General features: G+C 34.7%; 30 protein-coding genes (2 of these 30 running past the window's edge). 19 read left to right on the top strand and 11 right to left on the bottom strand.

Annotation, left to right across the window (positions count from 1 at the left end; translation table 11 throughout):
• From L1276_RS24985 to L1276_RS24900, 18 genes are all read left to right on the top strand, one after another.
• Positions 1-456, top strand: the 3' portion of a protein-coding gene (locus L1276_RS24985) for a nitroreductase (protein ID WP_253792598.1). The gene continues 171 nt to the left of window position 1, outside the view; the window shows 456 of its 627 coding nt (coding positions 172-627); the start codon falls outside the window, past its left edge; it ends in the stop codon at positions 454-456.
• 24 nt (positions 457-480) lie between these two features.
• Positions 481-1,998, top strand: coding sequence for an aspartate aminotransferase family protein (locus tag L1276_RS24980; protein ID WP_253792597.1), 1,518 nt, complete (start codon positions 481-483; stop codon positions 1,996-1,998).
• Entirely contained in the window at positions 1,979-4,435 is a 2,457-nt protein-coding gene (locus tag L1276_RS24975; protein ID WP_253792596.1) for a GNAT family N-acetyltransferase, read from the top strand. The genes L1276_RS24980 and L1276_RS24975 overlap by 20 nt, the downstream gene beginning before the upstream one ends.
• Position 4,436: 1 nt before the next feature.
• Entirely contained in the window at positions 4,437-5,759 is a 1,323-nt protein-coding gene (locus L1276_RS24970; RefSeq protein ID WP_253792595.1) for a lysine N(6)-hydroxylase/L-ornithine N(5)-oxygenase family protein, read from the top strand.
• Between the two features lie 13 nt (positions 5,760-5,772).
• Complete coding sequence (locus tag L1276_RS24965; protein ID WP_253792594.1) at positions 5,773-7,623, top strand: IucA/IucC family siderophore biosynthesis protein; 1,851 nt, start codon at positions 5,773-5,775, stop codon at positions 7,621-7,623.
• Complete coding sequence (locus tag L1276_RS24960) at positions 7,620-9,026, top strand: MATE family efflux transporter (protein ID WP_253792593.1); 1,407 nt, start codon at positions 7,620-7,622, stop codon at positions 9,024-9,026. The genes L1276_RS24965 and L1276_RS24960 overlap by 4 nt, the downstream gene beginning before the upstream one ends.
• 37 nt (positions 9,027-9,063) lie before the next feature.
• Positions 9,064-9,306, top strand: coding sequence for an acyl carrier protein (locus L1276_RS24955; protein WP_253792592.1), 243 nt, complete (start codon positions 9,064-9,066; stop codon positions 9,304-9,306).
• A gap of 16 nt (positions 9,307-9,322) precedes the next feature.
• Positions 9,323-10,738 (top strand): AMP-binding protein, encoded by a 1,416-nt coding sequence (locus L1276_RS24950; RefSeq protein ID WP_253792591.1) that lies wholly within the window; start codon positions 9,323-9,325, stop codon positions 10,736-10,738.
• A 51-nt stretch (positions 10,739-10,789) separates the two neighbouring features.
• Positions 10,790-11,881, top strand: a complete 1,092-nt coding sequence (locus L1276_RS24945; protein WP_253792590.1) for a heparan-alpha-glucosaminide N-acetyltransferase domain-containing protein — start codon at positions 10,790-10,792, stop codon at positions 11,879-11,881.
• Positions 11,882-11,990: 109 nt separating this feature from the next.
• Positions 11,991-14,360: a TonB-dependent receptor gene (locus tag L1276_RS24940; RefSeq protein WP_253792589.1), complete on the top strand. Its 2,370-nt coding sequence runs from the start codon at positions 11,991-11,993 to the stop codon at positions 14,358-14,360.
• 24 nt (positions 14,361-14,384) lie between these two features.
• Positions 14,385-15,599 (top strand): hypothetical protein, encoded by a 1,215-nt coding sequence (locus tag L1276_RS24935; protein ID WP_253792588.1) that lies wholly within the window; start codon positions 14,385-14,387, stop codon positions 15,597-15,599.
• A 240-nt stretch (positions 15,600-15,839) separates the two neighbouring features.
• Positions 15,840-16,916 carry a calcium:proton antiporter gene (locus L1276_RS24930; RefSeq protein ID WP_253792587.1) on the top strand — a complete coding sequence of 359 codons (1,077 nt, stop codon included), beginning with the start codon at positions 15,840-15,842 and terminating at the stop codon, positions 16,914-16,916.
• 523 nt (positions 16,917-17,439) lie between these two features.
• The gene (bglX, locus tag L1276_RS24925) at positions 17,440-19,719 is read left to right on the top strand and encodes a beta-glucosidase BglX (protein WP_253792586.1); all 2,280 of its coding nucleotides are present in this window, start codon (positions 17,440-17,442) and stop codon (positions 19,717-19,719) included.
• Between the two features lie 254 nt (positions 19,720-19,973).
• On the top strand, positions 19,974-24,128 hold the full coding sequence (locus tag L1276_RS24920) for a two-component regulator propeller domain-containing protein (protein WP_253792585.1): 4,155 nt from the start codon (positions 19,974-19,976) through the stop codon (positions 24,126-24,128).
• A gap of 472 nt (positions 24,129-24,600) precedes the next feature.
• Positions 24,601-27,705: a TonB-dependent receptor gene (locus L1276_RS24915; RefSeq protein WP_253792584.1), complete on the top strand. Its 3,105-nt coding sequence runs from the start codon at positions 24,601-24,603 to the stop codon at positions 27,703-27,705.
• 60 nt (positions 27,706-27,765) lie between these two features.
• The gene (locus L1276_RS24910; protein ID WP_253792583.1) at positions 27,766-29,289 is read left to right on the top strand and encodes a RagB/SusD family nutrient uptake outer membrane protein; all 1,524 of its coding nucleotides are present in this window, start codon (positions 27,766-27,768) and stop codon (positions 29,287-29,289) included.
• Positions 29,290-29,297: 8 nt separating this feature from the next.
• Entirely contained in the window at positions 29,298-30,401 is a 1,104-nt protein-coding gene (locus L1276_RS24905; protein ID WP_253792582.1) for a hypothetical protein, read from the top strand.
• Between the two features lie 128 nt (positions 30,402-30,529).
• A complete protein-coding gene (locus tag L1276_RS24900; RefSeq protein WP_253792581.1) occupies positions 30,530-31,921 on the top strand; it encodes an endo-1,4-beta-xylanase in 1,392 nt (463 codons plus the stop codon).
• A gap of 106 nt (positions 31,922-32,027) precedes the next feature.
• Here L1276_RS24900 and L1276_RS24895 read toward each other — a convergent pair whose 3' ends face one another.
• From L1276_RS24895 to L1276_RS24885, 3 genes are all read right to left on the bottom strand, one after another.
• Positions 32,028-32,942, bottom strand: coding sequence for a glycoside hydrolase (locus L1276_RS24895; RefSeq protein WP_253792580.1), 915 nt, complete (start codon positions 32,940-32,942; stop codon positions 32,028-32,030).
• 208 nt (positions 32,943-33,150) lie between these two features.
• Positions 33,151-34,272, bottom strand: coding sequence for an alpha/beta hydrolase-fold protein (locus L1276_RS24890; RefSeq protein ID WP_253792579.1), 1,122 nt, complete (start codon positions 34,270-34,272; stop codon positions 33,151-33,153).
• A gap of 27 nt (positions 34,273-34,299) precedes the next feature.
• Positions 34,300-35,595 (bottom strand): glycosyl hydrolase family 8, encoded by a 1,296-nt coding sequence (locus L1276_RS24885; RefSeq protein WP_253792578.1) that lies wholly within the window; start codon positions 35,593-35,595, stop codon positions 34,300-34,302.
• A 944-nt stretch (positions 35,596-36,539) separates the two neighbouring features.
• Here L1276_RS24885 and L1276_RS24880 point away from each other — a divergent pair.
• A complete protein-coding gene (locus tag L1276_RS24880; protein ID WP_253792577.1) occupies positions 36,540-38,003 on the top strand; it encodes an MFS transporter in 1,464 nt (487 codons plus the stop codon).
• 123 nt (positions 38,004-38,126) lie between these two features.
• Here L1276_RS24880 and L1276_RS24875 read toward each other — a convergent pair whose 3' ends face one another.
• From L1276_RS24875 to L1276_RS24840, 8 genes are all read right to left on the bottom strand, one after another.
• Complete coding sequence (locus L1276_RS24875; RefSeq protein ID WP_253792576.1) at positions 38,127-39,620, bottom strand: RagB/SusD family nutrient uptake outer membrane protein; 1,494 nt, start codon at positions 39,618-39,620, stop codon at positions 38,127-38,129.
• Positions 39,621-39,631: 11 nt separating this feature from the next.
• Entirely contained in the window at positions 39,632-42,640 is a 3,009-nt protein-coding gene (locus L1276_RS24870; protein ID WP_253792575.1) for a TonB-dependent receptor, read from the bottom strand.
• A 562-nt stretch (positions 42,641-43,202) separates the two neighbouring features.
• Positions 43,203-47,324: a hybrid sensor histidine kinase/response regulator transcription factor gene (locus tag L1276_RS24865; RefSeq protein ID WP_253792574.1), complete on the bottom strand. Its 4,122-nt coding sequence runs from the start codon at positions 47,322-47,324 to the stop codon at positions 43,203-43,205.
• 227 nt (positions 47,325-47,551) lie between these two features.
• Positions 47,552-49,495, bottom strand: coding sequence for a glycoside hydrolase family 97 protein (locus tag L1276_RS24860; RefSeq protein ID WP_253792573.1), 1,944 nt, complete (start codon positions 49,493-49,495; stop codon positions 47,552-47,554).
• Positions 49,496-49,554: 59 nt separating this feature from the next.
• The gene (gene xyl3A / locus L1276_RS24855) at positions 49,555-52,149 is read right to left on the bottom strand and encodes a xylan 1,4-beta-xylosidase (RefSeq protein ID WP_253792572.1); all 2,595 of its coding nucleotides are present in this window, start codon (positions 52,147-52,149) and stop codon (positions 49,555-49,557) included.
• Between the two features lie 39 nt (positions 52,150-52,188).
• Positions 52,189-53,748, bottom strand: coding sequence for a glycoside hydrolase 43 family protein (locus tag L1276_RS24850; RefSeq protein ID WP_253792571.1), 1,560 nt, complete (start codon positions 53,746-53,748; stop codon positions 52,189-52,191).
• A 33-nt stretch (positions 53,749-53,781) separates the two neighbouring features.
• Complete coding sequence (locus L1276_RS24845; protein ID WP_253792570.1) at positions 53,782-56,079, bottom strand: glycoside hydrolase family 127 protein; 2,298 nt, start codon at positions 56,077-56,079, stop codon at positions 53,782-53,784.
• 18 nt (positions 56,080-56,097) lie between these two features.
• Positions 56,098-57,671, bottom strand: partial view of a glycosyl hydrolase 115 family protein gene (locus L1276_RS24840; protein ID WP_253792569.1) — the 3' portion only. It continues 952 nt past the right edge of the window; only the last 1,574 of its 2,526 coding nucleotides appear in the window; its start codon lies beyond the right edge, outside the window; the stop codon is at positions 56,098-56,100.

Raw genomic sequence — 57,671 nt, 5'->3', positions numbered from 1 at the left:
AAAATGACTGAACCCTGGAGATTTGTTGTTTTTAAGGATAACTATTTAGAACAATTAGGGTCTTTTCTGTCTGAATATTACAAAGAGTTTTATTTTCAAAAATTTTCTGCTGATGAAGCTCTTGAAAAATACAATCGGCTTAAAAAATATCCTCTTAATTCAGCTTGTGTTATTGGAGTTGTGATGGCTCGTAATCACAAAATTGACCTCCCTGAATGGGAAGAAATTGCTGCCGTTTCATGTGCCGTTCAAAACATAGCACTCACATGCACTGCCCATAATATTGGGAGTTACTGGAGTACATCTGCGGGTGCAATTGATTATTTGAAGCAATTTGACCTGGCCGAAAATGAAAAATCTCTCGGTTTAATTTATGTTGGATATTATCCTGATGATATTGAACCGTCAAGAAAAAAAAGAACCTCTGTTTCTAAAAAAGTAACCTATTTTAAATAACCCAAATTTTAAAAAATAATCATTATGCAAAACCTATTAGACAACGATCAGGATGTCTTAGTTAAAAATCCTGCAGACAATTTTTATCAGGATATTTTTCATGAAAATTCCGGCGCAGAATATAACAACGCAATAGCATTAGTACAAAAACGTGTAGCTGGTTTTCTTGAAAATACCAAAATTCCATTCAGCGGTATTAAACCTGAGGAAATACGAAATAAAGTAGAAGCTGTAAACTTAGACCAGCCGCTCCAAGATTACGAAAGCCTTTGGGATGAGATTGATGAGATTTATGTAAATCATGCAACTGCCTATCATTTACCAGAATATATAGCCCACTTAAACTGCCCTGTAGTAATTCCTGCTTTAGCTGCCGATGTGCTGATAAGTGCAATTAATTCGTCTCAGGATACGTATGATCAAAGTGCCGGAGGAACATTTATAGAAAGAAAGTTGATTGCCTGGACTGGCGAACAAATTGGATATAATGCCGATTGTGATGGTATTTTTACTGGCGGCGGTTCGCAGAGTAATCTTATGGGATTGCTTTTGGCAAGGGATTATTTTGCTTTGAAATACCTGAATTGGAATATCAAATTAAATGGATGTCCACCGGATTCAAGTAAATTCCGAATTTTTGTTTCAGAGAAATCTCATTTCAGCAATCAAAAAAATGCTTCTATTCTAGGTCTTGGCGAGCAGTCTATTGTACAGGTTGTTACTGACAGCCGTTATCGAATGGATGCTCAAAAATTAAAGCAGGCTATTATTGAAGAAAAAGAAAAAGGCAACATTCCTATTGCTATTGTGGCTACAGCCGGTACAACAGATTTCGGAAATATTGATCCATTATCTGAAATCGCAGTTCTGGCAAAAGAACATGAATTATGGATGCATGTTGACGCTGCTTATGGCTGTGGATTATTGCTTACAGATAAATACAAACATCTGTTAAACGGCATCGAACAAGCTGATTCTGTAACGATTGATTACCATAAATCTTTCTTTCAGCCTATTTGCAGCAGTGCTTTTATGGTGAGAAACAAACAGCATCTTCATATTATAAAACACCATGCCGATTATCTAAACCCTAAGGAGCAGGATTATGATGAACTTCCGGCTCAAATTAACAAGTCTCTGGTGCAAAGCACAAGACGTTTTGATGCTTTAAAGTTATGGTGTACACTACGCCATATGGGAAGATCTAAACTGGGTCAGTATACAGAAACTATTATTGAAACTACGCAGCAAACAGCCGCTATATTAGAAAACGATAAAGATTTTGAGCTTTTAACCGATTCTGATTTAAGTGTTTTGGTTTTTAGATATAAACTGGCAGGATGGCCGGGCGACTGCTGTAAAATGAATTTACATATCAAAAAGAAAATGTTTTTTAATGGTGAAGTTTTAGTGGCAAGCACAAAAGTAAATGGCATTTTTTACCTGAAGTTCACCATTTTGAACCCATTAACGACTATAGCACACATTAATAATATCCTTTCAATTATAAAAAAACACGGAAATGACTACATCTTCTCCTAAAGAGATTGCTCAGGAAGCAGTCCATATTACGTTTACTATTTTACTAAACTGCTGCCTGCGCGAATTAGGCAACAGCAGTTTTTATGAAGGGATTCCTAAATACGATCCTGTATTAAAATCTTATATGTCAAGGTATGATCATAAACTTCATTTAAAATTGGATTTTCCTGTTGATAAAGTTGAAGTATATGCACCGATACGTTACAGATCTGAAACCTTCAGACATTTATATGATTTTCCGGTAATGGAACGCGATCTTACTACCGAAACCATAAAAGAAATAGATGCAGATCGTCTTTTAGAATTAATTACAACTCATGTAAGACAGCAGTATCCGCTGGCAGATTCTAAAAATGTAAAAAAAAGAATGCAGCTGAGCACCGAAAAAATAGCGCAGTTTTTAGAGCATTTTAAAACTTCGGGCCAGCAGTTTAATAAATCTGAAATGACCTTTATTGAAGCGGAACAATTATTTCCAGCAGGACATTTACTTCATCCGCTTACCAAAGGACGTGAAGGTTTTACGGAAGCTGAAGTTTTAAAATATACTCCTGAAACCGGCGGTTACTTTAAGTTATACTATTTTTTAGTGTATCCTGATTTAGTTACCGAAAAATCAGTAGACGATATTTTGCCTTCCGATTTTGCAAAAACGACAGTATTAGATGCAGGCAAAGGAGATCAAAAACTGCACGATTTACTGGAAAAAAATCCAGAATGGAAAGTAATTCCGGTTCATCCATGGGAAGCTGCTCACTTTAAAAACCAGCCTGTATTTGATACAATGGTAAAAGAAAATCTGCTTATCGATTTAGGTGAATTTGGAAAAGAATTCACAGCAACTTCTTCTGTAAGAACGGTATACAATAAAGAAAGTGATTATATGTATAAATTTTCGCTTCATGTAAAAATTACGGGCGCAGAGCGTATTAATCACTATCATGAACTTTACAGAGGATATGATGTATCAAGGCTGATGCAGACTGACTGGGGAGACAATGTAAAGAAAACCTATCCTAATATTGAATTGATTTGTGATCCGGGTTTTATATCTGTATCCTATAACGGAAATGTACTGGACCCTTTTTCTACCAGTGTGCGATACAATCCGTTTAAAAGTACTGGATCCGAAAAAGAAAAGAATGTTAGTTTATTAGCTTCTTTATGTCAGGACAGCGTATTGGGAGATCCTTCCAGAATGGAGAAAGTGATTCAAAAAGCTGCTGAGCAAACAGGATTATCTATAGAAAAAACCAGTGAACTTTGGTTCAAAAAATACATTGATATTATACTTAACGGCGTGGTAAAAATGTTTAATGAACAGGGAATGGTTTGCGAGTGGCATCAGCAAAACACACTTGTACAATTGGATGGAGCGTTCATGCCCGAAAAACTATTTTTCCGTGATAATCAAAGTTTTTTATTTAGAAAATCTTTTGAAGAGCAGTTAAATAGTATCGTACCAGGTTTTTCTGAAAACGGAAAAATGTTTATTCCAGACGATCGTTTATTCAATTTATTGCTTCATTATTTCTGGGTAGGAAATATATTGGCTGTTGTAAATACTTTTGGCGCTAACGGACTTGCCGATGAAAAAAATCTTCTAAATGTTTTATACGATGCTTTAGAGGTTTTACAAAAAGAAGACGAAAGCGGTTTGGTTACATTTATTCTAGAAAGCCGATATTGGAAAGTGAAAGGCAATTTGCTTACAGCACTAAATGATATTGACTGCGGCGGTAATCCTGCTGGTGTTACGCGTATCAACTTCCCGAATGTTTTACACAAACGCTTTTTCTCAGAGCAATTGATACATCCAAAAGGAAAAGAATTGGTTTACAATCGTTATTTCCCTAAAGAAGATGTAACTATAAGTTTACGCCCTGTTGATATAGATAATGACTTGGAAATGCTGCACGAATGGTTTCATCGTGATCACGCAAAAGCAGCTTGGAAAATGGATTGGCCTCTGCGCGAACTTGAAACCTATTACAGAACGCTGCTTCCGGGAGATGGCTTGTACAGTTATATAGGAATGGCTAACGGAGAACCGACTTTTAATATTGAAGTTTATTGGCCAACCCGCGATGTGCTGGGAGATTATTATGATGTGCTGCCTACTGATTATGGAACTCATCAATTTATTGCACCGACAGATCCTAAGCTGAAATTTGTTTCACCATCTACACAATGCATGATCGATTATGTATTTGCTCAACCCGAAGTGGGTAAAATGGTTGGTGAAGGCGCTGTCGATTCCAGAGCTTCGATGATGAACAAAGCTTTTCATGGCTTTAAAATCGATAAGGTAATCGAAATGCCGCATAAAACATCAAATCTTAATTTCTGCTATCGCGAATGGTATTGGGCTAAATTCCCTCAAAACAAAGACATTGTAATAAACGCTGAAGCAGAACCTAATCTTATAAACCAATAATATGGAAGATCGTAAAGTATATTCACTAATCGGAATTGGAATCGGGCCTTTTAATTTAGGCTTAGCCGCTTTGTTAGAACCGGTCGATGACGTTTCATCACTTTTTTTTGATCAAAAAGAGCAATTCAACTGGCATCCGGGTTTGCTTATTGACCATGTTACCTTGCAGACTCCATTTTTATGCGACTGTGTTTCAATGGCCGATCCTACAAGTAAGTTTAGTTTTTTAAATTTTCTTAAAAAGACAGATCGCTTATATAAATTTTTTATCCGCGAAAATTTCTTTGTACTGCGCAAAGAGTATAATTTATATTGTCAATGGGTAATCAAGCAGCTCAAAAACTGCCGCTTCTCCTCTAGTGTAAAAGAAATTTATTATAAAGATGGTCTTTATGAATTACACGTATTTCATAAAGAGGAAGATCAAACCAAAATTTACTATTGCGAAAAATTAGTATTAGGAACAGGTACTGTGCCTATACTTCCTGAGTTTGTTGATCTAAAAGAGATGAAGAAGGTATGTCATACTTCAAGCTATCTTTTTAGAAAAGAAGAAATATTAGAACAGAATACGGTAACTGTAATTGGTTCCGGTCAAAGTGCTGCCGAAGTATTCTTTGATCTGCTTCAAAACAGACCTAAAAACCTAAAACTGAATTGGTATTCCCGTCCCGATCGTTTTTTTGCAATGGAATATTCCAAACTTGTTCTAGAGCATACATCTCCGGATTATATCGATTATTTTCATCAAATGCCATCTTCGACCCGAAAAGTCATGCTGGACCGTCAGAAATCACAATTTAAAGGAGTAAACTTTGATTTGCTGAACCAGATTTATGATCATTTGTATACCCTTAGCGTAGATAACGAAGACATTGGTGTAAAAATCAGACCGAATATACAATTGGATGATATAACTCTAGGGATTCACCATAATTATGAATTGCATCTGGAGCAGATAGAACAGCAAAAAAAGTTTACAGACCACGCCGACTATGTAGTTTTAGGCACCGGATATCATTATCAGGAACCTCAATTTCTTAAAGACATACAGCATCGCATCAGCAGAACTTCAACCGGCAGTTATGATGTAAAAAGAAACTACAGTATAGATAATAATGGAAATGAAATTTTTGTACAGAATGCAGAAATTCATACACACAGCTACATTTCATCAGATTTGGGCATGGGTGCGTATCGCAATTCCTATATCATTAATGAAGTAGCAAAACGTGAAGTCTATAAGTTAGAAAAGAGGATTGCTTTTCAGGATTTTGACCTCTCGGGTATTGTGGCAGAAAAAACGGAGGAAATTAGTATTTAACACCAAACTTAAAATGAATATAGAAACAATACCACATATAGAAGTTTTTACCGCTCAGGTTTGGGAAAAAGTAAATATCAATTTGTTAGCCAAGAGTTTAGCCGAATTAATGCACGAAGATGTTGCTAAGCCAGAGATTACAGGAAGTAAAAAAGAGGGTATTACCCATTTTAAACTAACAACTGATCTTCCGGAGGTTCACTATACTTTTTCGGCTTATCCAAGACTTTTAGAATATTGGCATATTGAAAAAGAAAGTATCCAAAGATGGGAAAATAACACAGTCTCGCCTGCCACAGATGTTCTTTGTTTTTTTATGGAATTACAAAAAACCTTTGGCATTGACTCTTTTACATTGGCAAAATATACCGAAGAACTTCTCAACACTTTATATGCTGATGCACATTTGTACACCAGAGAAAAGCTGACTGCTTCTGAACTTACAAAAGCCGATTATCAGACTATTGAGCATCAAATGGAGGGGCATCCGTGGGTAATTGCAAATAAAGGACGCGTTGGTTTCAACAATAGTGATTATCACAATTATGCTCCCGAAGCCAATAAGAATACGGATTTATACTGGCTGGCGGCCCATAAAAAAAGAGCTGCATTTAATGCCTTGGAAACGATCAATTTTAATGATTTTTATACCGAAGAATTAGGCGTCGAAGTTTATAACAAATTTCAGGAAAAGCTTCGCCAGATGAAACTTATCGTTGAAGATTACGTTTTTATTCCCGTACATCCCTGGCAGTTGAACAATAAGATTTTACTGCAATTTCATCAGGATCTGGCTAACCAATATTTAGTTATTTTGGGCAAAAGTGACGATGTATATTCGCCTCAGCAAAGTATCCGAACTTTCTTTAATTTAAGTTATCCTTCCAAACATTATGTAAAAACGGCGATATCTATTTTGAGCACAGGAAATATTCGCGGTTTATCTCCAAAACAAATGGATATTGCGCCAAGAGTTACAAAATGGGTCAAAGAAATGCTCGATAAAGATCCTTATTTTCAGGAGAAAGAGGTCGTGTTGTTAGGCGAAGTAGCTACGGTTTCTTATCGTCATCCGCAGTACAATTCAATACCTGACAGTCCGTATCATTATCGAGAAATGTTAGGTGCATTATGGAGGGAAAGTGCCGAGAAATATCGCAAACCTGACGAAAACCTAATGACAATGGCGTCTTTATTATACATCGATGATAGCGGCCGTCCTTTTCTGCAGGAACTGATAAACGTTTCCGGACTTAGCACTCAAAGCTGGCTCGAGCAATATTTAGAAGTCTACTTAAAACCTTTGCTGCACATTTACTATCAGCATTCTTTATGTGTAACACCTCATGGCGAGAATATTATTTTAGTCATGAAAAATGGGATACCGCAGCGTATTATCATAAAAGATTTCGTTGATGATATTGTTTTAACAGAAGAAGCCAAAGTAAAATTACCGGCTGAACTTAAAGATGGTCTTATCCAATCATCGAATAAAGAGAATACGCCTTTATTTATTTTAATAGGTGTTTTTGATGCCTTTTTTAGATACCTGTCTGATATCTTACATACTTATATGGACTATGATGAACATCTCTTTTGGAAAACCGTAACAGGTTCAATTGAAGAATATCAGCAGAGTAACCCACATCTGATAGATCGATTTGAAAAGTACAATCTTTTTGAGCCGGAATTTAAACGATTTTATATCAACAGTTTAAAACTGCTTAATAATGGATATGCAGAACAAACCGGTTTTGCCGTGCCGAAAAAAGGGAGTAAACTTCCTAATCCGTTATATGTAATTAAGCAATATGAAATGACGGAGTTTACAGAGATTAGCCAAACAATACAGCATCAATCATGAAGGCAGCTGCATTACGACTTCAATCCTATACTGATTTGTTTCTCACTGCGGTATTAGGCCGGGAGAAAAAGTTTACTTCAGGCAGTATTAATAGGGCAATTGTATTGCTTGCCGTTCCTATGGTTTTAGAGCTGGTAATGGAATCTGTTTTTGTTTGTGCCAGTTTATTTTTTGTGAGTAAACTTGGCGCGGCGGCAGTTTCTATTGTTGGTTCTACAGAATCTGTTATCAGCTTTTCTTATTCTGTTTCTATTGGTTTAAGCATTGCAGCTTCGACTTTAATTGCGCGGCGCGTTGGCGAACAGAACTTTAAGGAAGCAAGCGTTACAGCGGGGCAGGTAATAAACATAAGCGTTATTTGCGGTGTTGTAATAAGCTTAATATGTTTTATATGGAGTGATGAAATATTGAGTCTCGTAGGACTTTCTCCAGAAATGATAAAACAAGGCAGTTTGTATGCAAAAGTAATGTTTGCCAGCTGTGGCTTTATTATTATCCGTATTGCGCTAAATGGTATTTTTCGAGGTGCCGGTTATGCTTCTATGGCAATGCGCACACTTTGGCTGTCTAATATATTAAACATACTTCTGTGTCCGCTGCTTATTTTTGGATGGGGTCCTGTTCCTGCATACGGACTTTTGGGAGTTGGTATAGCTACAGCTGCGGCCCGTTTTATAGGACTCAGCTATCAGGCATTTCATTTGATTAAAGGAACAACCATTATTCAAATTGGAAAACAGCAGCTGGCGCTTCATCGTGAAATATTTAATAAAGTACTGAGACTTGCTTTTGGAGGCATGCTGCAGTATTTAATTCCTGCATCGAGCTGGCTGTTTATGATAAAAATTGTTTCTCATTTTGGAGGCAATGCACTGGCAGGCTATATAATAGCACAGCGAGTTGCTTCAATAGCCACTACTCCCGCTTGGGGTATTGGCAATGCCGCAGGAATTTTAACCGGACAAAATTTAGGTGCCCAAAAGCCCGATAGAGCTGAAAAATCAGTTTGGAGAGCAGGCATGATCAATATGTGCTTTTTGATTTCGGTAGCAATAGTATGGATTTTTATAGCAGATCCGGTTGTCAGAATCTTTTCTGACGTGCCCGAAGTAGTAGATAACAGCACAACTTACATTCATATTATTTCCATCGCCTATGTACTATTAGGATACACCATGGTCATTTCCAGAGCACTTAATGCTGCCGGAAAAGTAATGATTGTGACCATGCTGTACATCCTCATGTTTTACGTGATACAAATACCGCTTTCCTATGTTTTTGGAGTAGCATTAGGTTTTGGTCCAAAAGGCATTTTTGCAGCCATATTAATTTCAGAGCTGGTGCTGGCTTTTGGCTGTATTGCCATATTCAGAACAGGAAAATGGAAGTTAACTAAAGTTTAAAAATAACAAAATATAAACAAATTAAAACAAGATTATTATGAGCACAACACAAGAATTACATCAAGTATTTGCAACTGCGTTTGAAATACCTGTAGAATCAATTACAGCCGATTTAGAATATCAGGGCATTGTAGAATGGGATTCTATGAGTCATTTGCTTTTGGTTGATGAACTGGAGAAATTTTATAATGTTTCAATTCCTATGGAAGATATTCTGGAAATGGGAAGCGTTGATAAAATAAAAGCAATATTGAAGAAAAACGGTATTGAAATCCAATAATTCAAAAGAAGAAACTATGGAACTTTATGATTTAATTAAAAAAAATAAAAAATTAAATTTTATAGATGTAAAAACCAAAGTTGTTAAAACGTTTAACGAATTACATGAATCTTTAGATATTGAAGATTTGCGTGCAGTTGTTTTCATTTATAATGACAATCAGCTGCCGGCAATTGAAGCGTTTTTGAATTTTTATCAAAAAAAGTATACAGTAGCATTGCTTAACGCGGGTTTACATCCTGCGTTTAAGCAAAATCTTGAAAATGAATACAAACCTGCTTATATCTTCGATCCGTCAAGGACAGTGATTGAGGATTATGATTTAAAACAGGTGTCTGCAGCTATTTCAGTCTTTAAAAGAAAAGAAATTCGCCTATCTCCTATTCATGGCAATATTAAACTTTTAATGAGTACTTCAGGAACTACCGGATCACCTAAATTTGTTAAGATTTCAGATCACAATCTGGTTCAGAATGCCTTATCTATCATGGAGTACATGCCAATAACGGAACACGATGTTGTTCCGTTAAATGTACCTATTAATTTTGTGTATGGCTTTTCAATTTTTACAACAAATTGCATAAAAGCAGATACAATTGTATGCACGGACAGAGATGTACTTCAAAAAGAATTTTGGTCGGATCTTACCGAGTATGGTTTTTCTACACTGAGCGGCGTTCCTTATTTTTATGAGTTGCTGCATCGTTTTGGTTTCTTCAAAAAAGACACACCTTCCGTACGTTATTTTACCCACACAGGAGGAATGCTGAATAAAGAACTGGCAAACGTTATTTCAGACTACACTCAAATTTATGGTAAACAGTTTTTTGCACAATACGGACAAACCGAAGCCAGCGGCAGAATGGCTTTTTTACCGCCAAAAGATTTCCAAACTAAAGGAACGTCTATAGGCTTTCCTGTAAAAAATGGAAGGTTTGAAATTGATGAAAATACAAGAGAACTTATTTATTACGGGCCTAATGTTTCCGGAGGTTATGCTAATAATATCTTTGATCTGCAGCATTATGAGCACACTGATAAACTGTATACAGGTGATTTAGCAGAAAAAGATGAATTTGGTTATTATCATATTAAGGGACGCATTAAACGCATTATAAAATTATTTGGAGTTCGTTTAAATCTTGATGAAGTTGAGATTTTACTAAAAAATGAACTAGGAGGCCAAACCTTCATTTGTATAAGTGTTCAGGACAAATATCTCGGAGTCATACATCAGGATCCATCTTTACTGCGTGAAACCATAACACAGGTAATAAAGGAAAAACTAGGATTACATGCCAGTTCAGTAAAAAACTATTATTTCGATCAAGTGCCTTTAACTGTTAACGGTAAAGTAGATTATCCTGCTATCAACAGAAATATCAACGAAAACGAAAATTCATTTGCAGCTGCAAAAACAGTTATTGGGTAATTTCTAATATTTAAAATAATTAGGTAATATAAACCTAAAAAAAACAAAACTATGGAACAGCAAAGTAAAAGAATTGCAGCACTGGATCTAATAAAAGGAATGAGTGTTATTGGAATGATAATCATACATACACTGCTGACATTTGCAGATGTTAAATCGCAGTCGGAAACCTTTATTGGCAGTTTTATTGTCTTTCTAGGCAGAGGAACTTCTATTTTTCTAATCTGTATGGGAATAACATTTATGACCTCTCGTCATCAAAGCCTCAAAAGTTCTATAACACGCGGCGGACTACTTTTAACGGCTGCACTTTTAATGAATTTTTTAAAGTTCATTTTTCCTGTAATTTTTGGTTTTGCGCCAGATAATTTTATACAAAGATACGGATGGCACGGTCCAATAGAGCAGCAATATATGTATTTGATGTTATTGGGCGATATACTTCAATTAGCAGGAATGTCATTGCTTTTTATTGGTTTTATTAGAAAATATGTAACGAATAAATATGGAATCTTAGCCATTGGCCTCTTAATAGCATTAGTTTCCAGAGAAGTCAGCGGGATCAATTTGAATTATCCTGTAGTTAATTATGTGTTAGATCTTCTTTTCAGTAATGATTTTCCGGCATACGTTTATTTTCCTGTTTTTCCTTGGATGTCATTTATTATAATAGGAATGTTTTTTGGCAAATGGTATCAGGAACTCAATTATAACAGACCGCAATTGTTTAAAAACATGTTATATACTGGTTTGTTGTTTCTTGCCCTGGGTGCGCCTTTGGTTTTTATTTACGGAACTTACAATTACAATGGTTTTTACCATATGGGTCCGGGCGGTGTTATTTATTTCGCAGGCTGGACATTAATTTTTCTATGGATTATTTTTAAAATATCCATAAATGTAAAAGAAAATAAATTTACAAAATTATTAAAATATTGCAGTAAAAACCTAACCACAATGTATATGACACAATGGATTCTGATTTCCTGGGGTAAAGGCATTTTTGGTTTTAGACAGAACGGAATAACAACTGTACTGGCACTTATAGGACTTTATATTATATTGACATTTTCGGTTCAGATTCTGTTCGATTTTTTGAGAAAAAAGAACCAAAAGCCAAAAATTATAGAAGCCCTGGATTAAATTTTAATATATTTTATTTAACCATTTGGATATTATTAATAGATAATTTCATACTTTTGAACCTTTATTCATTCTAAATAAGAATAGTATATAATTCTAAGTATATTTCATGAAGCTCAAAATAGTATTGCTCTTAATATTCTCGTCGACATTTTTAGCGGCACAAAACACAATCTCTGGTAAAGTGAATGATGAATACGGAAATCCCTTAACCGGAGTTAATATTCAGCTTTTAGGTACAATAATAAATGCAGAAACAAATTCGAATGGATTTTATCAGATAGATAATCTGCAAAATGGCAGTTATACAATTGAAATAAGTTTAAATGGGTATATTTCAAAGAAGCATTCAATAGTTTTAGAAAATTCACTCAATACTCCGGTTACTATAACTTTAGATAAAGTGGAAAAAACATCAAAAGAAGCAGAGAAATTAAATGATGTAGTTGTAAAAAGCCTATCTGAAAAAAAGAAAAAGGAGGAAACAGCACAAGCCGTTTCTGTAATAGAAATGAAGGAAGCCAAGTTTAAAACTGCAGATTTGGGTGAAGTGCTTGCCCAAACTCAAGGTATAAGTGTTAGACGCAGCGGCGGTTTGGGTTCAAGAACAAATTTCTCTATGAATGGACTGACAGGAAATCAAATTCGGTTTTTCTTAGAAGGAATTCCCTTGGAATATCACGGTTATACTTTTGGAATCTCAACAGTTCCTGTAAATTTAATTGATCGTGTTGAAGTCTATAAAGGAGTGGTTCCTATAGAATTTGGAGCAGATGCTCTTGGTGGTGCTGTAAATTTAATCACCCCAAAAATAAAGACGGGTTTCAGCGGCTCTTTTTCTGCTCAGGCAGGATCTTTCGGAACCTACAGAACATCTTTAATTCTTAACAATTACAATCAGGAGACTGGTTTTTTTATAAAAGGAAGCGGATTTTACGATACCTCTCAAAACAACTATAAAGTAGATGTAGATGTTGCAGATGATGCCGGTAAGATTAAAAAAGTAACAGTACCTAGATTTCATGATGCATACAAAGGCTACGGTTTACAATTAGTAACAGGTCTAAAAGACAGAACCTGGGCAAAGGAATTGAGCATCGAAGGATTTTATACAGATTATACAAAAGAAATTCAGCACAATCAATTAATGGTTGGAGTTCCCTACGGAGAAGTTATGACCTATCGAAAATCGGCTGGATCTGTCCTTACCTATCGCAATGATTTTGGTGAAAATTTTGTATTGGATTTTATTTCCGGATACAATTACCGCGAACGTCAATTTACAGATGTATCTGATTATGTCTATAATTGGTATGGTGAGCGTATTGATGGTTCTGCAGGAAATGTAAGCGGAGAAATTTCAGAATCTACAGGCCCAAGTGATACCTATACATGGAATAATGATGTTTTTTCACGTCTGAAAGCTTCATGGAAAATCAATAATCAATATGCCCTGAGTTTTACTTCAGCACCAACCTACTCAAAACAAACCGGAGACGACAGACTTATTAATGGCTACGATCCGGCCAGTGCCGTAAGAGATTTGTTTACATGGGTAAACGGTGCAGACCTTAAAATAAATGCCTTTAATGAACGATTAGAAGATGTTTTTTTTGTTAAAAATTATTTCCAAAAAATAAATTCAGAAGAAAAAATACCTTCTAACAATACCGTAGTGAAAGAAGACAGAAGTGTGAACTATTTTGGTTTTGGAAATGGATTTCGTTATAAATTCAACGAACAATTTTCTACAAGGCTAACTTATGAATACGCTACACGTTTACCTCAAACAGACGAGTTGTTTGGAGACGGCCAATTCATACAAGGCAATATAAATTTAAAACCAGAACGCAGTCATAACGTCAATTTTGAGTTATTTTTCAAGTCCAAAGCAAATTATGAAACAAGCAATTGGCAAGTACAAACCAATGTTTTTTTAAGAAAGATAGACAATCAAATCTTGTTTGTACCCAGTGTAGATCGCAATAATATTTATCAGAATGTATTTGCCGCCACTTCTAAAGGAATTGAAGTTTCCGGAAGCTGGACTTCTAAAAATGATAAACTTTCATTTCACGCAAACAGCACTTACCAGCACTTTTATAATGACTCAAACGAAGGAATATTTGCTGCTTATAAAGGAGACAGAGTTCCAAATCAGCCTTATTTTTTTGCTAATGGAGGTGCAAATTATTCTTTTCACAACATAATTGGCAAATCAGATAAACTATCTCTTTTTCTTGATGCAAGATATGTATATGAATTTTTTAGAAGCTGGGAAAGTGCGTCTGTAAATCCTTTTGTCATTCCAAGCCAGCAGACTTTTGATTTTGGCACAACCTATCATAATAGTATAAATGGGGCTAAATATGCCATTACAGCAGAAATACAAAACCTAAGCAATGAAAAAAATTATGACTTTTTTGGCGTACAAAAGCCGGGAAGATCATTTAATATCAAATTAGTAACTCAATTTTAACTCTAATTATATAAACCAACAAATATGAAAACAAATCGATTTTTTATAAAACATGCTGCATTAGCAATAATGTGTTCAATATTCGCATTAACATCCTGCAGCTCAGATGATCCTAAAACAGATGAAGGTCAAGGTGATAATCCTGCAGTTATTGCATCAGTTCGTGTAAATACTCCTGGAGGCAGGGTTTTTTATTTAGGTGCATACGATAAATTCCCTTCAACTCTTGATTATAAAACAATGACAGAGATAGGTCCGGGCGCTACAATATATTCCTATGGTGAACATCCTTATGTTTGGAATGGTACAGCTTCAACCTTAACCAAATATAATGTAAGTAATGACATGAAAATTTCGGCTTCGGATGCTTTAAGTCTTGCAGGTACAGGTGTGAGCGGTACTTTTGGACCTCCAGCCTTTGTCTCTGAAACAGAAGCTTATTTTTTCGCCTTAAATGATGGAAAAATAATTAAGTTCAATCCAACAACTATGGCTATAACAGAAACTATAGCAGTTACTCCATTACCTTTAAGTAATGATGCTGCCGTTAAGACATCTACTTATATGAGTTATGTTACTTCTGCAAAAAAAATCATTTTACCAGTAGCCGCAACTCCTACTGATTATAATAAGTTTCCACAATATGCTCAAATTGCAGTTTTTGATATCGCATCAAAAGTGGTTTCTTATGTTAAAGATTCTCGTATGTCAATGGGGTATGATACATTTGCCAAAGGAAATGACGGTACTTTGTACTACAGACCTTCGCGCGCTACCTCTCTTTCATTAGATTACAGTACAGTAACGGGCGCTCCTCCAGCTGGCGGACTGTTAAAGGTAAATCCTAACGGAACATTTGATTCTAACTTTTTTGTAGACTTAAAAGGACCTCTAAATGCTCATTCAGTAAATGTTGTAGCTTACGTTCACGGAGACAAAGCCCTTGCTCAATATCTGGACAATACATTTACACCGCCGGCAAAACCTGCTGATTGGTACAATGCTCCTACAAAATTTGCACTTGTCGATTTAAAAACATTAAAAGTTGAACCATTTACTTCTTTTGAAAAATACGGTACAGTTTATACGGTTGGTACAATTGATGGTGTAGAATATTATGGTAATATCACTGCTCCTGATGGTAAATTCAGCCTATTGAAGCAAAAAGGAGCTGCAGAATTTGAAGCCGTTTCTGAAGCGATTGGCGGTAGTTTAATATTTGTTGGAAAACTAAGATAGTGAATAACTTATTTTTATAATCTAATCTTCTAGATATAAGATTAGGAATTTGATTATTACAAGTTTAAAAGAAGAATCTGTTCGAAAGAGCAGATTTTTCTTTTTTAACGCAGATTGATTCTAATTTATAGTCCAAAACATTTTTTTTTATCAATTTCGATAAAAAAGCCCTATCTTAGAAAATGAGAAAAAGCCCATTTTGCTGGGATTTTGGCCAAATATTAATTCTAAATTAGAAAAATGAAACAATTACTTCAATGGACTATTATTATTCCGGCATTATCCTGGATTCTTTTCTTCAGCGGACTTATAGAGGGCAGCAGTATTTTTCAAATCATTGCCAGTATACTACTTATTTTAAGCGTTATGTCGGCTGTACATCATTCCGAAATAATTGCAGAAAGAGTAGGAGAACCTTATGGAACTATAATTTTAGCCGTATCAATAACCGTAATCGAAGTTTCGATAATTATATCCTTAATGATGTCTGATGGTCCGGAAGCAGTTTCACTGGCCAGAGATACTGTATACGCGGCAACAATGCTTATTCTTAACGGAATTATTGGCCTCTGTCTTTTAATTGGAGGACTAAAACATTATGAGCAAAATTTTTCTGCTTCTTCCGTAACCATTGGTTTAGTTTCACTTATTTCAATTATAGTATTTACGCTCGTATTTCCAACTTTTACAGAAAGTGTATCAGGATCATATTATTCAGAACCACAGCTTGTTTTTGCTTCCATTGCCTGTATTATTATTTATTTTTCTTTTCTATTTGCGCAGACTACACGATACCGACAATATTTCCTGACTGACGGTGAGGATGAAAATGACGATACAGCTAATCGAATAACAATTAATAATAAAACATTTTATACCAGTCTGGTCTTTCTCATTGTCAGTTTGGGCATTGTGGTACTCCTAGCCAAAACACTCTCGCCTACTATTGAAACCATTATTGTGAGTTACAGACTTCCAAAAAGTCTGGTTGGAGTTATAATTGCTATTATTATCCTGCTCCCTGAAGCAGTTGCGGCCATTATAGCAGCAAGAAAAAACAGACTGCAGACCAGTATAAATTTAGCCTTAGGTTCGGCTTTGGCAAGTATTGGATTAACTATTCCCAGTGTTGCAGCGGTCTGCATTATAATGGATATGCCAATTATATTAGGACTGGATATTAAATCTATTGTTTTATTAGCATTATCTGTATTTACTGTAATGTTGTCGCTCAGTAAAGGAAAATCGAATATCGTGTATGGAGTTGTTCTTCTGGTTAACTTATTTGCGTTTATTTTCCTGATGATATATCCTTAGTCTTTTATTTAAATTAAAATATGCTGTGAGTTCTACTTGCTTATATTACAAAAAATAAGAAATCCATTTTTATTCTTGCAGCATCAAAACCTCAATCATATACTTTAAAAGAACAAATTTTAAGGTTTGCTCATTGATGTGTTTAGTGCGTTGACGATGCCTTATATTTCAACATATTTTTAGCAGAATGAAATAGCAAATTCTGCTTTTGAAACATTGATTAATCCTCAAGAAAAGTGTTTCATCAATTTTATTTTTAATCTTTAAATTAAAGATTACAACTCTCCTTTTCTGTTAAAAACAGCAAATCTTTTTATTTATTTTATTCACAAATATTGCAAATGCATCATTTGTAATACATAATGCATCAAATTTACTATTTAAATTATCGCTGTAAAACTAAATTTACACTCTTAAATACTATCGAATTCACACAAATGGATCATCAAAATTATAGTATTAATAAAAAAAATCTAAACCCAACTAATACCAAAATCTTTACTATAAAAACAAAAACCACATAATGAAAAAACAAATTAAAAATTTTGCCTTTCTACTATTAGTCATTTGTATGAACGGATACGCACAAACCAAAAAACATATGGATACCAAAAAACCAATTGAAGACCGTATTTCACTTTTGATGAAAGAAATGACATTAGAAGAAAAGGTGGGCCAAATGAATCAGTATAATGGTTCATGGGATGTTACAGGACCAAAACCAGAATCTGGGTCTAATGAAGAAAAATACAATAATATAAAAAAGGGATGGGTAGGTTCTATGCTTACCGTTCGCGGCGTTAAAGAAGTAAGAGCAGTACAAAAAATTGCTGTTGAAGAAACCCGCCTTGGAATTCCGCTTATTTTTGGTTTTGATGTCATTCATGGTTACAAAACCCTCAGTCCCATTCCGTTGGCAGAAGCCGCAAGCTGGGATTTAGAAGCCATTAAAAATTCGGCTCGTGTGGCAGCTCTTGAAGCTTCAGCATCAGGCTTAAACTGGACTTTTGCGCCAAATGTAGATGTAGCCAATGATGCACGATGGGGAAGAGTGATGGAAGGAGCTGGTGAAGATCCTTACTTAGGAAGTAAAATTGCTGCGGCAAGAGTAAAAGGTTTTCAGGGCGAAAAATTCGATAATACCTCAATTATAGCTTGCGCAAAGCATTTTGCCGCGTATGGTTTTGTAGAAGCAGGACGAGAATACAACAGCGTTGATATGAGTAATTCGAAGTTATACAATACGGTTTTACCGCCTTTTAAAGCAACAGTCGATGCAGGAATTCGCACTTTTATGAATTCATTTAACACCTTAAATGGTATTCCGGCAACAGGAAACGTCTTTTTGCAAAGAGATATTTTAAAAGGAGCCTGGGGATTTAAAGGTTTTGTAGTGTCTGACTGGGCTTCTATCGCCGAAATGATTACTCACGGCTACGCTGCTGATGCAGCCGATGCAGCTAAAAAAGCCGCCATTGCAGGTTCTGACATGGATATGGAATCGAATGTTTATGTGACAGAATTAGCTCAGTTAGTAAAAAAAGGATTGGTAAAAGAAACTGTGATTGATGATGCAGTTCGCAGAATTCTTCGAGTAAAATTTGAATTAGGTTTATTTGACGATCCTTATAAATATTGTGATGAAACTCGTGAAAAAGCAAACATCAGCAATAAGGCAAATAATGATGCCGTTCTGGACATGGCAAAAAAATCGATTGTTTTATTAAAAAATGATAAAAACCTTCTGCCTCTAAAAAAATCAGGAGCTAAAATTGCTTTAATCGGCGCTTTGGCAAATGACAAAAACAGCCCATTAGGAAGCTGGAGAATTGCTGCCGATGATAATACCGCAGTTTCAGTTCTTGAAGGAATGCAGCAATACAAAAACAATGCACTAGTTTATGAAAAAGGAACAGATGTCGCTGTAAACAAACAGCTATTTGTAGACGAAGTAAAAATTAATACAACCGATTTTTCTGGATTTGAAGCAGCAAAAAAAGCAGCAAAAGAGGCCGAAGTTGTGGTAATGGTTTTGGGCGAAATTGGTTTTCAAAGCGGCGAAGGGCGAAGCAGAACTGAATTGGGTTTACCTGGAAATCAACAGCAATTATTAGAGGAAGTTTACAAAGTAAATCCTAATATTGTTTTAGTATTAAATAACGGACGTCCTTTAGCATTGCCTTGGGCTGCACAGCATATCCCTGCTATTGTTGAAGCGTGGCAGTTAGGAACACAAACCGGAAATGCAGTTGCACAGGTTTTATACGGTGATTATAACCCAAGTGGTAAACTGACAATGTCTTTCCCTAGAAATGTAGGCCAATGCCCTATTTATTACAATTTATACAATACCGGAAGACCAACGGATAAAGATCAAAATGTATTTTGGTCGCATTATTCTGATGTTGAAAAAACACCTTTATATCCTTTCGGTTATGGATTAAGCTATACTTCTTTCGCTTATAAAAATTTAAAAATAGCAAAACCTTCTTTCCAAAAAGGAGAAAAAATCGAAGTTTCTGTTGATGTTACCAATACCGGAAATTTTGACGGAAAAGAAGTGGTTCAATTGTACCTAAATGATCCAGCTGCCTCTATAGTAAGACCCGTAAAAGAACTAAAAGGTTTTGAACTTATCGAATTAAAAAAAGGAGAAACCAAAACAATTCAGTTTACCTTGACAGATAAAGAACTAGGTTTTTATGACAACGAAGGCAAGTTTTTAGTAGAACCGGGCTTATTTAATGTTATGGTTGGATGGAATTCAAACGAAGGACTTACAAGCAAGTTTGAACTAAAATAAAACCTGAAATTTTAAAGGCAAAAATAAATTCTTTACAGAATAATCTATTTTTTAAATTCAATATCCTGAGTACGATAATTCCTTAATAGGTTATTAATCGGACTCAGGATTTTGGCAATAGGACAAATTTGAATAAAAAAAAATAAGTGTTCTGTTTAGTTTTATTAATATTGTTTTATATAAGCCTCTTAAAAAAGAATCTCTTCGCCAATTTTATTTTCAAACGAGCTGATAAATAATCCTGTTACAACTAAATGAAAAATACCACCTATATTCTTTTATGCTTCTTTAGCCTTATAAACTGCCTGTTTTCTCAAGGCAGATTTGACAGCTATCAATTTAGAAGCATACAGGAAACTACTTCAAAAAGAGCAGTTTCTTCTATCATTCAGGATAACAATGGTTTTATTTGGATAGGTACAAACGGCGCCGGTTTATACCGATACGACGGCGTAAATTATTTTGGATATAAATACGATAAAAAACCCGGATCAGTAAACAGTAACTTTATTTATGCCACTTTTATTGATTCTAAAAATAACCTTTGGGTAGGTACAGACGAAGGTTTGTGTTTATACAACAGAGATTTAGATAACTTCACCAAAATTAATATTGAAGATGTTATAGAAAAAGGATACAATGAGCCTATTACCGTAAAAACAATCATTGAAGATAATAACGGTAATTTATTTTTAGGCGCGTATGGTTTCGGATTATTCAAATTGAATACCAAGACTTTAAAAGTAACTTTAGTGCAGTCAAAGGTTCTGGACAAACCAAATTTTCTAATAAAATCTTCGGTAAAAAATAAGCAGGGAATTATTTATTTAGGAACCAGTTACGGTCTTTTAGAAATTGATTTAAACGGAAAAGTAAAACAAGTTTATAAGGATAAATTTAAAAGAGAACCTTTGCTCGACGACATAGAAAATCTTGTTATAGACAAATTTGGATATATCTGGCTGGGAACAACAGAAAACGGTCTGATAAAAATTAAACCGGAAACAGATAATTATCAATTTGAAAAATATGCAATTACCAAAAACAAAATCTTATCAATCGTACAAAGCAGTTTGGATTATATCGTGTGCGGTACCGAAAATGACGGATTACTGGTTGTAAATTATAAAGGGCAGGTACTTCGAAAATATCTGCACAGCAAATACAATAATTTCAGTTTAAAATCGAATTCGGTCTGGTCGTTATATGAAGACAAAGAAAAACGACTTTGGTTAGGCTATTTCAATAAAGGACTTGGTGTTTTTGACAAACCCAACAACAAATTCAATTCGCTGGAATCTCTTGCCAACAACGATAATTCTTTGCAGACCAGCTACGTAACATCTGTTATAAAAGATAAAAAAGGAAATTTATTAATAAGCAACGAAGGCGGCGGACTCGATATTTATAATCTTATTGACAAAAGTTACATTCACGTTAATCAAACAAATCAAAATTATTATTCCGGTTTAGATGCTATTGACATTCAGACGATATTTATAGACAGTAAACAAAATATCTGGATTGGAAGCTGGGACCGCGGTATTTACTTTTTAAAAAATGGCACTACCCGATTCGTAAATTACAATACAGCCAATACAACGGGATTAAAATCAAATCGGATTTTTAGTTTTGCGGAAGATTCTAAAGGCAGAATCTGGATTGGAACTTTCATCAAAGGACTTCATTATTTTGATAATAAAACCAGTACAGTTGTACATTGTGACTCTAAACCATTTACCGAAAATGCTTTAGATAATGCCTTTATTCGTAAAGTTTTTGTAGACTCAGATAATGTACTTTGGGTGGGAACAATTTTAGGATTGTATCAGGTAAATTTAAAAGACGAATCGAATTTTAAAGTGACAAAAATGCGCGATGCCATGTTCAGCGGCATCAATAAGCATAACAGTATTCAAACTATTTTATCCATTTATGAATCTAACGATAAAACAATATGGATAGGAACTGACGGTCAGGGATTATTTAGTTACAATAAAAAAAATAAGATATTTTCTAATTATGATGATTTTCCGGGTTTTAAGGAAAAGTCCGTTCGAGCTATAATTTCAGATAATAACGGTTCTTTATGGGTAAGCGGCGGATCTGGTTTAACAAAACTCGATTTTAAAAATAAAAAAAGTACCAATTTCAATAAAGATGATGGTCTTATTGATAACGATTTTAATAATAACGCTGTTTTTAAAGATGGAAATGGAGAGTTGTATTTTGGCGGTTATGAAGGTGTAAATTACTTTAATCCCAACGAAATCAAAAAAACCGAAAAAGCTCCGAGATTGTATTTCAGTGATTTTAAATTATTCAATCGATCAGTAAAACCAAATGAGGAAGGTTCACCGTTGACCAAAGTAATTTCTCAGACTAAAGAAATTACACTTAACTACACACAATCTGTTTTTACGATTGAATATGTGGGAATTAACTATAATTATTCTAAGAAAAATCAATACGCGTACTATCTTGAAGGTTTTGAAAAAGACTGGAATTATGCCGGAAATAACAGAACGGCAACCTATACAAATCTTGCGCCGGGCAATTATACTTTTAAAGTGAAATCTGCCAATGCCGATGGTTCCTGGAGCAATAACCAATTAGAATTAAAGATAAAAATCCTGCCGCCGTGGTGGAAAACAGTCTGGGCTTACTTAATATACACCGCTATTTTAATTTTTCTAATAAGATATTTCAATAAAATATATCAAAATCGTTTTAAAGCGAAACAAGCCATCATTTTAGAAAAAGAAAAAACGATTCAGTTAGAGAAATTAAACAATAAAAAATTACAGTTTTTCACGAATATCTCGCATGAATTCAGAACACCTTTAACGCTGATTATTAATCCGCTGGAAGACATTTTAAAGAGCAAAAAATTATCTCCGGAAATTCATAATAAATTAAAAATCGTACACAAAAGTTCTGACAGACTTTCCAGACTGATTAATGAGCTTATGGATTTTAATAAATTAGAGTTCAATAAAATTTCGCTTCAGGCAAAGAAAGTGGATGTCACAGCCTTTACAGAAGGAATTATTGGGTATTTTGATGAAGAAGCGGCAGCCAGAAACATAACCGTTAATTTTGAATCATCGCAGGATGAACTCGAAGACTGGCTCGATCCTAAAATGCTGGAAAAAATACTCTTTAACATTATTTCAAACGCATTCAAATTTACCCCGGATAATGGCTCTATAACTATTTTTATAAATACTTTAGAAACTGATAATTCGATGATAATTTATGGCGAAAAAGTTCCTACCTATTCAATAACCATTACAGATACAGGATCAGGAATTCGTAAAAAGGATTTGAACAGAATTTTTGATCGTTTTTATCAGGTTAATAATGTCAATAAAGATTATTACGGCAGTACAGGAATTGGTTTAGAAGTCGTAAAACAATTTATTGAGCTTCATAAAGGAAAAATTGAAGTGGAAAGTGAAGTTGGCCAAGGCACGAAATTTAAGGTAACATTTCCTTTGGGCAATTCTTTTTATAAGAAAAATGAAATCGTAGACGAAGTTTTTAAAATAGAAAAAAACAAAAATCAATTTTTATTTGAAGCCGCTAACAAACAAACAAGTGATGGTGATTTTACAACCGAAATCATTGACAATGCTGAAGAAGAAAAAGCAAAATCATATACGGTTTTGATTGTGGAGGACAATCCTGAATTGCGAAATTATTTAAAAGAAGAATTAAGCAAATCCTACAAGGTTATTACAGCTGAAAACGGTAAAAAAGGCTATGAGCTTGCGGTACAAAAATTACCGGATTTAATTATTACCGATGTTATTATGCCGGTTATGGACGGACTGCAATTGTGTAAAAACATAAAAGGAGATTTAAAAACAAGCCACATTCCGTTACTAATGCTGTCAGCAAAAGCAATGGTAAAAGACAGATTAGAAGGCATCGATTCTGGTGCAGATATGTATTTGAGCAAACCATTTGAACTTGATATTTTAAAATCCAGTCTGGCACAGCTTATTACAAGCAGACAGATTATGTTTAAGAAATTTTACAGCGGCATTACAAAACAAGGCAAAGAAAAAACAACATCGCTGGACAATGATTTCATTCAAAAAATCCTGCATTTCATCAATGAAAATATCAGCGAACCAGAATTGACTGTGGAACTATTATCTTCTAAAATATATTTGAGCAGAAGTCAGCTGTATCGAAAAATAAAAACCTTGACAGGCGTTTCTGTTAACGAATTTATTCGAAATGTGCGATTAGAAAAAGCAAAACAACTTATTGAGCAAGACAGCAACAATATTAATGAAATAAGTTATAAAGTTGGGTTTACTTCTCCCTCCTATTTTGCTAAATGTTATAAAGTTAAATACGGTCATTTACCCACTCAGGAAAAAAAGACAAAAGAATAAACTATACAAAAACAATTCAAAACCAATTAATTCAAAAAGACAAAAATGAATTAGCAAAGAGCTTCAGTATAAAACTGAAGCTCTTTTTTTGTCAGTCAATTTTTTCAAAAATGAAGGCTTTTAACTTCAAATAAAAATCAACATATCAAAAATATTCCTGTTCTTTTTTAAACAAACACTATTTTTTAAGTGAAAATTTTAGCAATACCTCAGCGCTTCTTTTCCTGCTAAGGGGGCTTATTTGGCTTATAATAGGGGCTCGGATGTTTTTTTTGCATCATCTGTTGCACAATATGCATCATCTGTTCTACAATACAACACCTCTACAATCTACTTTCGTTAAGAAATATTTAAGAAAAAAAATCTCTTGCCAAAACTCAAAATAATCAATCGGCAGAAGATCAAAATTTTAAATGTTTTCTAAAACTTAACGATTAACTAATTATTTCAATTAAACTAACAACCAAATTTTATGCAGAAAAGAACATTAAAAAAACTATTGTGTTTAATAGTATGTATGTGGGGAAATTTTTTCTACGCTCAAACTGTTAAAGGTAAAGTAACATCAGGCGGCGCCATTCTGCCGGGTGTAAGCGTAATAGTACAAGGAACAAAAAACGGAACGGTTACTGATTTTGACGGCAGCTTCGTTTTAAACAATGTAGAACCAAAAGCACTGCTTCTTTTTAGTTATGTAGGATATAAAAATTTATCAATCCCGGCAGATACAAAAGAAGTTATGCAGATTACAATGGTAAATGACCTTGAGAAATTAAATGAAGTAGTAGTTATCGGGTACGGAACTTCAAAACGAAAAGATATTAATGGTGCCGTTTCTTCTATCAAAGCTTCTGAAATTCAGGACAAACCTTTTACTTCTATCGATCAGGCGCTGGTAGGTAAAGCTGCGGGTGTAAATGTTACTCAAAATTCAGGAACGCCGGGAGGTGGAATTTCGGTGCAGATTAGAGGAATTACTTCTATTAATGGAAATGAACCTTTGTATGTAATAGATGGAACTCCGGTTTTTGCAGATAAAAACAATGATACGTTTTCTTTTAGTGCTTTAGGCGGAGGAAACGGACAAACAAAAAACTCAGCTTTGTCTGGTTTAAATATTTCAGATATTGAAACTATCGACATCTTAAAAGATGCATCAGCAACTGCAATTTATGGTGCAAATGGTGCAAACGGTGTGGTTTTGATTACGACAAAAAAAGGAAAAAAAGGAAAATCCAAATTTACATACGAAACCTATTTAGGAACTCAGGAAATAAGAAATACAGTTGATGTTTTAAACCTGCCTGAGTATGCCGCTTATCAGGCAAAAATTTTCAAATTAAATGGAGAGCCTGTTCCTTATCAATATCAAAAACCTAATTTATTAGGAAATGGAACCAACTGGCAGGATGAACTTTTTAGAACGGCTACAATGTACAACCATCAGCTTTCATTTTCCGGCGAAAAAGAAGGAACACGTTATTACACCTCGTTAAACTATTTTGATCAGGAAGGAATTGTTTTAAATTCAGATTTCAACAGATTATCTATGCGCTTAAATGTAGATTCTAATGTAAAATCATGGCTTAAAATTGGTAACAATCTATCAGTAAGTAAATCGTCTCAGCAGGTAGTAAGAAACGATGACCGAGGCGGATTAGTTATGAACGCTTTAAGACAATCTCCAGAATTACCGGTTAGAACTCCAGATGGTTCTTATGCTGGGCCGACAAGTGGTTTAGGATCATCCGCAAATGAGGCAACTAACCCAATCGCTTTGTCTGAATACAATAACTCGACTACCGAAAGATTTAAAATCAATGGAAATTTATTTGCTGATTTTACGCTGCTCAAAGGTTTGGTTTTTAGATCTGAATTAGGGTATGATTTAAATTTTGCAAAAAGCAGCACTTTTGCGCCTAAATATACTTTAGGAAATGTATCTGAACTTTTAAACAAATCATTTAAACAGCAGGATCAAAGTTATTATTGGAACATCAAAAATTATTTGACTTACAATAAAACAATCAACAAGAAACACAATTTTACTTTCTTATTGGGGCAGGAAGCACAGGAAAGCCGTTATGAATATTTAAGCGGTTATAGAACTGGTGAGTTTTTAAATAAAGATTTCACGAATTTAAATATTGGCGATATTGACACGGCAGTAAACGGAAATGGTTCTGGCAGATGGTCAATGACCTCTTATATTTCGAGGTTAAATTACAGTTTTTCAGACAGATATTCTTTCTCAGCTTCTTTAAGAGCAGATGCTTCATCCAACTTTGGACCTAATAATAAATGGGGTTATTTTCCATCCTTTTCTGGAGGCTGGACAGTGAGTAACGAAAAGTTCTTTGAGCCTTTATCAAACAGCATCAATTACTTAAAATTTAGAGCAGGTTACGGTACAGTAGGAAATCAAAATATTCCGGCAAACCGATACCAGACTATTCTATCATTGCTTTCTTCTCCTTTTGGAGGCGTATCGCCAACAATTGACAATTTAGGAAATCCTGATATTAAATGGGAATCTCTTAAATCTTTCAATACTGGTTTTGAATTGGCGATGCTTAACAATAGAGTGAAATTAGATTTTGACTATTATATTAAAAACTCATCCGATTTCCTGACCAAACAAATTAATGACGAATCGAATCAAAGTGCGCTTAATTATTACCTGAATACGGGTGAAATTGTAACCAAAGGAATCGAGCTTACGCTGAATACTCGAAATATTGCAAGCGAAAATTTTACTTGGGACACAACAATTATCTTTTCAAAATACAATAATGAACTGACCAGTTTTCAAGGCGAAGGAAAATCGTTATTAGGAAAAGTACAATTTGATCTATACAACGTTACCAGAACTACAGAAGGACAGCCGGTAGGACAATTTTATGGTTATGTTACCGATGGTTTATTTAAAAATGCTGCCGAATTAACTGCAGGACCAACTCAGGAAACAGGAACAGGAATTGGAGATATTCGTTTTAAGGATCTTAACGGCGATGGAAAAATTGACAGTAAAGACCAGACGGCTATTGGAGATGCTATTCCTGATTTTACGTACGCTGTTACCAATAATTTCAGATACAAGAACTTCAATCTTGGAGTGGTTTTAACAGGAAGCCAAGGCAGCCAGATCTACAACTTTACACGTCATTACATAGACGGAATTTATCCGGGATTTGGCGATAGGTTTGGAAACGTAAGTACTCAGGCAATGCACGCTTTTGAATCTGGAGTAAACGAAAATACAGATGTGCCGAGGATTACACTAAATGACCCAAATGGTAACGGAAGAATTTCGAATCGATTTGTTGAAGACGGTTCTTATTTAAGAATTCAAAATATTTCGTTGAGCTACGATTTACCAAGCAAAATATTCGATAACTCTTTTATCTCTAAAGTAAGATTGTATGTAAACGTTCAAAATTTATACACGTTTACAAAATATACTGGCTTTGACCCAGCACTTGGAAATTTAGATCAGAATATTACACTGAGCGGAATTGATTTAGGACGTTATCCTGTGCCAAGAACAACTTCTGTTGGAGTGAATTTAGAATTCTAAGATTGATAAAAACACACATTTAACTTAATGATTCATACTCATTAACATAAAAATATAGTTATGAAAAAACTTTTTAAATTTTTTATGATGGGAATGCTGCTGCCATTGCTGTCTTTATTTTCCTGTTCAGATGATTTTTTGGATGCACCGTCTGAAAATCAATTAACACCAAGCGATTTACCCGAAGGAGTTACCGCTTTTGACGGAATTGCTGAGAGTTTGTATTTTAAACCGTGGTTTACTTTTAATGATAAATTCCTAATCGCTGTTGGAGACATGTACGCAGGTAATGCTTTTACATTTGATGGTGCTTATTCGCAGTTTAAAGATGCTCAGGTAACGTCACAAAACCCAATCCTGACAGAAGGATACGTTTCATTATTTTCGGTTATCGATCAATCTAATAACTTAATGAGTTTAGTCGAAGACCGAAAAAACGAACTGCCCGAAGCATCGTATAAAAATGCTATTGCAATTTCTAGATTCATGAGAGCAAATGCTTACTTCTATCTGGTAAGAACTTTTGGAGCTGTACCTATTATTAATAAAGCGGGTTCTGCAGCACAGCCAAAAAGAAATCTTGTTTCTGATGTTTATAAATTCATCAAACAGGATTTAGAATATGCTGTCGCAAATTTACCTGAAAGAGGTGCAAAGAAAGGATACGTTACGAAATATGCCGCTATGGGTATTTTGGCAAAAGTACATTTGACTTTGAATGAATATGGAGAATGTGCCGCTTTAACCCAAAAAATTATTGGAAATCAATATATTTTAATTCAGGAGTACGGAAACTTGTTCAGCAGTCCGGAGAATAACAACAGCTCAGAAAGTATGTTTGCCCTGCAATGGAAAGCTATTGCTACAGAATGGGGAACACAAAATACCAATCAGGCTTATATCGTTCCTGGCGGTACAGGAATTACGGGTGGCGGTGACGGATGGGGAGTTTACCTTCCTTCTATCTCATTACAAAATGGATTTGAGCCAAAAGACATCAGAAAAAAGAGTACAATCATGACAGATGGTGACTTTTACCCTGAATTGTTAAAAAATCAAGGCGGCTTTGCCTATAAAAAAATATACTCCTCTACGGCAGCTAATTTCAGAAAATACATTGTAGGTTCTGCTGCAGAAAGAAACGATGTGTTTTTTATGAGAACATCACAAAACACAATCATATTAAGATATTCTGATATTTTATTAATGAATTCTGAAGCGATTTTGGCCGGAGCTGGTTCTACTACTTCAGCATCTGCTTTAAGTTCTTTTAATGAAGTAAGAGCAAGAGCCGGATTACCAGCTAAAACAGTATTGACCAGAGATGAATTATTTAATGAAAGAAGAGTTGAATTTGCGCTGGAAGGACAGTATTTCTTCGATTTAAAACGCCGCGGTCTTTCCGAAGCGACAGCAATCATTTCGCAGCAAGAAGTTGGTTTTTATTCTGATGATGCCAGAACCGATTTGATCTCAAGAAAAATAACTCCTGGAAACAATTATTTTGAACTGCCGTTACCACAGTCTGCTATTGATACAAATCCATCATTATTAGAAGTGCCGGTTCCTTTTAACTTTAACTAACTTATATCATGATCAATAAAATAAAATATAGAATTCTGATTCTTTTGGCGCTGGTCTCTTTTACAGCTTGTCAAAATGACGATACGGTTACTGCAAACGTAGATGCTATGGTTGCTGAACCCGGAGATTTACTTAACCAGGCTTTTCCATTAAACAAAATCAGAGTTGAAGGCAAAGGTTTAGAAGGGTTAAAAAAGATTACGCTGGACAATACAATTAACATCACTTTCAATCCCAATTATAATTCAGATAAAGCATTTATTTTTACTATTCCTTTTGATGAAAAACTAGGAAGCAGATTTGGTGTTCAGCCCATTACGTTTACAACCGCATCTGGTTCGGTAACTAAAAACATCGAGCTTTTACAGCCGGTCCCTACGATTACAAAAACAATTCCGGCAGTAGCAACTCCGGGATTTCCTCTGGAAATTGAAGGTACTTGGTTTTATAATATCTCATCCATAACCTTAGACGGAAAAGCGGTAAGTTATACTGTAAAATCATCTTCTTCAATTATAATTGGTTTACCTGCAAATGCGGTTTCAGGATCAGAACTGGTCGTTACTACACCGGGAGGTGCCGCCAAAAAAACAATCGATTTTGCTACGATTGTTTTAGTATCTGATTTTGACGGAAACGGAGCCAGAACAGAATGGACTTCTTATGGAGATGTAGAAAGTTTTAACACCAGCACTGCAGGCGGGCCGACAGGAAATTACACCACATTGGTCTGGGGTGGTTCAACTGCAAATGGTTATAACGGAAGCAGCGGCGGAACAGGAACCGGTTTCTTAAGTAGTTCTAATACAGATGCAACAAAAGCTTTTATAGATATTGATGTAAGTGCGAATGTTGTTGGAGCTCAATTTGCCATTCAATTAAATACTATTGATGGTAAAGACTATGGCTATAATTTTAAAATCACCGATGTAAACTGGACTACAAAAACCATATCAATCGCTGCTTTTACAGATAATTACGGTTTTGGATCGAATACAGCAGCCACTATAAATCCATCTAAAATTACAGAAATTAAGGTGGGGGTTGCTCAGGGAGATTCACCTAATCCAAGTGCCATTAAATTTGATAATATTAAAATTCGTTACCAATAAATTCATCGACTTTTAAATTTTAAAAAAGAGGCTGTTTCAATTACAGCCTCTTTTAAAAAGTAAAGCAACTAAATAAACTATAAATAAGGATATTCTTTTTAAAAGAATATCCTATAATAAAAAACAGTATGAAAATTAAATTTTTATTAATGCTGACCAGCCTCGTCTTTTTTTTAAATGCGTGCTCAAAAGACGATAATGACGCTGTAGAAACACTGGAAACGCCAGTTGCAAACGCTCCAAAAGATGTAACCGATAATGGTTTTAAAGCAAAATGGAATTATGTTTCCAATTCAAAAACCTATCTTCTGGATGTTTCAACCACCGAAGATTTTGCTTCTTTTGTCACAAATTACAATGCAAAAGAAGTTACAGATTTAAACGAAGTTGTAGCAGGCCTGACCGGGGGAACACAATATTATTACCGAGTGAGAGCTAAAACAGAAGCCCAAATTTCTGATTATTCTAATGTCATTAGTGTGGTTACTACCGGCTCTAACGGCATTCCTGAAGATCCAACTTTTTTAAAGGTAAAAGTAAATAAATCAGCTAATCCATTTTTTGTAGGTATGGCTATAAAAGCTTCACAACTAACAAACGGAACGCCTTATGATGTTATCCTGAGAAATGAATTCAGCAGTATTTCTGCGGAATACGAAATGAAAATGGATCAAATTTCGACTGCAAGCGGTGTTTACAACTGGACTGCAGCTGATAAAATTGCGGCGTATGGAAATGCTAATAATATCAATGTTCATGGTCATGCTTTAGTTTGGCATAATGCGGTGCCGCAATGGCTAAAAGATTTCTCTGGTACTGATGCTGAATTTGCCGCAGAAGTAAAAAAATACATTACAGATGTGGTTACGCATTATGCAGGGAAAGTAAAATCCTGGGATGTGGTTAACGAAGCTGTAGATGACAATGGCGGTGTCATGAGAAATACTATTTTCTTGCAGCGAATGGGACCAAACTATGTAAAAGACTGTTTTCAATGGGCAAGAAACGCCGCAATTGCTGCAGGTGATACATCATTATTATTATTCTACAATGATTATGCTACCTCAACTAATATTGCAAAACAAGACAAAGTATTTACTATTTTGGAGGATCTAAAAACAGCAAAGGTTATTGATGGTGTTGGTTTTCAAATGCATAACACTTATTTAAGCCCAACAAAAGCGCAAATAGAAACTGATCTTAACAGAGCAGTGGCAAAAGGCTTGAAAATTCATGTCTCTGAATTGGATATACAAGTAAACCAATCTAATGATATTTCTAGTTTTACAAACGAAAGAAGACTGGCTCAAAAAGCAAAATACAAAGAAATGGTAAAAATTTATAATGCAATTCCGGCAGCTAATAAATACGCCTTAACAATTTGGGGAATGAAAGATAATGAATCATGGATTCCGTACAGCACTGAACTGAATCATCCGGGAAATGACTGGCCTTTATTGTACGATTCCAATTTTGCAGTCAAAAGTTCACACACTGGATTCCTTGAAGGTTTAGATTAAATTTTATTATAACACGAATTACACAAATTAGCACAAATTTAAAAATTCGTTTGCGAAATTAATTTCACAAACGAATTAGTGTTAATTGGTGTAATTCGTGTTTATATTAAATTGGTCTTTTGTAAACCGTAACATCATCTACCCACATCATTACGGTTGAAAATAAGTTTAGTTTATTAGGATCTATAAAATTCGAGTCTTTTGAACCCACATTTACATTAAAAATAACCGAATGTGTTCCGAAATTATTAAAATTAAGATTCGATACACTGCTATTTGTATAGGTTGCAACTGTTACATTATCAACCTTTATGGTTACAGTAACTACGTTGTTTTGCATTTTCCAAAAAGATTCATATAAATGCCATCCGTTATTTCCGTCTATATTAAAATTCGACGGATAATTTCTTTCTGCTGAATTTCCTAATAAGTTGTTTCCAACTGAAGTACCATAAAAAATATTCGAAGTAAAACGACTTGCATTAGGCGCAAACGAATAACCTTCCATAATATCGATCTCCCCTTTTGTCGGCCATCCATTTCCCTGCACAGACCAAAAAGCCGGCCACGCACCATACGTATCTTTAAAAGACTTATAAGTCCCGCCATCCATCGCTATTAATTTAATATTAGCCGAAAGCATGTACTCTGTATTATTTTCTGGCTTGTATTGATAATTAGAAGTAATGAAACCAGATTGATATTTGTACGTACTTAATTTTGTGGTCTTGATTTCCAAACATTGTCTTCCGTCCCGCCATTGTGTGGAAGGCACTGAACTGGCATAGTCACAATACCAGGAATTGTAATCGGCACGTTGTTCTTTTGTCCATTGTGAGAGACTGGAGCCTACATCAAATGTATCTTCAAATTGTTTTACCCAGGGAGCTCCGGCAATTTTTTTAGTACTCCCATTTGTACTCATCTTATCTGATGTTTTTTCTGTTGCAGAATTTTCAGCGCAGGAAGAAAATCCTAAAACACATGCGAGTAATAATGTAATACTGTTTAACTTTCTCATAATTTGTGGTTTAGATGTTAATATTTATTAAATAATAAAAATAACTCTATATGATAAAACAGGATACTAAATTTGAGGCAGTTAATACCATAGATGTTGTATTTTGCACTATTATGAAAAAAATGATGCAGAAAAATAGAAATTAGAAGTTGAAAAGTTTGCTTTTTTTTCCAGTCAACAATTTTACATTCACATAAAAATTTAACTACTATTTAAATAAAAGCGGTGCTAATTCTTTAAAGCTTCGGCGCCAGGTTAAAAATTCATGTCCAGTATTTTCTGAAACATACGAAACAGCATTAAAACCTGACTCTTTCAGGTTTTTTACAGCCGTTTGTACACCTTCTGGTTTTTCTCGGCTGCCACAGCTTATAAAAATCAGTTTTACTTTTGATTTAACCTTAATTTCTTCAGGTTTGTAAATACCTCCGCTTAGAAGTGCATAATGAGAAAAAACCTCGGGTTTATTAAGCGTAATAGAATGTGTTTCCATTCCGCCCATTGACAAACCGGCCATGGCACGATTGGCCTGATTAGAGACTGTTCGGAAATTTAAATCAACATAAGGAATTAACTCATCAACAAGAACTGTCTGAAAGGGTTCTATTTTAAAACTTGCCAAACCGCCAAATTTAACGTCATTTGTCATTCCGTAAGTCATAACGATAATGAAGGGTTTTATTTTACCTTCGGCAATTAAATTGTCCATAATTAAATTGACGCGTCCCTGATTGCTCCAGGCCGTTTCATCTTCTCCCCAGCCATGTTGTAAATACAAAACAGAATATTTGGTATTTTTATCTTTATGATATCCCGGCGGAGTGTAAACAAAAGCTCTGCGCGAAGTATTGGTGCTTTTTGAAGGAAAAAGAATCTGTTGTACATTTCCATGCGGCACCTGTTTCAGAGCATAAAAATCCTGATCATGCGCCGGGATTTCGATACCGCTTTCCCAACGGGTAGATCCAAAAAAATTAAGTGCTCCCGGATCGTTAAAAATGCCGCCGTCGACAGTGACATGATAATAATGAAAGCCCTCATCCATTGCGCCGGCTGTTGTGCCTCTCCAATAACCATCCTGATCTTTTACAAGAACTGTCCCTCCTTTTGCTCCTCCTAACCCAAGACTTACTACAACAGACTTTGCTTCTGGAGCTGCAATTTGAAATCGTGCATAACCCTGAGAATTTACTTTTGGATATTCCTGTCCGGGCTGATTAAATGCCGATGGTTTAAAATCTTCCAGAATAGAATTCGGGTTTGTCTGCGCAAAACCCAATGAGGTTGATAAAACAAATATCCATAACACAACCATTACATACTGTTTCATATTTTAATTTTTAAGTTTAAAATCTGGTTAACCTTTTGGCGCTATAATTTGGTAGTTTCCACTAAGATGCATTAAACTAAAAAGGTACATTAATCCATCGTAATACGGATCAAAGTAACCGTCTTCATAAGGTTCAAGCTTGGCATTCCAAACCGCATGAACAAAATCTAAACTTGCTTTATCTTTATTTACTAATGATGCCGTTGCTGCTGTTCCTGCCAGACCAATGGAATGTCTTAGTTTTTTGACTGGACCAGCCTGAAGAATAAACTCTGGAGTAGTTCCATCCACATTAAACTGATCTTCATATGTGTCCAACCCTTTCGATCTTAAGAAATCTTGAAATCGTTTGGCATAATCTTCCTGCCATTCTTTATCTTTTCCGTACCAAGTGTAATCCATTGCAATGTTCATAGGAACACGCCAGGAATCGTAACGAAATCCGCCAGGCATCCAGGGTGTTGGATGCGGATCGCCATTGAACTCAGTATAATCTGAAGTTAGTCCTGTTACAGGATGACAGGCTTTATGTAAAAAATTGCGAGAAACATCGGCACATTCTTTATAAAACTGCTCATGCCCGTCTTTAGCATATAATGCCCATATTTCATAAAAGGCAGGAACATGATAAGAAGGATCTGTCCAATTGTACCCGCCTCCTTCGGGCACAAAGGAAATCTGTTTGTGTTCTGTATTTATAATATTATAGATGTTTCCGGTACCATCTTTTTTCCACATCGCATCTAAAATTTTTCTGGCTTCTTTGTAATAATTTATTCCCGTATTATTACCCCATTTATTAGAAGCAAAAAGCAGACTAGTTATATAATACAATTCCCCATCTGAAGCAGAACCAGGAGAATTTTGTTTCTTGGTCTGCGGATTTACACTCCAGGCAAAATAGCCTTCTCTTGGTCCGTCCTGATGCTGCATATATTTTACAGACCATCGCCAAATACGGTCAAAAACCTCTTTTTTATTTAACTGAACGGCAACCATCATTCCGTATGACATTCCTTCGGTACGGGCATCTTTATTTTTAATATCAGAAACATATCCTAATGAATCGCCTTCCTCAAAATAAACTTTGTCTGGCCCTTCAAAAACATCATAATAAGCTTTATTTAATTTCTTATCAATATCAATTTGGCTGTAACCTGCTTCCTTAAAAAGATTTCGATAGTGAGGCCTTTTTAGTTCTAATTTATTCGTTTTGTTTTTGTTTTGGCTAATGACAAAAACCGGAATAATCAAAGCAAAAATCAATATTAAAAATCGGATCTTTTTTAGATGCTCATTTATAACAGTATTATCTACAATCATATTTTCTGTTTTTGGTTTTTTATTTTAAATTTTCAATGATATAATCCGGTATTGGTTTTAATCTCAAATTGATTTTAAATTAATCTGACTTTACCCAACTTTTAAAGGAAATAGTTATTTCATTGCTTCTTCAGGAAAAAGCCGAAAGTTCAATCTCTTTCGGCTTTTTAAAAACTAACTAACATAACTCAAAATTTTTTCAACAATACTATCTATGTAACTCTATCATATAGAGATGTTTTCATCACTAATTTAAAAAGTGTAGTACAACAAATATAAACAAAACAACTAAAAAACAACCGGTTGTATGATATTTTTTTTGTCAATTATTTGTAAAATTTGAAATTAAAAAATATTATATTAATTATTTTAAGCATAAAAATAAATATTATACAAAAAATCTATTTACGTAAGATCAAAAAATATTAAATAAAACGAAATTTTTTAGTTTTATCAAAGAAGTATAAAAAACTCAAAACTGACTAAAAAAGCACATTAAACAATGTAATTCAGTAATTATATACAAAATGCATCAGTAAAAAAGGATATTATTTCTTAATCAAAAACAACTGGTTGTGTATTTTTAAACAAATTCAGTTATATGATATAAAAGAGCTCTATTTCATTTATAAATTTTCGATCAAAATACGAGCAAAAAAACATTGGCCGACATACAATTTTAATCTCTTTTATAAATTTCTATTTTCTAAAATCCGTTACTAAAACAGGTATTTATATTTACTAGATTTACTCCAACAGACTCATGCTTCAAATATGTTATTATAGGCTTCAAAAATGATACACTTATTTCAACTTTCAAGCTATTTTTACATTAACATTCTCCATACAAAGAATGAAAAAGAAGTGCTTTTTTTGTGATGCAAAAAACACTTTAAAAAAAATATCCTGACAAAGTAGAGCCTAAAAAAGCAGCGAATATATTTATGAGTAAGACATCGAAAAAACTTTCTGTACTAGAAAAAATAGGTTACGGTTTAGGTGATTTTGCAGCGAATTTGATTTTTCAGACTCTGCTCACATTTTTGGCTTTCTTTTATACCGATGTTTATAAAATTCCTGCGGGAACGGCAAGTATAATTATTTTTACGGGAGGCTTTATTGGTGCTTTTTTTAATATCATTATGGGGGTTATTGCTGATCGTACCCAAACCCGCTGGGGAAAATTCAGGCCTTGGATATTATGGACTTCTTTACCTTTTGGAATCGCAGCGGTTCTTTCTTTTTTAACGCCTGATTTTGGTATATCAGGTAAGATAACATATGCATTGCTGACTTATTTTTTCTTAGTACTGATTTATTCAGCAAACAATTTACCCTATGTTGCTTTAAGCGGCGTTTTAACTGGCGAAATGAAAGAACGAAACAGTCTTTCCTCCTACCGTTTTGTAGCGGTAATGATTGCTCAATTTATAGTTCAGTCGCTTTTACTTCCATTTGTTTTAATTTTAGGAAACGGTGACAAAGCAGTCGGTTTTAAAAATACTATGATATTGTTTGCTATTATTGGAGTAATTTGCTTTCTGGTTACTTTTTTTACTACCAAAGAAAGAATTATCCCTTCTAAAAGTCAGGAATCAACGGTGAAGCAGGATTTTATGGATTTATCTAAAAATGGTCCGTGGCTGGTTATGTTATTGGTGACTATTTTGGTATTTATAACTTTATCCTTAAAAGGCGGTATGTATGTTTTTTACTTTAAATACTATTTAGATCCAGATGCGCAAACTGTTTTTTTAAATGATATTGGCTTTATCTCATTTATTGAACAGCTGAATCATTCCTTAACCGCAATGGGTTTTGTAGATTTTCACTGGCCAAAGGATGCTCCAACTTCTGCATTTAGTCTTTTTAATGCCGGAGGAATTATTTTTATGATATTCGGAATTATGTTTTCAAAACCTCTGGCAGATTCCTTTGGTAAAAGAAACGTTTATATCTCTTTTATTTTTTTATCTGCCCTGACTCTTCTTGCCTTTAATTTCTACAGTAGATCTGCTGTTGCAATGGTGTTTTTAACTCAATTACTACATGGCTTTATATACGGAGTAACAATTCCGCTATTGTGGGCAATGATTGCTGATGTGGCTGATTACAGTGAATGGAAAAACAATCGGAGAGCGACTGCTATTGTCTTTTCTGCAATGATATTTGGATTAAAAATTGGCATAAGTATAGGCAGTGCATTAGGCGCGGCTTTTCTTTCTAAATATGGATATGTAGCCGAAGAAGTTAATCAGGTTCCGGCAGCTGTTGAAGGTATTAAACTTTCAATAAGCATTTATCCGGGGTTTATGTTTATTATAAGCGCCGTTCTATTATGCTTTTATGTAATAGACAAGAAGATGGAATTTCAAATTGAAACAGATTTGAAAGAAAGAAGAAAGTAGATTGTAGGTTTTAGAATTGGAATCTAAAATTTAAACTGTACTCACTAAAAAAACAAACAGCGCATTAAAAATGCGCTGTTTATCAGAATACTAACTTAACTCAAACTAACATAATTTAATCATTTAATACCCAGGATTATTATCACTTGGTTTTATATTTGGATTAGAAGATGTTTCTCTGTTAGGAATTGGCCATAATTCACTTTTACCAGCCTGAAAACCAGTACCTGCTAATTCTGTAGCTGCATTTCCCCATCTTATAATATCATCAAAACGGCTTTGCTCACCTGCAAATTCTACTTTACGTTCATGAACAATCGCTGCAAAAACCGCTTCTTTTGTTGGAGTAATGACAGTTGTTAAACCTGCGCGATCTCTAACCTCTTTGATATAGGCAATAGCTGCAGTTTGTGAACCTCCATCTCTCTGGTTTTCGCATTCTGCCTTCATTAGCAATACATCTGAATAACGCATAACTTTAAAGTTGATACTAGATTGTACAGCTTCATCATCTTTTTTATAATAGTTTTGGTATTTTTTCCAGCCTGCTTTTCTAACTCCCGCAGATGTATTAAAATTATCTGCCGTCATGGTAAGCGTTCCTTTTACATATTTTGAACCCGGTACGTAAAAAGTATCTCCAAAACGTAAATCTCCTGCCTCATAAGAATCTAAAAGAGCATCAGGCGGATATACATTAAACCAGCTTAAATTACCATATTCCTGTCCTCGCAGAGTTGACTCAGCAAAACCCGTTCCGCCGCTATTTCCTGCATCGTCCCATTTGTTTCCTGTTCCATTGTTTTCATTAAACTCAATTTCAAAAATTGATTCTATGCCGTGCTCCGTTTCTTCCATGAAATTGTTATAAAAATTACCTTTTTCTTCAAGGCTGAATCCGGTAACATTATTTAAAGCTGCTAATGCCAAATCGTATTTCTTTTCATACAGCAATACTTTACCCAAATAAGCATAAGCTGCTTCTTTGGTTGCTCTTCCTGTCTGCTCTCCATTTTTAGAAAGCAGATTTTGAGAAGCATATTCAAAGTCTGCTCTAATTAAATTATATACTTCTGCCTTTGGACTTCTTGCAGCCCCTATAATAGTTCCGGTTTTGTAAATTGGTAAATCACCAAAACGGTTTACTAAAAGAAAGTAATAATAGGCTCTTAAAAAATGAGCTTCTGCTAAAAACTTGTTCTTTCTCTCTTGTGATAAAACTGAATTGGACAAAGCATTAATCTTCTCTTCATTGTTTAACACAAAATTAGCTCTGGATATACCTAAAAAGCAAGATTCCCAATAGTACTGAATAATATCATTTCCTGCATTAAAAGAAAAATCCTGAAAAGGCTTTTTATTACCTTCTAACTGCGGATTTCCAGCTGCATCCTGTCCCATAAGATCCATTGCAAAAGCAAGATTACGGGCATAAAGTCCTCTAGTCTGTAAATTGGCATAGGCCGCATTTACAGAAGATTCTACCTGAGCTGCCGTTTTAAAGAAACTGTCCGGCGACAGCGTATTTGGATTTTTTAATTCTAATTCTGCAGTGTCGCATGAATGCATTGCGAAAACTCCCAACAATGCTGCAACTATATGTTTTATTTTTTTCATCATCTTATATATTAAAATTTAACATCAAGTCCAAAAATTACTGATTTAGGCTGTGGATATCTTCCTAAGTCGATACCCGCAGAATTTGCATTAGCATCTGCACGTGCAATTTCAGGATCTAAACCATCATATTTAGTAATAGTAATAAGGTTTTGACCACTTACATAGAATCTTATATTTGAAAAATGATTATCAAATGTTTCTCCTGATAATGTATATCCTAATGTGATATTCTTTAATCGTGTATATGAACCATCTTCAATATAACGCTGATTAGCTGAAGACCAGTTAATATCTGCTCCCTGCGCTCTGGGCAGACTTGCCGATGGATTAGTTACCACTCCGTTTACAACAACTGCTCTGTCTAAAACATCTGTACTGGCATTAAACAAACGATTCATTCCTTTTAAATCAAAAGTATTGGCATTGTAAATATCGTTTCCTTGAACTCCTGTAATGAAACAGTTAAAATCGAACTTTTTATAAGCTGCTGTAATATTTAAACCATAAGTAAAATCAGGATATGGATTTCCAATATTGGTTTTGTCATTTGAATTGATGATTTTATTTCCGTCACGATCAACAATTTTAATATCACCTGGCTGTACATTAGTCTGTCCTGGTCCAAAAACCGCATCTACTTCTGCTTGGTTTTGATAAATTCCATTTGTCTGATAACCGTAAAAGTAGAACAACGGCTGGCCTACTTCGAGTCTTGAGAAGTTTTCTAAACCTGCTCTTGCCGTTGGACCGCCTAATACACTGGTAACTCCGGGAGCTAAACTTGTAACCTCATTTTTACTTGTTCCTAAATTAGCTACAGCAGACCAGGTAAAATCTCCTTTTCTGTCATTATAACCTAAGCTTATTTCATATCCGGAAACTTTCACATCGGCAATATTTTGAACTTGAGTTCCGCCGCCCGCAGATCCTACCGAAGCGGCTAAAGGAACTGCAAAAAGAATATCACTGCTTTTATTATTAAAATATTCAAAAGATCCTGTGAATTTTTCGTCAAATAAACCGAAATCCACACCTATATTTCTATCTTTTTTAGATTCCCATTTTAAATCAGGATTAGAAGCAACCCCAAGAGATACTCCCGGCGCATTTCCTCCTGCAATTGGATAATTATAATCAGCAAGCAATGTCGCGGCGTATTGATAATTGTCTATTCTGTCATTTCCTGTCGTTCCTGTACTTGCTCTAAGTTTTAAGGTACTGAAAACAGAATCTGCCATAAAACTTTCTTTTGCTATATTCCATCCGACAGCTACTGAATAGAAGTTCCCCCAGCGGTTATTGGAACCAAAACGAGAAGAAGCATCACGTCGTCCTGAAACGGCAAGCAGATATTTATCGTCATAATCGTAATTGATACGAGCTATATATCCAATATTCTTTTCGACATAATTCGCAGAACTTAAATTCCCTTCATTATATCTTAATTGATCAATTTCGTCTGAAATATTGTAACGGCTTCCTGCCACTACATTTTGTGACTTTCCATCAATTTTAGTTATAACTCCCAAAACTTCTATATTGTGTTTTGCTGCGATAGTCGTTTTATAAGTCAAACTGTTATCAAAAACAATGGTCTGACCTTGAGAATTTGTTTCATTAGTGGTTGAAAATGCCTGTCTGTGGTAAGAGCCATCTGCGTAACTAGGTATAAATGTATGGTCTTTCCCTGTGTAATAGTCTAATGAAACTTGTGATCTAAATTTAAGACCTTTGTAAATATCCAATTCAGCGTAGATATTTCCTATAATTGATAAATTATTAATTTTTTGATATCCTAAATTTGCTACACGAACAGGATTTTCAGCATCATTACCATCAATAGCACTTGGCCCTTGAAAGCCTCCTAAATTTGCATCATTGTAAACTGGCAAATAAGGAGACATTTTAATAGCGTGTTCCAATAATGTTCTTCCTCCTGAACTACGTTCTGGATTGATTGTACTGAATGATATTCCAATATTGCTTCCTACCTTAAGTCTGCCGATGTCTTGTGTGTTATTTGCTCTAAAAGAATAACGTTCAAAGCCCGTATTGATAACGGCACCTTCTTGTTTTAAATATTCGGCAGAATAACGGGCAGTAGAAGTTTCTGTTCCATTCGAAAAACTTAAATTATAATCCTGCATTACACCGCTTTGAAAAATCTCATCCTGCCAGTTGGTATTTGTATTTCCAAATTCAGCTGCTCTTGCTGTTAAATCACTTCCCAGATCCTTGGCATACTGAAGATATTGCTGCGTGTTTAAAACATTATATCTTTTCGTAATAGTTTGAAAACCGGAATAAGTACTAAAATTAAGCTGGCCTGGTCCTTTTTTCCCTTTTTTAGTCGTTACCATAATTACTCCGTTAAAAGCTTTTGAACCATATAAAGCCGTTGTTGAAGCATCTTTTAAAACAGACATCGATTCAATATCATTAGGACTCAGTCCTGATAAGTTCCCTGTCAAAACTCCGTCGATTACATACAAAGGAGCACTGTTTCCCATTGTAGCCAAACCACGAATAGTAACCGTAGGATTAGAACCCGGAGCACCGTTTACAACTGTAACCCCTGCGGCTCTTCCTTGTAAAGCTGACTCTGCATTTGTAATAGGAACTGCGGCTATATCTTTTGAGCCTACTGTCGAAATTGCTCCGGTTACCTTCGCTCTCTTTTGAGTTCCGTAACCTACTATAACTTCATTTAAGTTTTGTGTAGATAATGCTAATGTAACATCAATATTATTTCTGGTGCCTACTGTAATCGTTTGAGAAATCAATCCTACAAACGAAAATGTAATTTTATCTGTAGGGTTTACGCCTTTTAAAGTATACTTACCGTCAAAATCTGTAGAGGTGCTGTTTTGCGAACCTTCTACATTAACACCGGCACCTGGCAGCGGAAACCCTGAGGGATCTGTAATCACCCCCTGTATCGTCTTTGACTGTGCCATTATATTATGACTGCTGATTATTAGCAATGCAATTATTGCAAATTTTAATTTTAACATCATTTCAATTGGTTTTTTGATTAGTTTAAATAGTTATTCGGTTGTAAAGTTTTTTATTTATTGTATGGCTTATTTATAAATTTTAAAAGCTGTTTCTTCTTTTCTGTTTTTTAATTAGAAAAGAATTCAATAAATAATTTGGTTTCATTTCATACTGTTATTTTTAAAATGGTTAATACTTGTTTTCTGGGTTATTTAGTTTTCTTACAATCCAAAAATATAAGGTTAGGATAAATTTCACCTATTAAAAATGATGCAAAAACTATCAATTTTGTAGCATGAAAACTACAGAAATCACCTAATTAGCAGTTTTTAAGACATTTACAAAATAAAACACAAATAGGATTTTAATAATAATGTGTTTCTTTTTTTAAGCATGAAATAAAAAAAGACCCTGATTGTAATTATTCAGTAATTTTTAAAAAAAAGCTTTTACTGTTAATTACTTTAATTTTTAATAATAAAAACACCAAAGTCGTCATTAAGAAATCTATAATTGTTCTAATTATTTGAGCAAAAAAAAGACGGTATAAACCGTCTTTTAAACTCTTACAAAATGCATATACTATTTATTATGTGTAGGCAGATGCCCGTATTTTTCTTTATAACATTTTGTAAAATATGAAGGAGAACTAAAACCAACTTTAATACTAATTTCGGTTATATTGTCATTGCCCAGTTCTATTAATTCTTTGGCTTTTTCTAAACGCACATTCCGTATAAATTCATTTACCGAAACACCGGTAAGGGTTTTAATTTTTCTATATAACTGGCTTCTGCTTAAAAATACCTTCGATGCCAGAACCTCAACACTCAACTCATATTCATTAATATTTTCATTGATATAATTCAGGACATTTTTTATAAAATCATTATCCAGTGTTGTAGTTTTTTCTTTGGCTTTTGGAGTAATACCGTTATAGAATTTATTAAACATAATCTGCCTGCTTTTAAGAAGCTGTACTAAACTGGATCTTAAAATATCCATATCAAATGGTTTGCTCAAATACATATCTGCACCAGAATCTATTCCTTCTAGTTTATCTTTGATTAATGCTTTTGCGGAGAGCATCATTAACGGAATATGGCTTGTTTTTAAATCTGCCTTAATATTTTTACATAATTCTAAACCATTCATTACCGGCATAATTACATCGGTCAAAATCAAATCAGGCAGTTTTTGCAAAGCGATTTCTAAACCAATCCTGCCATTTTCGGCAGTTATTACTTTGTACTCTTTTTTAAGCTCATTTTTTAGATAATTTCGCAGTTCCGTATTATCTTCAACAATTAAAATAGTGTAAACCCGGTCCTTTTTTTCCTGTTCTTCTACTACCTCAACAGTTTCTTTTTCAACAATAGGCGTAAAACTTATTTTTTTCTCTTTTTTAAATTCCTCATTTAAAATTTCATTTTGATTGAAGAATTCTTTTCCTATAGGAAATATCAATTTAAAAGTTGTGCCGGCTCCCAGAACACTTTCTACATCGATAATTCCTTTATGAAGTTCAACAAATCCACGAACCACTTCCAAACCTATTCCAGTACTTCCATAATACGCTTTATTTAAATTATTTACCTGATAAAAACGGTCAAAAATCCGCTTAATGTCTTTTTTATCCAGTCCTGCGCCGGTATCTTCAACAATAACCGAAAAAGAAGAATTGGTATACGCAGGACTTAATAATGGAAAGTAAACCAGTTCTTCATTAACCATTAATTTTACAATAATTTTTCCATTATCCGGAGTAACCTTAAACGCATTAGAAATTACATTAAAAATAATTTTCTCAAACATTTTAGGATCTACCCAGTCTTTTAATGATTTTTTATCTGATTGAAATTGCAATTGAATTCCGCGGCTTTGAGCTTCCTCATCAAAATAACTTACAATTTCTTTTGTGAAACCCACTACTTCCAGCTGTTGTACTTGCAGCGGCATTTTATTAAACTGAAGCTGATTAAAATCCATAAGCTCGTTGATTAATCTCGAAAGTCTGTCAGAACTTTTTTGAATAGTCTTCAGCTTATTCAAAACACTGCCCGAAAGTTCCAGACTATTGTTTTTGATTATATCACCCAAAGGATTTAAAATTAAAGTAAGCGGCGTTCTAAACTCATGCGAAATATTAGTAAAGAACTGTAATTTTTTATCATTTAATTTTTCAATCTGAACTGCTTTCTTCTGTTCAAATTGTATCAATTGTTTCTGTTTGAACCTGTTTTGATAATATTGATTACCAAAATGAATTGCAGCCAATACCAAGAGCGAATAAAAAAGATAAGCAAATGATGTTTTCCACCAGGGCGGTAAAATTTCAATTTCTAATTCTAATGGTTTCTGGCTCCATGCTCCATTTTTTTCAGATGCTTTAACCTTAAAAAGATACTTGCCCGGTGCTAAGTTGGTATATGTTGCAGAGCGTTTACTGCCTACATAATTCCATGAATCTTCAAAACCTTCTAAATAATATGCAAATTCATTTCTGGCTGGAAAAGAGTAATTTATACCAATAAAATCAATTGTAAATACGGACTGGTCATGTTTAAGAATTATCTTTTTTGTTTCTGATATTACTTTAATTAAGGGTGAATTTTTTTCAAGAGGTCTTACTGATTTATTAAAAAGTTTGAGATCTGTAAAGTAAATTGGAAGCTGTTTTTTACTTTTTACCAAATTTGAAGGATTGAAATAATTGAGACCTTCATAACCTCCAAAATATAGAATTCCGTTTTCGTCTTTTAATACTGAATTGTTATTAAAATCATTTCCAAGCAAACCGTCATATGTAGAATAATTGACTGTTGTTTTGTTTTTCAAATCCAGTCTGCTGATCCCTTTTTTTCCGCTTAACCAAATACGTCCATCGTTTGATTCTACAATAGAAGCTATCGATTTTTCATGAAGCCCATTGAAGTTAATGTACCATTTAAGTCCATCTGTTTTTTTATTATAACTGAACAATCCTGCGCCGTCTGTACCAATCCAAATTTCCTTGTTTTTGGTTTGATAAAGCGTATTGATCGTATGTATGCTTTTATGATTTTTAAGCTTTTCTGACATTTTATCGCGTAAAGAAGTCACAGAAAAAGAAACAAAATCCTTTGTGCTGACTTTGTATAAACCTGTTGTTGATCCAACCCAAACATCATCATCAGAATCGACCATTACTTTTCTAATATCTAAATTTACCATTCCATTTGCATAAAATGGTTTCTGATTACAATGGTGAAAACGCCCGTCTGAAGGTGTATAATAATGTAGTCCTTTTGAAAAAGTGCCAATCCATACCACACCTCTTGAGTCTTCGGTAATACTCATAATATTGTCTGAGGCTAAATCAGGAGTATTTTTGGTGTTGTAATTAATAAAGTTCCTGCTTCCTTTCTTCAAAAAAAAGATTCCCTCATTCCAGCTGGCCAGCCAGACATTCTGGTTTTTATCAATAAAGACTTTTGTGATATTTCCATTGGTTAATCCAGAATAAAATCGAGTATCTAATTTGGTAATGTGCTTAAAGTTTTTAGTTTCGGGATTGTAAACATCGACACCTCCGCCTTCCATAGAAATCCATAACTGGCCTTCGTTATCTTTGGCGATACTGGTAACACAATTGGTTTGTAATGATTGTGGATTTCCGGCTAAACTTTCAATTCCTCTTACTTTATTTTTTATTCGGTCAAAAACGCCTAAACCTTTATTATAGTAACCCAGCCAGATTCTGTTTTCTTTATCTAAAAATAAAGACCAGACAGAATTAGAGCCTAAACTGCGATTATTGTATTTGCTGTTTATGTATTTTTTTTGAACAACACCCTGGTCATTTATAATAATTAAACCGTCATTTTCTGTGGCACAAAGAATGGTTTCTGGGTCTGATGCCAGAATTGACATGATTCTTTTTCTGGTAATAGGATAAGAAACAGCCTTTTTATCTTTAGAATATAAATCGGCTTTAACCAGTCCTTTAAAACCATTTCCAATCCATAAATTTTGTTTACTGTCAAAAAACATAGACACAATTGTGCCCGAGAGTAATTCATTGTCTTTGGCAATATTTACTTTTTTTACTTCATTTTTTATTGGATCAACTACTTTTAAACCTGAATTGGTTCCTAAATAAATTGTTCCTTTTTTGTCTTTTACTAAAGAATTGATCAAATAGTTGGCTGGATTTGGAGTATCCAGTTTAAGCCTTGTAATTTCTCTGGAATTAACGTTTAGTTTGAGCAGTCCATTATTAAACGTTCCTAAAAAAATATTGCCATGATCGTCTTCAATAATGCTTTTTACAGAAATTACAGTTTCTTTTTGGCTTTGTTTTCGAAGATCAATGTTTTCAAAAGTATCTAAATTACGATTGTAAAGACACAATCCTTCATCTGTTCCTACCCATAAACGGTTTTTTGTATCTACATAAACAGTATAAATTAAGTTGCTGTTTATGGAATTACTGCGCTTGGAGTCCTGCTCATAACCCACATAATTTATTCCGTCATATTTGTACAAACCTGCGCCATTTGTGCCCACCCACATAACACCAAATTGATCCTGCGCAATGGTATAAATACCACTTTTTGAAGTCTCATTGTCTACTAAACGAAATCGATAGTTCTCAAATGTATTTTGAGAAAATAAACTGTTCATGATAAAAAACAAAATGGCAAAACATTTCTTTGAGGACATTATAAAATGATTGTTAAATTAAAATTCAATGTTATAAAACATTCTTGGGGCTGTTTCTTTTTAAGCTTAAAAGGCCAAATGCATTTTTTAGTGTTCTAAAAAAATGTATTAAAGCCAGTTTCAAATTATATCACACCTCTTTACAGACGGCTTTCTAAAACCTTTACAAACCATAAAGGTAGAATTATTCTGAGATTACTCTTTTTTATTTGTATTAAAAATCTTGTTTAATTCACCAGCAGTATTCCGCCATTAAACGGGATTTTAATTTCAAAATTCTGGTTATTTTTAGGTTGTATCTTTTTTACTTTTCCGTTTAATTTTTCATCATCAAAATAACACGTTATTGCTGCGTTGGAGACCATCATTGGGAGCTTCAATTTTAAAGTCAACGTTTCTTTTTGAGCATTTACTCCTGCGATATACCACTTGGTTCCTTTCCTGCGGGCCAGTATTACATATTTACCCAGATATCCTTCTAAAAAAAGAACTTCATCCCAAGTCGTTGGAACTTCTTTCATAAAATTCACTGCCCAATCCGGAGCATCATTTAAATTGTTTGGTGCTAATGCAAAATGCTGTACACCGCTTTGAAAAAGTACAGCCGACGCTAAGGCAAATACATCCGAAGTCATTCGTTTTGAACCTTTATTGGGAGTGTTGTCACTATTGTAAAATTTGTTAAGAGCGCTGCCGCCAAAATCCATGCTTCCTACTGTATTTCGAATAAAAGTATGTATAGAAGCATTTCTTGCTTCATTGTCGCAGCTTGCTTGTCCAAAATGCAGATTTTCACTCGCCAGGACCGCTTCACTCGAAGCAAAATTGGGATACATACGCTCCCAGCCTCTTGGTAATGTACAACCGTGAAAAATAACCATCAAACCAAAATCATTGGCATCTTTTAAAATATCTTCATACAATTTCATTACTTCTTGTTTATCTCCGCCAAAGAAATCTACTTTGATGCCTTTTACATCGATACTTTTTAACCACGCCATTTCCTTACGGCGAATGATACTACTGTCCATCATTCCTCTTGGTCCTTGCGGTGCATCATTCCAATATCCGTTTGAATTGTACCATAAATACAATCCAACACCTTTTTCGGCGCCATATCGAGAAAGTTCGGCAATTTTATCTTTTCCTATTTGAGTATCCCAAAGTGCATCAACTAAAACAGTCTGATATCCCATTGCGGCACTAAAATCGATGTATTGCTTTTGAACCGGAAAAGTAGTATTGTTATCCATTTTTATAATCCAGCTCCACGAACCTTTGGTGTATTTATATTCTTTTGAAGCTTCGTATTTTGGTTTAACCAAATCAAAAGGGATCGTAGTTTCTACGATTGGAGCCAGAGTTTCGCCAACTGTAATGGTTCTCCACGGTGTTTCACCCATAAGTGGTATTCCGGGAGCGGTTGTTCCGTTTCCGTTATTTTCTTCCGCCATTGGAAAACCAATGCTGTATAATCCTTTTTCGTGTCCAATTAATCGGCTGGCACAATAACCGCTGTCTACACCGGTTTCAGATATTAAAACCCATCCGTTATGGTTTACTTTAAAAAGACAGGGAAATGTATAACCTTCACCTATTCCGTTTTTTCCCATAGAATCATCTACGGTATACGATGTTTCGTAGCTTGGTGCAGTTCTGGCAAAACCTGTCATTGGTTTACTCTGCGGACAAAGAAATGTTGTTGTGCCTTCCGGCAGAAGAAAACCTGAAGCCTCTTCCTGTACCACACAGGAACGGCTTTCGTTTTGCGGATATACTTTATATTTAAAAGCCGTATTGTTATTGCTTACCCTAAATATAATATCGATCGCTGCTTTATTTTTTTTAGTGAATGAAAAAACAGCTTCATTCGCTTCATAATGAACATTGTTGTTTTTTATATTAGGAAGCTGGTATTTTTCGTCAATTTTATTTTGAACCGCATTTGTTTTTAAAATTAATCCTGTTGTAAAATCTTCGACATTGGTTTTTAGTCCAAGCGGCGACTTTTCTAAAAACGTTTTTTCATTATAAGAAATAGTATAAAAAGGCTGGCCGTTAGAAACAAAAAGAGAAACTTTAAGCTTTCCGTCAGGGCTTTTTATAACTGATTGTGCATTTAGGCTAAAAAAACTAAACAGACATAAATAGAAAAGATATTTAAAACTCATAATTCGCTGTAGATTAATTACTTTTTATTTGATAAAGAAAATTTAAAGTCCATTTTTGTTTACTGAATGGCCATTTTCGCCATTTTTAAATCCTTAGTATCCGAACTGCTGCCGTAATACACCTCATATTCTCCCGAAGCGATATTCATAGCTCTTGTTTTAGTATCATAAAATTCAAATGAAGACGCTGGTAAATAGATCGTTACATTTTGTTTTTCGCCTGCTTTTAGTTCTATTCGTTTAAAAGCTTTTAGTGTTTTTAACGGGCCTTCTGTATCATTTAATTTTCGGACATAAACCTGAACAATCTCAGTTCCGTTAAGCTTGCTTGTGTTTTTTATTGAAAATTTTAGCTGCGTATCTTCATTAGATTTTATTTTGGTTTTACTTAGATTTCCTGCCTGAATCTCGAATTTAGAATAGCTTAAGCCAAAACCAAAAGGAAACAAAACATCTGTTGTATACCTATATGTCCTTCCTTTAAGCGAATAATCTTCGAAATCGCCTAATTTATCAGAGTTTTTATAAAATGAAATTGGCAGTTTTCCCGCTGGGTTATAATCTCCAAAAAGAACATCGGCGACAGCCTGTCCTCCTGATTCTCCCGGATACCAGGCCTGCAGAATAGCATCACAGCTTTCTGTTTCTGGGGTTAAAGCAATAGCAGATCCTGAGCAGTTTACAAAAATTACTTTTTTACCAGCTGCTTTAAGTTCTTTTAAGCATTTTCTCTGCACAGCAGGAAGTTCAATATTGGTTCTGTCGCCGCCTTTAAAACCGGGAAAAGAAACAGGCATTTCTTCTCCTTCCAGTAAAGTCGAAAGTCCTCCTGCAAAAATTACGGTGTCGATGCCTTTTAATTTTTGAATCAAGGCTTTGAAGTCAATATCAAACTCTTTTCCAAAATCGAATTCTAAATTAGCCTGCCAATCATTGGATTGTGCAAAAAGAATTTCGATTTTATATTTTATGCCTGCTTCAACCGGAAACGGAATTTTACCCGGAACGGTGCGCCAGTTGGTATACTTTGCGATCGATTTACCGTTAACTAACAATTCAAAAGCACCTGCAGCTCCGGTTTTAAAAACAAGGTTTTCAGTTTCTTTCGCTGTAAATTCAGTCTCATATTTTGCAGAGAATCCTTCGAGTTTAACTCCCGAAGCAAATTCATGCTGACCTGCTGTGGTCATCTTTATAGGATTCAAAATTTGCTGCGAAATAACACTGTTTCCTTCTCTATTAGGGTTATTCCAATAAACGGCTTTCATTCCTTTTTTTCCTTCAAAAGAAATTTGATCAAAATACGTCTCCGTTACTTTATCTTCTACTAAATCACAAGATTTATCATACAGGACTTTATTAGCAGCCAGTTTTCCCTCAATTCCTTTTTTAATGGTAATGGTTTTATTGGGTGTTCCGTTATAATTTCCCCATAACATAGGTTCATTATCAGCATTTGGGCCTATAACTGCCACTTTATTTACGTTTTTATTTAAAGGCAGAATATTATTTTTATTCTGTAAAAGTGTCATTGACTTCTGAGCCATTTCTAAAGCCAATTCCTGATGTTCTTTACTGTTCAGCACGCTTGCCGGAATTTGAGCCCAGGGCACAATCGAGTCATCGTCCATTTCGCCTAAATCAAAACGGCCTGTTAAAACACGAAGCAGGCTTTTATTGATTTCTTCTTCTTTTATTAAATCTTTCTCAACGGCTTCAGGAAGTTTTTTAAACGGGTATTTATCCCAGACACATTCTACATCCGTTCCTGCCAGTACGGCTTTTGATGCGGCATGAACCTCATCTGATGAAACTTTATGTGTGGTATAAAAATCAGTAACGGCACCGCAATCTGAAACTACGAGATATTGAAATCCCCACTCATCGCGAAGAATACGCTGTAATAATCGCGTGTTACTGCAGCACGGTTCGTCGTCTAAACGCTGATACGCACACATTACCTGTCTTACATCGGCTTCCTGTACCAATGCCTTAAATGCGGGAAGATAGGTTTCGTATAATTCACGCGGATTTACATTATTCAAATTCAATTCATGTCTGCTCCATTCAGGACCGGAATGAACGGCAAAATGTTTGGCACAAGCCAAAAGCTTACGATATTTTGCATCAGCTGGGCCTTGAAGTCCTTTTACAACCGAAACTCCCATTTTGGAAGTCAAATAAGGATCTTCGCCATAAGTTTCCTGACCGCGTCCCCAGCGTGGGTCTCTAAAAATATTTACGTTGGGAGTCCAGACTGAAAGGCTTAAAAAACGTTTATTTTCATTTCCGTTTTGTATCCATTGATTGTATTTGGCACGCCCTTCATCTGAAACGGCATCAAATACACGAAAAACCAATTGATCGTCAAATGATGCTGCCATCCCTATGGGTTCAGGAAAAACGGTAACATTGTCATTATTGGCATAACCATGCAAAGCTTCACTCCACCAGTTGAACTTTTTAATTCCCAATCGGGGTATTGCATCGCTCTGATCACACATTAAAGCTGCTTTTTCTTCAAGAGTCAATCGGGAAATTAAATCTTCTGCGCGCTTTTTAGAACTAAGCGACGGATCTTTATATGGATATTGCTGTGCGTTTAAGTTAAAAAAGCATAGTAAACTTAATACATATAGATAATTATTTTTCATGGTTTTTTCTTTTGAATTAAAGATGCTGCTGTTCGTTTATCATTTAATTTTATTATCAAGATGGAAGTAATCAAAATCAACATAGCCTCCTAAAGTTTTCTCTGTAAAGTTAAAAAGACCAAATCTGCAGCCCATAAAATGAGGAAGCGTGTAAGGCAGTTTTATTTCATTACCAATACTGATCCATTCTTTTCCGTTAAGACTATAGTAAAACCAGCCTAAATCTGCTTTGTCTTTAAAATTGCACGAAGCTTTGAAATAGATTTTATTTCCGGAGAAAGGAACACTTTGAATCTCTTTTGAAATGCCGTTTATCGTTTGAATCATGACAATTTTTTTTGATCCGTTTTCTGCTTTTACACCAACCAAACCAAAATCTTTTTGAAATAAAGAAAGCCCGGCAAAATCACCTTCTTTCATTTGAGAAACTTCCAGAAGTGTCGTTCCTGAACATTCTGGTCCAAACGTTCTTTGTGTAAGCGTATTTTTAGCCTGAGTCAAAGTGTTAGTTTTTGAAGCGGCTTTTAATCTTAAAAACCCTTTTCTTTCCTGAACAGACCATAATGAATTATCAGGATTATGGTTCCACTGCCAGACTAAAGGCAGATCTTTGTCTCCTTTTTTTCGGCTGAAATCGTCTGAGTTCACAATTCCCGGAATTAATCCTTCACTTTCAGGTAAATCAAGATATGGAGGCACTTTATTATTTTCACCCAAAACCGGCCAGCCGTCGACCCATTTTACAGGAACAAAATATGGAATACGGCCAACGCCTCCATAATCTCTAAATAAATACGAAAACCATTTTCCGTCTGGAGTGTCAATTAAACCTCCTTGTGCAACACCTAAATCCTGTAAGCCAATCTTTCCTTCCCAGGGTCCCGTAATTTTATCGGCTCTGTGAATAAGCACTGTGCGCATTCCGTCTTTTGGCCAGACAATATTAAACAGATAATACTTTCCGTTTATTTTATACAACTGAGAACCTTCTGCCCCCAGCATAATGTTATTTCCTGCCGGACTGCTGGCGTTTTCAATCAATACCTGATTTAGTCCGTTTTCTTTTATTCCTGATAAATCTGATTGTAGTTCTTTAATAAAAAGTTTACCATTTCCATATACCATGTAAACTCTGCCATCGTCATCAAACAAAATGCTGTGATCATGATACGCGGGACTAAAACTAATTTCTTTCCAAGGCCCTTTTTCTATATTTTTTGTGCTAAATACATAGGTCTTTCCGGTAGTCTGGGCAAAAGTGGTTACATAAAATGTATTGTTATGAAATCTAATATTACTTGCCCAGGAACCTCGGCCGTAAGTATTTTTGCCATTATGCAGATTTAGTTCATCACTGCTTCCTAAAGTATCATACGCATAATTTATTATTTTCCAGTTAATTAAATCTTTTGATTTCATTATGGGAACGCCCGGATTCATGTGCATCGTGGTACTGCTCATATAATAATCACTGCCTATTCTGATAATAGATAAATCAGGAACATCTGCAAAAATTACAGGGTTTTGTGCTTTTTTATCCTGCGCATTAGATCCGGTAAAAATTAAAAAAATCGCTAATAGGTTATATAGTACTTTCATGATTTTATTTTCTCAGCTTTTTAAACTTTCCTGTTAATTTTTTACAATTCGTAATTGGTAAAATTTAGGGCTTACCTTTGCATCTTTAGCTGTTATTTTAATTCCTATAACGTCTTGTTTTGCGATATCGAGCCTGATTTTTTTATTTTCTAAAGAGACTATTTCAGATGGTTTGTTGTTGATCGTTATACTAATTTCATTTGGATTTATTTTATCCAAAGTAATTATGTCGAGGAACTTTCCTGATTTATTTTTGTTTATCATTTGATAGGAAATATAAGACTGGGTATTTCTCCAGAATTGACCGTCATCATATCCTGAATTACTTTTTTCTCCTCTGTACAAATGATCTACTTCTGGCTGTTGTTCTCCGCAGTTAATTTTATCTATGGTATTTGCTTCAAGCACCATTTCTTTTATTTCCTGCTGTCGCAGTATTTCCTGTTTTTCTTTAAATTCATCTTTAGTAAAAGTTTGGAAATACATTTGATAACGGGCATCATGCAGTTCAAAAAAAGGTTCTAATTGTAATGAGTCCAAAGCAAAACGCATATCACCTAATTCTTTAATTCTCGAAACATAACTTGCTTTTTCGCCTACAATAGCATAAGATTTATCCATTGGCATGTATTTTCCTGATGCGACGTGCCCCATACGGCTGTCATCGGCAAATAATCCGTCTAATGCTTCAGTTGAAGTTTTGGCAGCCAAAACAATAGGTCCGTTTACGAAAGCACTCCAATTAGAACCATCAGGTAATTGCTCTAAATGGGTTTTAGTTTCAAATTCAATACGTACATGGTCTTTTGATTTCCATTTTCTTTTAAGACTGATATAACCCGATGGTTTTAATTCTGTTTTCTGCTCTTTATCGTTGATGAATATTTTGAAGTTTTCTGCCCATTTTGGCCGGCGGATATTCAAATCAAAAGTTTTTGCTTTTTTGAGATTTAGAATAATTTCGGTGCTGTTTTCATAAGGGAATTTTGTACGCTGTTCGATTAAAATTCCTTTTTCATTCCAGTTTAGGGTTGATGCTATAAAGAGATTGACAAAAACTTCCTCATCAGAATGGCTGTAAATTAATTCTCCATATTTAGTATGATTCTCCAATCCAGATCCTACACAGCACCACATACTGGTTTCGGGCTGTGAATAAACCCGATAATGATTGGGTCTGATGGGTGTAAAATAGACAAAACCTCCTTTTTCAGGATGCTGGCTTGAAAGTATGTGATTGTAAAGAGTTCGTTCGTAGAAATCGAGATAATTCATGTCTTTTTTTTCCAGAAATAAGGCTTTGCTAAGGCGTTCCATATTATAGGAATTACAGGTTTCCGGCCCTTGATTTGACTTGAGCATACTGCTGAAATCATCAATAGGATTAAAATGTTCTGCTACACTGTTGCCGCCAAAAGCTGCACTGCGTTTTTGAGTAACATTCTCCCAAAAAAAAGTAACCGCATTTGACCATTCTTTATTTTCTGAAATAGAGGCAATTTTTTCAAAACCAATAACTTTAGGAATTTGAGTATTGGCATGAAGTCCGGTAAGTTTATCTTCTTTCTTTATTAAAGATTCTAAAAAACTCTTTTGGGAAATTTTTTGAGCTGTTTCGAGGTATTTTTTATCCTTAGTAATAAGATATAAATCTGCAAAGGACTCGTTGATGCCTCCGTGTTCTGTTTTTAAAATTTTCTGGATCTGATCGTCACTCAGCGGTTTAATCATTTCAATAAACCAGTCTCCCAATTTTATTAAAACTTCTTTTGCCTGCTGGTTTCCTGTGTATTGATAAGCATCGTTTAATCCTGCAAAAAGTTTATGTATGTTGTAAATGGGAACCCAGGTATTATTTAATCCAAAACTGCTTCCATCGATATCTCCTTTATGAATGCGGTCCCAAAAAACTTTCCCCTGCGGTATACCGCCTACATATCCATTTCCGTTTTTTTCCTGACATCTGGCTAATTCAGAAATCATGTAATCCAATCTGTTTTTAAGCTCCGCATTTCCTGTAGAAGCGTACATCATCGATAAGGCTGATAAGTAATGCCCGGCAATATGACCGTCAAGCCCCAGACTTTCCCAATTGCCGTAACGATTGTATTTTGTTGGTAAATCAGCATCAATTAAATAAGGTGCTAGAAGCTTATCCGGATTAAGCGCAAGCATATATTTAAAATCAACATCCTGTGCCTTTTTAAAAGGTCCGTCTCCTAATCTCACTTCCTGTAATGGAAATGTTTTCATTTGAGCTGTTGCTGAAAATGTAATGCATACTGCTATTAAACATCCTAGTTTATTATATTTCTCAAAGATATTTACCATAATTTTATTGAATTAAAATTAATCCTGCGGCACTCTGTCGCTTTCCGGCGCGCCCAGATAAGACGGTTTTAACCCGCCGGTATTTATTAAAATCTTCTGAAGAACAATTCCGGGATCCAGCACACGAAAACGCAGTGTATGTCTGCCTGATTTTAAAATCTGATGTGCCGTAAGGGAATGGATCATGTGTTCTGCCTGCCATTTTCCGAGTTCGCCGCGATATTTTCCGTTAAAATTTACAAGCTGCGGTTTTTCATCATCAAAAGAAACTTCATAACGAAGCCCTTTGTTGCTGTTAAAATTAAGTGTAGGCGCTAGTAATAATTCGACATTAAAAGTTCCAGTCGACGTAAAATCAATTTCATATTCTACAAAAATATTTTCCTGCGTGTCGGGATAAAGATTTTGTGGTAATGTCGTAATACCGCTTTTTGTTTTTCCAAAATCAGGAATTACTTCCCAATGAATTCTTTTTGAATTGTTTACTTTAGAAAAATGTGCTGCTTCTATAGAAACATAACCGTCTTTTTCAACAAATACTTTTCGTTCCGTTTTTTCAGAGGCAGTAATGTATTGTACTTCAGGTAAAATATTTTTAGGAGTATCAAACCAGTTTTTGTATCCAATGCGCATTTGATCCATCATGTGAGGCCATTTTCCATTGGAAATTTCAGTATTGTATTTGTTTTGAAGAACAGAATCGCGTGAGAACTTAGTCTTCACCAAATCGGCATAATAATTAGCGTCAATATCTTTCTGTTTGTATAATTTTTTATTGAGGGCTTGTGCAAAATACATTTCATAAAGATTGCAGCAGGCGTCTATAGGATATAAAACGAGCTGAAAATAAGCGTCTTTATATTCCTGAGGTAAATCATTATAAACTCTGTAGGCATCAAGTGCCAGATTTTTATAATCGTTTACTGCATTTTGAAATTCATTGTAGTTTTCAAGACTGTAGGTTTGGCTGTCCAGCATTTCCGGCGTTACACGACGATTATATTTGGGATAGGTATTTAAAAATCCGGCAATTTCTTTTGAATGTTTTTCTCCAAACTGCTCTGCAGCCCATTTTTCGGTAAATTCAAATAAATTCTGAGGATTAAATTTCTTAGGATTCCATGCCATATCGAGAAAAAAGCTGATAGGAAATTCCATTGGTTTAAGATCACCCACATTCACAATCCAGACTTTATCTACACCATGCTCATAACTAAGATTCATTTGTTCCCAGACTCTTTGTATCGGACTTATATTAATCCATTTTGAGTTTCTTGGACCTCCAACGTAATCAAAATGATAATACATACCGTAACCGCCCTTGTGCAGAGGTTTACTTAAATCTGGAAGTTTACGGACATTTCCCCAGTTATCGTCACAGAATAATAAAATTACATCATCCGGAACACGCATTCCCTGATCGTAATAATCCTGTACTTCTTTGTATAAAGCCCAAACCTGAGGTGTTTTGTCCGGTTTTTGTCCGGTTTCCTGCGAAATAATACGACGTTGTTCTTTTACTATATTTTCAAGCAGACTTATATTAGTTCCTTCACTCATGGCTTCGTCACCGTCTCCGCGCATTCCTATGG

Source organism: Flavobacterium sp. HSC-32F16 (assembly GCF_024171645.1).
In the GTDB taxonomy this organism is placed as follows: Bacteria; Bacteroidota; Bacteroidia; order Flavobacteriales; family Flavobacteriaceae; genus Flavobacterium.
The sequence above is the reverse complement of the archived record's forward strand: the minus strand, read 5'-3'. Positions and strand labels throughout refer to the sequence as shown.

What these genes read in the sequence shown, in the direction of transcription:
- L1276_RS24935 (WP_253792588.1), top strand. Translation starts at nt 14,385, where the DNA reads ATGAAAACAAATCGATTTTTTATAAAACATGCTGCATTAGCAATAATG.
- L1276_RS24865 (WP_253792574.1), bottom strand. Translation starts at nt 47,324, where the DNA reads ATGTCCTCAAAGAAATGTTTTGCCATTTTGTTTTTTATCATGAACAGT.
- L1276_RS24895 (WP_253792580.1), bottom strand. Translation starts at nt 32,942, where the DNA reads ATGAGAAAGTTAAACAGTATTACATTATTACTCGCATGTGTTTTAGGA.
- L1276_RS24930 (WP_253792587.1), top strand. Translation starts at nt 15,840, where the DNA reads ATGAAACAATTACTTCAATGGACTATTATTATTCCGGCATTATCCTGG.
- L1276_RS24885 (WP_253792578.1), bottom strand. Translation starts at nt 35,595, where the DNA reads ATGATTGTAGATAATACTGTTATAAATGAGCATCTAAAAAAGATCCGA.
- L1276_RS24860 (WP_253792573.1), bottom strand. Translation starts at nt 49,495, where the DNA reads ATGAGTTTTAAATATCTTTTCTATTTATGTCTGTTTAGTTTTTTTAGC.
- L1276_RS24875 (WP_253792576.1), bottom strand. Translation starts at nt 39,620, where the DNA reads ATGAAAAAAATAAAACATATAGTTGCAGCATTGTTGGGAGTTTTCGCA.
- L1276_RS24950 (WP_253792591.1), top strand. Translation starts at nt 9,323, where the DNA reads ATGGAACTTTATGATTTAATTAAAAAAAATAAAAAATTAAATTTTATA.
- L1276_RS24900 (WP_253792581.1), top strand. Translation starts at nt 30,530, where the DNA reads ATGAAAATTAAATTTTTATTAATGCTGACCAGCCTCGTCTTTTTTTTA.
- L1276_RS24910 (WP_253792583.1), top strand. Translation starts at nt 27,766, where the DNA reads ATGAAAAAACTTTTTAAATTTTTTATGATGGGAATGCTGCTGCCATTG.
- L1276_RS24890 (WP_253792579.1), bottom strand. Translation starts at nt 34,272, where the DNA reads ATGAAACAGTATGTAATGGTTGTGTTATGGATATTTGTTTTATCAACC.
- L1276_RS24880 (WP_253792577.1), top strand. Translation starts at nt 36,540, where the DNA reads ATGAGTAAGACATCGAAAAAACTTTCTGTACTAGAAAAAATAGGTTAC.
- L1276_RS24915 (WP_253792584.1), top strand. Translation starts at nt 24,601, where the DNA reads ATGCAGAAAAGAACATTAAAAAAACTATTGTGTTTAATAGTATGTATG.
- L1276_RS24955 (WP_253792592.1), top strand. Translation starts at nt 9,064, where the DNA reads ATGAGCACAACACAAGAATTACATCAAGTATTTGCAACTGCGTTTGAA.
- bglX (WP_253792586.1), top strand. Translation starts at nt 17,440, where the DNA reads ATGAAAAAACAAATTAAAAATTTTGCCTTTCTACTATTAGTCATTTGT.
- L1276_RS24945 (WP_253792590.1), top strand. Translation starts at nt 10,790, where the DNA reads ATGGAACAGCAAAGTAAAAGAATTGCAGCACTGGATCTAATAAAAGGA.
- L1276_RS24970 (WP_253792595.1), top strand. Translation starts at nt 4,437, where the DNA reads ATGGAAGATCGTAAAGTATATTCACTAATCGGAATTGGAATCGGGCCT.
- L1276_RS24940 (WP_253792589.1), top strand. Translation starts at nt 11,991, where the DNA reads ATGAAGCTCAAAATAGTATTGCTCTTAATATTCTCGTCGACATTTTTA.
- L1276_RS24975 (WP_253792596.1), top strand. Translation starts at nt 1,979, where the DNA reads ATGACTACATCTTCTCCTAAAGAGATTGCTCAGGAAGCAGTCCATATT.
- L1276_RS24905 (WP_253792582.1), top strand. Translation starts at nt 29,298, where the DNA reads ATGATCAATAAAATAAAATATAGAATTCTGATTCTTTTGGCGCTGGTC.
- L1276_RS24920 (WP_253792585.1), top strand. Translation starts at nt 19,974, where the DNA reads ATGAAAAATACCACCTATATTCTTTTATGCTTCTTTAGCCTTATAAAC.
- L1276_RS24845 (WP_253792570.1), bottom strand. Translation starts at nt 56,079, where the DNA reads ATGGTAAATATCTTTGAGAAATATAATAAACTAGGATGTTTAATAGCA.
- xyl3A (WP_253792572.1), bottom strand. Translation starts at nt 52,149, where the DNA reads ATGAAAAATAATTATCTATATGTATTAAGTTTACTATGCTTTTTTAAC.
- L1276_RS24980 (WP_253792597.1), top strand. Translation starts at nt 481, where the DNA reads ATGCAAAACCTATTAGACAACGATCAGGATGTCTTAGTTAAAAATCCT.
- L1276_RS24870 (WP_253792575.1), bottom strand. Translation starts at nt 42,640, where the DNA reads ATGATGTTAAAATTAAAATTTGCAATAATTGCATTGCTAATAATCAGC.
- L1276_RS24850 (WP_253792571.1), bottom strand. Translation starts at nt 53,748, where the DNA reads ATGAAAGTACTATATAACCTATTAGCGATTTTTTTAATTTTTACCGGA.
- L1276_RS24965 (WP_253792594.1), top strand. Translation starts at nt 5,773, where the DNA reads ATGAATATAGAAACAATACCACATATAGAAGTTTTTACCGCTCAGGTT.
- L1276_RS24960 (WP_253792593.1), top strand. Translation starts at nt 7,620, where the DNA reads ATGAAGGCAGCTGCATTACGACTTCAATCCTATACTGATTTGTTTCTC.